Here is a 55,268-nt window from a genome sequence, read left to right as displayed (position 1 = left end):
GGCCGCCTGCCGTTCCCGCCGGGGTCCCGTACCTCGGGGCAGCCGCCGCGCGCGGTGGGTTCGGGACGGCGTGCCAGGGCAGGAAGGCGCGTGCGACGGCCGCCAGGAGGGCGGCCGCGGGCGGACTGACGGCGCCTGCGTCGAGGTGGTGGAGGGCGGTGCGCAGGAGGCGTTGGAGCCGCCGGTCCCGGTCCGTGGCCGCCGCCAGGGCGGTCGCCGACCGCCGGACCGGGAGCGGGGCCACGAGGCGGTCCAGGACGGCCGTCGCGGCGTCTACGTCCGCGATGGCCGGGCGCCACTCCCCGGCGGCCAGCAGCTGCCGCGCTCGCCCGGCCTCGCGGGCCAGGGCGCGCGTCGACAGCGTTCGCGGGCCGGACGCTGTCCCATGAGTCTCGTGCCCGCTCGTCATACCCCGTACCCCCTCTTCCCCGGCCCTCGTTCCTCTGGCCTTCGCGACAGCTTCGCGCGCCCGCCGCCAGCACCGGCGGCTATCCCATCACACGCGCGGACGCGGTCCAGGGGAGGTCCAGGGGTCGCGACCGACCGCGTGGGCCGCTGCGATCACCGGACCGGCCGGCCAAGACGCTGCCTGGCGTGCTGCCCGGCACGCGACCTCTGGCCGCGTCGATCGACACGGCCGTCGCCCTTGGCCCGCCGGGTGACGGCCCCAGCCGGTGAGGACGAGCATCAGGGTCTTGCCGCGTCGCGGACCGTAGGCGAACGCGACCCTGAGCAGGGCCTTGTCCCGGAAGGCCGCCATCCGGTCCCGGGCCGTGTCCGGGTGCGGCGCCGTGTGGGTCGGGCTTGAATCAGGGGGCGCCCCTGCCCGTTTTCGGGGTTGTCCCGGAGGCCCCGGATGGGCCCGCCGTCCTAGCGTGCAGGTATGTCAACCTCACGACGCCTCAAGGCTTTAGCAGCATGCGTGGCGGTGCTCGCCGCCACCGCGACGACCACCGCGACCGCCGCGGCGAAGGCCCCGGACCCCTTGGCCCGCTTCCACAGTCAGCACGTCGACTGGCACGTCTGCGCCCTCGGCGCCGAGGACGAACTCGGCCGGGCGCTGGACGTCGCCGGCGCCGACTGCGCCGACATCACCGTCCCGCTGGACTACTCCGACCCTGGCGGGCGCACCGTCTCCGTCGCCATATCGCGCCTCAAGGCCACCGACACGGCCCACCGCGTCGGCGCGCTGCTGCTCAACGACGGAGGACCGGCCGGCGCCAGCCTCCACATGCCACTGACGAAGTCGGCCGTCATGGGAGAGGTCGCCGACCGCTACGACCTGATCGGGATGGACCCCCGCTTCGTCGGCCGGAGCACCCCGCTGGACTGCGGCTGGGACCTGGGCTCCGCCCTCGTCCGCTCCGCGGGCGTCGACCGCGCGGCCTACCGCGAGGAGGTCGCCGTCGCACGCGAGCTGGCCGTGCGATGCAAGCGCGCCCACGGCGACGTGCTGCCGTACGTCACCACCCGCAACACCGCACGGGACATGGACGTCATCCGCGCAGCCCTCGGCGAGAAGGCCCTCTCCTACCTGGGCTACTCCTACGGCAGCTACCTCGGCGAGGTCTACACACAGCTCTTCTCCGGCCGCACCGACCGCATGGTGCTGGACGGCGTCAACTCCCCGGAGCACTACAGCCAGACCCTGCTGCGCGGTGCCGAGGCGGCCAACGAGGAAGCCCTGCGCGCGTGGGCCGCGTGGGCCGCCGCACGCCACGGCACCTACGGGCTCGGCGCCACGCGTGGCAAGGTCCTGGCGACGGTGCGGCACATACTCGACGCCGCCGCACAGAAGCCGCTGCGGATCGGCGGGACGTACCAGCTGGACGAGCGCCTGCTCCCCGCACTGTTCATCGGCGGCCTCGGCAGCGACCTCGACGAGCGGCGCGCCGCCCTGGCGGAGACCGTACGCCTCCTGGCCAAGGCTGCGGACCGGAAGCCGGTCGAGCCGTCCGAAGCGCTCGCCGGACAGCTGGAGTTCCTGCTGACCGGCGCGGGCTCGGCCCCCTCCAGTCAGATGACCGCGATCATCTGTGGCGACGTGGCCGAGCGGCGCGGCATAGGCAGCTACTGGCGTGCGGTCGAGGAATCCCGCGAGCGCTTCCCCCTCGCCGGACCGCTGGCCAACAACATCACCCCCTGCGAGTTCTGGGACCGGCCCACCGAACCGCCGACCGTGATCGACAACGACGTCCCCGCCCTCCTCGTCAACGCCACCGGCGATCCCCGCACGCTCTACGCCGGCGCCCAAGGCATGCGCGAACTGTGGCCGAGCGCCCGGCTGCTCACCGTGGAGGGCGCCCGCCAGCACGGCCTGTACGGCGAGTACGGCAACTCCTGCGTCGACGAGCGCGTCAACGCCTACCTGAGTACGGGACGACTGCCCGCGGACGACCTGACCTGCGAGGCGTAGCCCTGCCGGCGGTCCCGGTGACGAGGACGTGCGGACGTCACCGGGATCCGCCGCGTGCCGGCCGCGGGTCGGAGAGCCAGTCGGGGTCGCAGAGCAGGAGACCGTCGTCGGAGGCAAGGGGGAGCGTAGAGCCGGTCAGAGCCGCGTCGGCGAGCTGGGACGGGAGGTCCGCGCAGGGCAGTTCGAAGAAGGACGTCGGAGCGCTGGGGAGAGGGGGGCGGGAGGCGGGGGCCGTACGCAGGGCGTCGAGGGTCAGAAGGCGATCCGCCTCCCTGACCGCCTCGTCGGTGAACACGCCGAAGATCCGTACGGGTTCGCCGAGGTTCTCCCAGCCGACGACGTCCAGCAGTCGAGGCGCGGCCTGGAGAGCGGGTGTCTCGTCGGCCCGCGGACGCAGGGCGATCAACCGGTGGGGCCCGTGGGGAAAGGCGACCAGGATTCGGCATCGCCCGCACACCGCGTCGAGAAGCCGGAGGGCCTTCTCGGAGCCGTTCTTGATCATGGAGCGTGCACTCGCCGGCCCTTCGGCCGCGCCGCCGGAGACGAGGGCGTGCACCAGTGGGGGTTCGAGGAGACGGAGGGCCAGGTGGCGGTCGAGAACGACGGTGCCCGGGTCGGCGCTCGTGTCGTCCTCGGCGCGGTCGGGCAGCCGGCCGATCACCAGGCGCGCCCGGGCGCTGTAGTCCGCGGAGCGGCGCAGGAAGTCGTCGCGCAGCGAACCGGTGCTCGCGGGGTCGGTCAGGAAGCCGTCCGCGAGGCAGCGCAACGTCCGGCCGTCCTCGCCCCGGAGGGGTTCGGGACCACGGGCGTTGTCGAAGAGCGAGTCGACATAGGACTGGAGAACGCGGTACGCACCGAGCCATACGTCCAGGGGCCAGGAGTCGTCCTTGCGGTTGAAGCTCTCGATGCCCGAAAGCACGCCACGGTAGAGGGTGTTGAGGTCGCTGGTCCATATCTGAAGGTCGTCCGAGAGGACATGCGGACGCAGCGTGGGAGGCAGTACGGGCAGGCGTCGGACGAGGACCGCGTCGGGGGAGGGGGTGGCCGCGCCGGTGGCGGCCGCCCGGTCCAGGAGGAACCGCACCGCAGTCCCGCCCGTCACCGCGGTGGCCGCCCCTGGGCCGAACAGGGAGCCCCGGCCCTCGGGGCCGAGCAGCTGTCCCCTGCGCAGCGTCGTGGGACCGGGATCGGTGACGAGCAGGAGGTCGCAGTGGGCTGTCTGCCGCAGCTCCTGCTCGGTGACGCGCAGGGCGCGGGCGAGCCGGGCGCCGGCCTCGCCGCTGAGGTACCAGGGGTGGAGCACCGGCGACGGAAGCTCGATGTGGCCGAAGCGGCGCTCCCGCTCCCGGGGCGAGACCAGCGTGCGCCCGCACCGGCCGCACGGCCGGCCCACGTCCCGGGGTCGATGGCGTTCCCCGCAGGCGCACTCGCCCTCACGGTCGGGCCCGAAGATCTCGGGGCACAGCAGCCCGCCGGCCACCGGCCGCCCGGTGCGTACGTCGAGGAGGGAAGCGTTCACCACCTCGCCGTGCGAGAGGGCCAGCACGTCGGCGTCGGTCATCGGGCGCGGTCGTACGCCGCTCTTGTCGAGGTGCGGCTCGATCCGGGCGCCGCACAGCGTCAGGCCGAGTCGGCGGACGGCATACGACGGCGCGTCGGGCAGGGAGCGCGCCCGGACCTCGGGGGGACGAAGCGGCCCACCGCCCGACTCCAGGGTCGCCCGCAGCTCTCCCCGCCAGTCCGTGCAGTCGCCGCGCGGTCCGTAGAGTTCCATCGCCAGGTGGCGCGCGCCCCGCGCGGCGAGCCACCGGAAGTCCTCGGGCTCGACCAGCTGCGCGCCGTTCCCGTCCGTGCCCCGCCACGGCTGGTTGAGACGCATGGAGTAGTTCCCGGCGGAATGAGCTCCGGTGTCGGGCCCCGCCAGGCCGTGGGCCGCGAGGCGAAGGCGGACGGTCCGGGCCCTCTCGCCCTCGGCAGGGGCCCAAGGGTGGCCGGGAGCGACGACCAGGTCCGGTTCGTCCGCGCTGCCCGCGAAGCGCCGGAGCGCGGGCCCGTCGAGGACACCGCACACGACCGCGCGCGTACCGGAGTCGTCGGCCAGGGTGTCCCCGTGCTGCAGCGGCTGGTCCACGGCGACGATGACGCTGACGTGGGTCTGCGCGTAGTCGACGTGGGCGAGGTGCCGTCCGGGCACGGAGGGGATGGCGTCGGTCACCAGGGCGCCGGTGATCCGCTGCTGGAGGATGCGCCCGGGGAGCCGGCCGGGCATCCTCAGCGAGGTGTCGAGCCGTACCTTGTCTCCGAAAAGGGCGGCCAGCAGGCGTTCCTCGGCGGTGCGTGGTGGCCGGTCGCCCATGGGTGAGGAGACCCCGACGAGGAGTTGCCCGGGTCGTACCGGTCTGCCCGGGGTGGCCAGGCCGCACGGTTCCAGACTCGCCGTGTCCCGGTCGGCCGCGAGGGGCGGACTCGCGGTGAGGACGGCGCCCTCGCGCAGGGTCGATGACACCTGGTGAAGCGCCGGGACGGTGAGCGCGTCGGGATCCGCCAGCCGCTCGTGGACCAGGACGGCGTTGCCGTATAACCGGGGCGAGGCGACCACGGTGACCTGGGCGGTGACACCGCCGTGGCCCACGAGATCACTGACGCCGAGGTCACGCACGCCCACCCCGCGCAACCGTAGCCAGAATCCGCGTGTGTGGTTCCTGCGGGGAAACCACTCCCCATCCGGCGACTCGCTTACCGTCCGCAGCAGTTCGCGGCTGAACCTGGCGTACGCGCCGCGGTTTCCGAGCAGGGTGCGGCGCAGCGCGGCTTCGAGGAGGGGGCCCAAACGGGTTCGTCCGTCGTAGCGCAGTGTGTCCTGGAGGCCGAGAAAGCGGTCGCCGTCGCGGGGATCGGACCCTTCGCCGTCCCAGAACACGGCGGGCGGGTCGAAGACGATCTCGCCGTCCCGTTCCCGTACGCCGAGAGGGATCGGGACGTTCATCAGCCACAGGCGCCGGGACCGGTTCGTTCCCTCCGGGTCCTCGACCACGAGGTCCAGTGTGAGCGGCACCGTGAAGGTGTGGGCGCTGGCCCCGTCGCGTCGCAGCCGCCACAGGTTCGCCAGGGTGACCCGGGTCCCGCAGTCGGGGCACCGGACGTAGCCGACGGGCCCTCCGCAGGTGGGCCGGACGCAGCGCGCGGTCTCGCCGGTGATCCTGCCGTGCCCGGAAACGGCTCCGCACGGGCAGACATGGTCGTAGCGCCGGGCGATCCCCGTCGACCGGCCGCACGAGCAGCTCCAGTCGCCGAGCTCGTAACCGGTCAGACGCAGGCGGATCCCGTCGGTGGCGGGGGCGCCGTCGGGGAAGAAACGCCGCAGGACCGCGGGCAGTCCGGTGCCGGTCCGCTCGTGCGGGAGCCGGTCCAGCTGGAGGAAGTCGGCGTACTCGTGGCAGTGCTCCTGGGCGAGGGCGCTCTCGGGCGTGCCGGAGGGATGCTGCTCCAGGAGGAGGACCTGCAGGTATCTCAGGAAGTCGGGCTGCCGGGTCAGGAAGTAGCTGCGTGCCACGTGCAGATCGGCGCGCAGCGCGTTGACCCCGAACATGTGCCGGCGCAACTGCCGGAAGCGCTCGTCGAGGACCGTGTCGTGCAGGTCGTCGGCCCGCTCCTCCTCCGCTGCCAGCCGTACGGTGTTCCCGATCGTGTAGGGCGTGGTGCACTGGCGCCAGTTCCGCGCATGGGCGGCCAGAGCGAGGCGGAGCCTTTGGCCGGACACCAGCGCCTGCACGTCGTCACGCAGGGAACGGTCGGATGCCATGGGCTATCCGATCCCGGCGCGGCCCCGGAAGTACTCCCGGAACCGTGCGTGGCAGAAGCTGTACTCCTCACTGCCCCGGCGCGGTGCGAGGCCGGGAGCCGACCGGCGGTGGACGAGCAGGAAGCGGTGGATCTCCCGCAGGATGCTGTCGAAGTTCAACCAGGTGAGCCCCTCGACGAGGCTGCAGAGGTCCATGCCCGAGAGCGTCCCCGCCTCCAGCAGGAACCCCAGGATCTCGACGTGCTCGGCCCGGTGGGCACTGCGGTTGAGCTGCTCCAACTGCTGGTCCAGATAGCTCTCCAGACCGGTGGGAACACGTTCGGCGTTGTCACGGGTGAGCACACCCGAGGCGGCGTCCTCCACCAGGAAGCGCACATAGAACGGGTCGCCGGCCGAGACGCGGTGCAGCCGCGCGACGAAATCCGTGTCCCGCGCCAGGGCGGCCGCCCGGCCTCCCGCCATCCTCAGCAGCTCGACGAGCGCCTGCTCGTCGAGCCCGGCCAGGCGCAGATGCAGGCCCACGTCCGCCGGGGACAGCGCGATGTCGTCGAGACACGAACGGTCGCCCTGTGCCCGGCCCGAGAGGACGAACACCAGCCCCTCCGGCAGCCGCCGCGGCAACAAGGTCCGCAGTTGGTCCGGCGGTTCCAGCTCGTCCACGGCGTCCAGCACGACCACCGTCGGCTCCGGCGGCGTACGCCTCGTCAGGGCGTGGAACTGCCGTTCCAGGCTCTTGAGCCCGCCACCGCGCACATGGGCCGCATCGAGCTGTTCACACAGGCTCTCCAGGACGTCCTCGGGACTGGTCGGGTCGAATCCACCGCCCCTCCGTCGGTATGCCTGACTGATGAAGTGGTAGCGGAACTCGGGGTGTCGGCGCACCAGATCCGCGAGGAGAGAGGTCTTGCCGAAGCCCGACAGCGCCTCCACGAAGACGTAGCCGGTGGCGCGGTCCCGGACGAACTCCATGACCCGGGCGCCCTCGTCCCGGCGCCCCGCGAACAGTCGGGTGTGCTGTTCGATGAGATCGCCGAAGAAGTCCCGTACCGGCGACTCGTACGGCGCCCGCGCGTCCGCCGACCCACCTTCCGTCGACGCACCCTCCGTCGACTCGCCCTCCACCACCTGCCCGTGCAGGCACAGGAGCGGTTCCGGATCCGTACGCAGGGCCTTCGCCAGGGCGATCACGGTGGCCCTGGTCGGGACGCCGGGCCCGTTGAGCGCCTTGCTGACGGTCGTGTGCCCCAGACCCGCCGACCTCTCGACAGCACGCATCGCCATGCCCAGCTCGGCCCGCCGGTCCCGCAGCAGCAGCTTGAGCTCCTCCAGCGGCCCCGCCACTCCACCCCACCCGTCCGCCGTCGCCATGAGTGACCTCGTACAGATTCGTTCGCGCGAACGCCGGTGTACGCCGTCTCCGGCAGGGTCGTGCTCAGACAACACGCCTACGAAGAGCGGAGATTGAAGATGACCATCGCGCTGGTCGCCCCTGCCGTGTACGCCCTCACTCTACTTGTCGCGGTCCTCGCCGCAGCCCTCCTCTCCCTTCTGGCCGCGGTGGGCGCAGGACTCCTCGCCCGCTGGGACGGAGCCTCCCCACCCGGCGCACTGCTCCGCGCGGGTGCGGTCTTCGGCGCCGCCATGACCCTGCTCTGCGGCCTGATCGCGCTGGGCGTGGCCGCGACGACCTGAATCCCGCCGATCCCCGGGCGACCCGGCCGCCGGATGTTCCCCGGACGCCACGCCAGTGACGCAGCCCGACCGTGCCGGCTTGGCCTGCCCTGCGGGCGCCTCGTGCCCCGGATGCGGCAGCGGAGGGAGCGGCAAGCGGGGGGTGGCGGCATGTGGGTGACGAACGCCAGGTCAGCGAGGTGAGGAAGTTCCTCAAGGGACCACTGAAGGGCATCGTTTCTGCACGCGCGCGCCCCCGCGATCCGCTGCCGGGCATTGGAGTGAGACGCCGTTTCTCGTCGTGCCCCGTGGCGTTTGACCGGCCGACGAGCACTTTCTGGCACGTCATTCAGAATTCAGAGATCTTGAGGAGTAGCCATGCGTTCTCTGGCCGCGTCTGTCCTGGCCGTGGGCATCCTGTTCGGCGGCGCCGGTGCCGCGCTCGCCAACGACGGTGTCGGAATCGGGAGTTTCTCCGAGGGCGGCGCCGGCTCCACGTCGCACTGTGCGCTGACCGGGGTTCCGTCGGTGTACGGAACGATCTTCACCGGCTCCTGCTCCGACAGGGCCTGGGAAGTGGGCGCGGAGGCCGCCTGGCTCGGCGCCCACTGACCTGCTGCCGCATCCGGCGACACGTACCGCTGAGAAGGACCCGCGTATCCCGTGCTCGCGCACGGGATACGCCAACGGCCCGCTCTCGTACCTGAGGGCGGGCCCCGTTGCTCATCCGACGCCGAATCGGGAACAGGGCGTCAGTACGGTGTGCCCCTCACCAGGTCTCTGACACGGCCCATGCCTCCACGGATCGGCGCCGCCCTGGCCGGTTTGGCCATCGGCGAGATGCGGGTGATCACGCCGACAGTCTGTTTTCCACCAAAGCGGCGACATTCGGCCAACATCCGGATGATTTCGGTTCCTTGGAACAACCGGGCATCACAGCTTTCCCTCTCACCGCACGGACGCAGCCGGTGCCCGCCACCGCAGCGGTCGGGCGATCGTCCCGTCGCGCAGGGCGGGGCGACCCGCCGGCGGCTCCCCTTTCACAGCACCCGGAGGACGAGGGAACGATGACCACCACGAGCATCAACCGGTTGCGGCGTCCGCTGCTCGCCGGTACCACGGCCGTCGCCGCCCTGGCGGTGGCCGCCGGCTTCATGGCCGCCACGCCGGAGCGGGCGAACGCCGCGACGGGCCCCAAGCTGAGCCTCATCGCCGCGACCGACTCGGTCACGCTTACCTCCTGGAAGGAGGAGCCGGGCGTCTACCTGGACCTGGGCACGTACCTGACGGCGGAGGGAACGCCGCTCGAGCTCAAGGTGACCCGGAAGTCCTACAAGGCCCCGGTGACCATCACCCAGACCGTGTACGAGGGCGGCAAGGCCAAGGCGAAGGCGCTGCCCGTGGGCACCGTGAAGGACTTCTCCGGGCTGCCCGGGTTCGCGGAGATCACCCTCACCGACAAGGACGGCAAGAAGGTCGTCAGCCGGACGGAGAACTTCTGCCCGAACAACGCCAGCGGGCGCGTGAGGCCCGACGCGCCCGCCACCTCGAAGTATCCGGAGAGCTGCCCCACCAACCCCTTCACCCTCGGGTCCGTGTGGGGGGTCGAGAAGGGGTGGGCCGCCAACACCTACGGCGGTGCCTACACCCAGCCGGTGAAGCTCGCCGCCGGCACGTACACGGCCAGGATCGGCATCGCCAAGAAGTACCGGGACCTCCTCGGGATCGCCGACCGGCCCGCGACGGTGAAGGTCACCGTCCAGGAGCGCAGCTGGGACGAGGGCCGCGGCGCCGCGGCCGCCGGCCTGGCCGGCGCCGGTGAGCACGCCGGGCACGGAGGCGCCCACCAGGCCCCGGCCGGTCACGCCGGGCACGGGACGGGCCACGGTCCGACCCCCGCCCAGGTCGCCGCACCGGAGACCAGCGGCGCCGGCCCCACGTACAACGTGGGCCACGGGCCCCTGAAGGCCGCGCCGCCGGCCGTGCCGTGGGCGGTGAAGAAGCAGCAGGCCGCCGGTCGCGCCGACCTGCAGGCCGGCGACACCGCGGGGCAGACCGACGGCTCGCGCCAGGCCCCGGCGCTCGGGCCGCAGTCCAAGCGGCCCACGGGGACTCCGTCCGTCCCCAACGTCCCCAAGCCCGACCTCCGGTCGCTGCCGGCCTACGGCATCACCATCAGCGACGGCGGCCAGAACGTCCCCGGCAAGGACTACCTCGCCTTCAGCGCCAATGTGTGGAACGCCGGCCCGGCCCAGCTCGTCGTGGACGGCTTCCGCTCGCCCGGCAAGGCCAAGATGGACGCCTACCAGTACTTCTACGACGCCCAGGGCAAGCAGGTCGGCTACACCCCGACCGGCACCATGGAGTGGGACCCGCGTCCCGGCCACGTGCACTGGCACTTCACCGACTTCGCCAGCTACCGCCTGCTGAAGGCCGACCAGAAGGAGGCGGTGCGCAGCGGCAAGGAGGCGTTCTGCCTGGCCAACACCGACGCCGTCGACTACACGGTGAAGAACGCCAACTGGCACCCGTACAACACCGACCTCTCCACCGCCTGCGGCCAGGAGAACTCCATCTCCGTCCGCGAGGTGCTGGACGTCGGCTCCGGTGACACCTACACCCAGGACCTGCCGGGCCAGTCGTTCGACATCACGGACCTGCCCAACGGCACCTACTACATCCAGGTGCTGGCCAACCCGGCCAAGCGGCTCAAGGAGACCAACCTCGACAACAACAGCGCCCTGCGCAAGGTCGTCCTGGGCGGCAGCCCCGGCCGACGGACCGTCACCGTCCCGGCGCACGACCTCGTGAACGCCAACTGATCACACACCGTTCACCGACACGTCCTGCCGAGCCTCAGCGGGATCGGCAGGACGTACGGAGTTCCGTGTGAGGCCGAGCCTGCCCTGAGGGGCGGCTCGGCCTCACGCGTGTCGTAGGGGAGACCTGGGCTCTTGTGGTGACGTCACTCGGTAGTTGTGTCGTGGTCGCGTGCGCGGTCAGGACCTGCCGGAGGGGCTCGGAGCCACCGCGGTCGAGTCCCCGAGTCGTCGTCGCCGCCACCAGCGGGCTCGGGTACGCGGGTGGACGGCACGCCCGAGCCGCCGACCGACGAGCACGTATCCGAGGAGCGCACCCGTCGTGTTGAGGAGGACGTCGTCGATGTCGAAGGCCCGTCCCGTGATGAGCGCGCCCTGCGTCAGCTCCACGAGCAGCATGGTGCCCGCCGTGACGAGCACGACCCGGACCACGCCGCGAGCCCTCCCGGACAGCAGCGGCAGCAGGATCCCGAACGGGACGCCGAGAGCCACATTGCCCCCGAGCTGCTTGACGGTCTCCACGAAGCCCGGTTGGCGCAGGTAGGTCTCGATCGAACTGCCCGGCGTCAGATTGCTGTGCGTGAGCGGCACGGACGCCGGCGACGCCTCCAGCGTGAGCCTCGCCAGCACCACGGCGAACGCCACCATGCCCGCGAGCGCCGTCAGCGCGGCCAGCGCCCGTATCACCCGGCCCGGACGGCGACGGGCCGGGGCGGACTGTGTTCCGTCGCGCTTGGCCCGAGACGAGACAGGGGCTCTCGCCGCCTTCCCCGTCGCCTTGCCCGCGGTCCCTGCCGTCTTCTCGGCCGTCTTACCCGTCGTTCCGGCTCGTCTTCGCGAAATCCTCCCACCGATCACGCGCATTCTTCCTCCTCAGGGAGCGCTTGCCGTAGGCCCCGCGTACCCGCGAAGAAGGACCGCAAGCCACCCGGACGGGTCAGGCTCTCGCGTCCGCACCACAGGTCACCGCACCACAGGTCACGGGATCGCGGCTCCGCAAGAGGTCTCGCCTCCGGCCTTCGGGTCCGGCGCGACTGGCAGGTGGTCTCGGCGGGGAAGGCATGCCGCGCGGTGCACGGCAGAGCGTGGACTCTTCTGATCCTCTTCCCTTGCGTACCAAGGGCGTTGGAGGATCCACACATGAATCCGCATGCGACCGATCCGACCGCCGACGCGGCGGCCATGTATCTCACGGCGCTCCAAGGACGGCTGACGGCCGACGGCTGCACGGTGACCTTGCCGGCCTGGAACGACAGCCGGGTGGTGGTCGGCTGCCGTGCCGACCGGAAGGCCCGTTGGTTCGGGACGAAGGCCGAGCTGTTCGTCTTCGCGACCGCCGTTCCGGAGGTCGACGTGACCACCCTGGGGGAGTTCACCGCATGGGCCATGCGGTACGCCAAGAGCCTGCGCGGCGGCATACCAGGCGCCCGCAACGCGGCACTGGTACTCCCCGCCCTCGTGAGCGCGCGGGTCAAGCCGGAGGCGGCCCAGTGGGCCGCCCAGGACGCCCGGATCCTCGACTCGACGCTGATCAGCCGCCCGCTCACCGTCGAGACCGCCCCGAACGCCGTACGGACCACGATGTACCGGGGCCGGGTGGTCTGGGGCGGCATGTTCACGGGCCACGTGCTGGAGAAGGCGGCCCTGTACTTTCCGTGATCCTGGCCGGTGGTCGCCGCGAGCTTGCCTCTGCTGTGGGCCTCAGGGGAGTGGGGTGCCGCGCCTCGCGCGCCCGGATTCTCGGGATGGAACGTGGCGCGGACGGGGAGCTGTAGGTGGCCGAGAGCTGCAGCGGAGCGCAGCCATCGAGGCGTCCGGCGCAAGCGGCGGGGGAGCGAGGCCCGGCCCGACTCCGGCCATGGCCGGCCGGGCAACCTCATCGAGACACCTTCAGGGCGGTAGGGCGAGCCGTCCGCCGGCCCCGACCGGCTGCTGCCCGCGCGTGCCCTCGCGGCCGCGGCGTCCGCCGTGCTCGCGGCCTGGCCGGATCGCGGGGGTCGCGCCCGACCACACGTTGTCGCCCTCGTACTGGCGTACCAGGCGAGCGCGAGCGGTGATCGATATCATCGGTGACACGTGTGTGCGAATGGATGCAAGGGAGGGTGTCGTGCCCTACGACCTCGAAGAACGGCTGGTCATCGGCATCGCCTCCAGTGCCCTGTTCGACCTTGCGGAGGCGGATGTCGTTTTCCGGGACCAGGGGGAAGAGGCGTACCGGGCGTACCAGGAGGCGCATCTGGACGACACCCTCGGAAAAGGGGTCGCCTTCTCCTTCATTCGGCGGCTGTTGTCCCTGAACGACCTGAGCACAGCGGACGACGACCCCCTGGTCGAGGTCATCGTCCTGTCGCGCAACGACCCTGACACCGGGCTTCGGGTCATGCGCTCGATCCAGGAGTACGGGCTGCCCATCACGCGGGCCATCTTCATGCAGGGGCGCTCGCCCTACCGGTTCATGCCCGCGCTGAACATGTCGCTCTTCCTGTCCGCGAACGAGACCGACGTCCGCGAGGCCGTGGCCCTGGGCCTGCCCGCAGGCCACGTCCTGGGCCAGGCCGCCATCGACGAGGACGATGACGCGGACCTGCGGATCGCGTTCGACTTCGACGGCGTCCTCGCCGACGACTCGTCGGAGCAGGTCTACCAGACCGACGGAATCGAGGGATTCCGCTCCCACGAGACGATGAACGCCGCCACCCCGCACGACCCCGGGCCGCTCCGGGACTTCCTCGCCAACATCAACCGGCTCCAGCAGAGGGAAGAAGAACAGCGCGGGAAGGACCCGGACTACAAGATCCGCGTACATGTCGCACTCGTCACCGCCCGCAACGCACCCGCCCACGAACGCGCCGTCCGCAGCCTCAAGGGCTGGGGCGTCACCGTCAACGACGCGTTCTTCCTCGGGGGCATCGAGAAGAGCGCGATCACCAGCGTCCTCAGACCCCACATCTTCTTCGACGACCAGGTCGGCCACCTGACAGGCACGTCCCACAGCACTCCCAGCGTGCATGTGCCGTTCGGAAAGATGAACGAACCGTCCGACGAACCGTGCGCTCCCGCACGGGCTTCCGGCAGGAACCCTGTCACCAGCCGCAAGCGGCCTTGACCAGTCCTCCGGCCTCTTCCTCCGGTCCGCCGGATGCCCTGCCCCAAGACACGACCTATTCGTCGGCAGGCTCGTCGATCGGCCAGGCGATCTCCAGGCGGTTGTCCGGGTGGTCCGGTGTCCCGGTCCACTGGCGGTAGACCATCCGGGACGGGCCCGCGAAGGCGAAGCCGTGCTCGGTGATCCAGTCGGCGACGGCGTCGTACGCGCCGAGGATCTGCGGGAACGCGGCGGCCGCGCCCTCGACCTCCGTGCAGGCGAGGGTGCTCTCGGGCAGCTCGCGCACGGTCATGCCCTCGGGCAGGTCCGTGGGCTGCGCGCCGTCTTCCCAGAACGGCAGGCACGCCTCGACGAGCGTCTCGTTCTCGTCGTCGCACACCCCGTGGAATCGGACGAAAGCGGGCCCGGTGAAGGTGAGCGGGCCGCGGCCGGCGACCTCGTACATCTCCTGGTAGGCGACGCGGAGGAAGGCGTCGAGCCCGGAGTTGTCCAGGGTCGCCCCGCGGACAAGGATCCGTTCGGCGGCGCCCTGGCGGACGGTGACGCGGTGGGTCATCTCTGCTCCTTCGGTCAATCGGTTCAACAGGCCGTGGACCACGGAGCGCTGCACCTCAAGCCGCCGCTCGGCCGCCCGCAGATGCGCCTGCAGGGCGGCGGCGAGCCCCTCCTCGCCGCCGCCGAGCAGCCGGCGCACCTCCTCGACCGGGATGTCCAGCTGCCGCAGCGCCCTGATCGACTGCGCCGTCCGCACCTGGTCACGCCGGAAGTACCGGTAGCCGCTCACCGGATCGACGAACGCCGGCACCAACACGCCACTGGCGTCGTAGTGCCGAAGCGCGGTGACCGAGAGGCCGCTGGCCTGCGAGAACTGCCCGATCGGCAGCAGGTTTCTCCTGTCCACGGCATTGACTGTGCCGTCTCGTGTTACCCGAGAGTCAAGCCCCGTCCTCGGAACCCTCCACAGCGCCCGTGTCGCGGGCACCTACCGATCCGTCGCAGGGCGCGCGAAAAGTCGTTGGACATCACGTGGTTGAGCGGCAAGCGTTGGCCTCATGGAGCAAGAGGAGATCTGGGGCACCGACGTCGCACAGAGCTATGACACGCCCGGTTCCGGCATGTTCGCGCCTGAGGTCCTGGGCCCGGCGGTGGACCGGCTGGCCGAACTCGCCGGGGACGGGAGAGCACTGGAGTTCGCGGTCGGGACGGGCCGCGTGGCCGTTCCGCTGGCCGAACGGGGAGTGTCCGTCACCGGTATCGAGCTGTCCCTTCCGATGGTCGAGCAGCTGCGCGCCAAGGCGGATGAACAGACGGTTCCCGTGGTCATCGGGGACATGGCGGTCGCCGTCGCTCCGGGGCAGTACACCCTGGTCTACCTCGTCTACAACACGATCTCCAACCTGCTGACCCAGGATGAGCAGGTCCAGTGCTTCCGCAATGCCGCCCGCCATCTCGCGCCCGGGGGACGGTTCGTGATCGAACTCTGGGTACCGGAACTGCGCAACCTCCCGCCGGGCCAGAAGGCCACGGTGTGGCAGTCCGAGAGCGGCTACATCGGCCTGGACACGTACGACGTGCTGCGCCAGCGGGTGGTGTCGCACCACTTCCGGTTCGACGAGACCGAGCAGGCCCGGTTGTTCCGCAGCCCGCATCGCTACATCTGGCCGGCCGAACTCGATCTCATGGCGCAGCTGGCCGGCTTCGAGCTGGAGTCCCGGCACGCGGACTGGACAGGCGGCGCTTTCACCGCCGAGTCGCGTTCGCACGTCTCGGTCTACCGGATCCCGCCGGCGTAGCAACTCCGCGGGGACGGGACGGACAGCGGCCAGAGCTGGAAGCGGGCGCTCCGACGTCCCGAACACGCCCTCGCGGATCTCAGGCGTCGGACAGCAGTTCGCGCAAGCGGTCTGCGTCGGGCACCTGGGGTCGTTCGTCGAGAGCGAGAGCCCACAGCCGACCCGCTTGAGCCCGTGAGGGCCTCCTCCCCTGCAAGGGAGGGGGCCCTCATCGGTCGTTGATCAGCCAACTCGTGCGCGACGGCGCCTTGTCGCGGCGGGCGATGCGGGGCTGCCGGGGCAGCCGGTCTCACCGTTCGTGCTCCGGATCCACAGGGTCGTGGTGCCGGGCGAAGGGGCCGTGCAGGGCGGCCCACTGCAGGAGCAGGATGGTCTTGCCGTCGGCGATGCGTCCGTCGCGGGTCATCGAGAGCGCCTTGGTGAAAGGAAGTTCGAGGACCTCGATGTCCTCGCCGTCCTCCTCGAGTCCGCCGCCGGCAGCGGTCCGGTCGGCCGGGGTGTACGGCGCGAGGAAGAAGTGGAGGCGTTCGGTGACGGAGCCGGGGCTCATGTAGGCGTCGAGGACGTGGGTGAGGGAGCCGAGGGTGACGCCGAGTTCTTCGGCGCTCTCGCGTCGGATCGCGGTGAGCGGGTCGTCCGCGTCGAGCAGTCCTGCCGCGGCCTCGATGAGCATGCCGTCCGGATGGTCGTTGACGTAGGCCGGGTAGCGGAACTGGCGGGTGAGAAGGACGCGGCCGCGCGCGGCGTCGTAGGGCAGGACGACGGCGCCGTCGCCGCGGTCGTAGGTCTCGCGCTGCTGGGATTCCCAGCGCCCGTCGCGGCGGCGGTAGTCGAAGGTGGTGCGGCGCAGGACGTGCCAGCCCTGGGAGGTGAGTTCGACGTCGCGGACGCGGACATCGGGGTTGCGGTCCAGGTCGCGTCCGGCCTGGTCGAGGCCGGTGCGTCCGCGGTGGTCGGGAGTGTCGACACCGGGGCGGCTTGTCATGTGGCCTCCTGTGCGGTGCGGCGGGGGATCTCGGCCGCGTCGTGGTAGACGGGCAGGCCGAGACCGCGGGCGGTGGCGACGTCCTGGTCGGCGCCGGCGGATTCGCCGGGCAGGCGCAGTACGGCGTCGCAGTGGGCGAGCAGGCGGTCGGCGGTGGGGTAGAGCACCTGGTCGGCGAGGGCGTCGGTGGGAGCCGCGCCGGCGGAGCGCAGGACGGGCAGGGCGATCCACTCTCCGATCACGGGGAGGTGTCCGGCCGCGAAGACGGGCCAGGCGGCGGTTTCGAGGTGGGCGAGGTTGGCCGCCATGGCCTGTGGGTCGCCGCCGGTACCGGAACGGTAGGGACCCGCGATCAGGATGAGCATGGGCTTGTCTGTCACGGGCGCTAAGATACATGCAGAATCGTGCAAGAATAGGAAGGAACGTGAATGCTGGCTGCTGAACGGCGCGACCACCTGCTCGGTCTGCTCGCCGACAAGGGGAAGATCGTCGCCAAGGACGTCGCCGCCGAGCTGGGAATCTCCGAGGACAGCGTGCGGCGCGACCTGCGCGACCTCGCCGCCGAGGGCTTGTGCCAGCGGGTCTACGGCGGCGCGCTGCCCGTGTCACCCGCGGTGGTCGACTACGGTGCCCGGCAGGCCGTGGCCCCGGACGGCAAGCGGAAGGTCGCCTCCGTGGCCGCCGGGCTCCTGCGGCCGGGGGGTGCGGTGATTCTCGACGGGGGCACCACCGCCCTCGCCGTCGCCCGCGCCCTCCCGAACGATCTCGCCTGCACCGTGATCACCCACAGCCCGACGATCGCCGCGGCCCTGCTCGACCATCCGCAGGCCGAGCTCTTCCTCCTCGGGGGCCGTGTCTTCAAGCACTCGGCCGTCACCTGCGGCGCCGCCGCGGTCGAGGCCGCGCAGAACGTGTCCGCCGACTTCTGCCTGCTCGGTGTCACCGGCGTCCACCCCGAGGCGGGACTGACCACGGGGGACGCCGAGGAAGCGGCCATGAAGCGCGCCCTTTCCGCGCGCGCCGCCGAGACCTACATCCTCGCCTCGTCCGAGAAGATCGGCACGGCTTCACGCTTCCGTGTCCTGCCCTGGGACAAGGTCAGCGGACTCATCACCGACGCCGACCCTGACGACCCGGTCCTCGCGCAGCTCAGGGCGCTCGGCGTCGCGGTCTTGTCAGCCGGCTGACATCCCTGCGCGCGCCGGGTCGCGCGGAGCGGACCGCCTGATCGCGCATGGCCCCGGGGAGGCGAGCGGCGGGTTTGAGAACTTCCACGCCCAGGGGACAGCTCCATTGCTGGGCGCGGGCCAACCGGTGGTCGGCCAGACGCTCACGAGGCAAGTGGGGCCGCGACCGGCCACGCCCCGCGGTCCAGCAGGTCGAGGACGAGTGCCGCGATATTCCACGCGTCGTCCTCGCCGCGGTGATGTCGTCCCTCGAGCGGCAGACCCGCGATCTGCAAGGCGTGGGCCATGCCCGGCTTCTTGCGCAGCCCATAGGCATCGGCGAACACGGCCTTGGCGTTGGTGTGGGTGCGGCTGTCCGGATATCCGAACGGGTAAGGCACCCCGTCGGCCCGACTCTGTCGGGCGAACTGCCGACGGTCGTACTCGCCCCAGCTGGCCCAGGGCCGCACCCCGGCCTCGTACTCCTCGACGAGGATCCGGCACGCCTCCGCGAAGGTGACGCCCTGTTCCACCTCTGTCCGCGTCAGTCCGGTCAGTTCGGTGCAGAAGTCGCTCACCGTCGACCGCGCAGGGCGGACCAGGACGCGATGCCGGGACACGCGCCGTCGCGCCGACACGTCCACGACGGTGAGACCGATCTCGATGATCTCGTTCACGGACCCGGGCGGCGGTTGTCCGTCCCAGCAGGTCGCTTCCACGTCGATGATGTTCATCAGTACGGATTCATGAGTCATGGGAGCGAGGGTAGGGACGCGTGCCGAGTCGGGCACCCGGGTTTTCGCACGCCCCGCCGCCGAGGGTGGCCTCCTGTACGACCCCCGCACCCGGCCCCGATTCTCTGATCTGCTCGGCGGTCAGACCCTCGTAGCCGCCGTAGTCCCACTCCAACAGGTCGGGCTCGGGGACGGTCGGTACATGCCGCGTCGCCGGACACCTCGTGCCCCGACGTTCGCCGACCGCGGCCCGTCGCGAGGGATGTCGGATGTCGGAGCACGTGAACGGATTCCGGCCGGATTTCCGATGTTGCTGACGTCCTCGCGGACAGTCGGTAGCGTCTGCGCTCAAGATCCGGCTGCGGCGTGAGGTCGGCCGGGCAGTCGCGAACACAGAGAGCGAGTACTGATGTTGACTGTGGAGACGTCTCTGAAGGAGGCGATGACCTCGATCGAGGGGAGTCTGGGGGTCGCGCTGGTCGACTACACGAGCGGCATGGCGCTGGGAACGCTGGGTGGGGGCAAGGACCTCGATCTGTCCGTGGCCGCGGCGGGCAACACCGACGTGATCCGGGCGAAGGTCCGCACGATGGAGATGCTGGACCTCAGGGACGACATCGAGGACGTGCTGATCACCCTCGGGACCCAGTACCACCTCATCCGGCTGCTCGGCGGGCGTGGGGGCAACGGCCTGTTCCTGTACCTCGTCCTGGACAAGGGCAGGGCGAACCTGGCCATGGCCAGGCACCAGCTGAAGCGCATCGAGGCGGAACTGGAGCTGTAACCGCCTCCTCGTTCCCGGCTTCGCATGCCCATGAGTTGAAAGATTCTTCAACTCGACACATCTGAAAGTGATCAGCCGGGGGGCATGCCGGAGCCGGGAGACGGGAGAATGGCCGGAGCTGGGCATGGAGAAACCGGCAGGTCCGGCCGGTAGCCCTTGGAATCGTCGTACCCGGGTGGGAGTGTTGTCGCATGCAGGTGCCGCTGTACCAGGCCAAGGCGGAGTTCTTCCGCATGCTCGGACACCCCGCCCGGATCCGCGTACTCGAACTGCTGCAGAACGGCCCGGTACCCGTACGCGAACTCCTGAACGAGATCGACATCGAACCGTCCAACCTGTCCCAGCAGCTGGCGGTACTCCGCCGGTCCGGCATCGTCGTATCCGTCCGTGACGGCTCCACCGTCAGCTACGCCCTCGCCGGCGGTGACGTGGCGGACCTCCTTCGCGCCGCTCGACGCATCCTCACCGAACTCCTCGTCGGGCAGAGCGAGTTGCTCGAAGAGCTTCGGCACACCGACGCCACGGTGCAAGCGAGTCCGCCCGCACGATGACGGGACCGGCCGACAACGAGCCGTGACCGCCACGCACACCGCCCGGCCGCGAAGGACACCTGCCGGAGCTGCCGGACCGCTGCCAGACTGAACCCCATGGCCGCTGCCCCGAACGCCCCGAGACCGTCGATGCGCGAGCTGATCCAGCGCCGCAGGCGGGCCGGATTCCTGGGGCGCGGCGCCGAACTCGACGCGTACCGCTGGAATTTCGCCCTGGGGACCGAGGACCCGGCGTACCGCTTCCTCTTCCACGTCCGCGGCAACGCCGGCATCGGCAAGTCGTCCCTGGTCCACGAGCTGGAGCGGATCGCCCGCGAGCATGGTGCGGCGACCGCCCGCACGGACGACTCGCTGGTCGGCGCCGTGGAGGTCATGGCAGCGGTCAGCGCCCAATTCGGCCACCTCGGGCACCCGTTGAAGGCGGTCGATCGGCTGCTCCAGACCTACCGGCAGCGCCGGCACGAGGCCGAGTCCGCCCTCGGCGCCCCCGGCGCCGACCCGGCGGACCCGGGCGCGCCGTCCCCGGCCGCCCGCGCCACCGCCCAGGCGGCGCTCACCGGTCTGGGCATGCTGCCGGTCGTCGGGGCGTTCGCCGGCGCGCTCGACCCCGGCCAGGTCGCGGAGGGCGCCGACCGGGTGCGGACCGTGCTCAGCGCCCGGCTGCGCAGCCATGACGACGTCCAGCTGGTACTCGATCCGCTGTCGGTCCTCACCCCGGTGTTCGTGACCGAGGTGGGCCGGATCGCGGCAGAGGTGCCCTGGGTGGCGCTGTTCCTCGACACGTACGAACGGACAGCGCCGTTCCTGGACCGCTGGCTGCGCGACCTGCTGGCCGGCGAGAGGTACGGGGCGCTGCCCGGAAACGTCGTCGTGACCCTCGCGGGCCAGCGTTCCCTCGATCCCGCGTACTGGGCCGACTGGGCCGACCTCGTCGTCGACCTGCCGCTGGCCCCGTTCTCCGAGGCCGAGACCCGCAGTTTCCTCAGCGGGCGCGGAGTGCTCGCGGAGTCGGTGGTGCAGGACGTACTGCGACTCTCCCGCGGCCTGCCCGTCCTGGTGTCCACCCTGGCGGAGAGCGCCGTGCAGGCCGGTGCCGTCGACGACCCGAGCACGACGGCGGTCGAGCGCTTCCTGAGATGGGAGGGCGATCCGGTGCGCCGGGCGGCCGCCCTCGCCGGGGCGCTGCCGCGCCACCTGGACGAGGACGTCTTCCGGGCGGTCGCCGACGAGCCGGGCACGGACCTCTTCGGCTGGCTGCGTGCCCTGCCGTTCGTGGACGTCCGCGGCGACCGGGCGCAGTACCACGAGGTCGTACGGGCCCCGATGCTGCGGCTGCAGCGGACCACCTCCGGGGAACGCTGGCGGGCCGCGCACGAACGGCTCGCCCAGTGCTACACGGGCCGTCGCGAGACCGAGAGCAGGGGCCTCGGCCGACACCTGCGCTGGGGCGAGGAGCGCTGGCGGGCGGCGCGCCTGGAGGAGGCGTACCACCTGCTGTGCGCGAACCCCCGCGAGGCGCTGCCCGGGGTGCTGCGCGACGGCATCGACGCCTGCGACGAGGGACCCGAGGTGGCCCGCCGCTGGGCGGGCACCGTCCGGGCGGCCGGCGAGGACGGCGACGCGGCCGTGCTCCGTGAGTGGGGGACCGGGCTGCTCGACGCGCTGCGCGACGAGGAGCGCGGCACGATCGTGGTGCTCGGCATGCTGCTCGGCCAGGCCGGACTCACCGGCTTCGAGCGGACCAGGGCGCTGTCGGTCCGAGGACAGGCGCTCCGCAGACGCCGGGAGTACACGGAGGCGTTCGCCGATTTCGACCGGGCGATCGAACTGACGCCGCGCGCGCCCCGGCCGTACACGGGACGGGCGGTGACCCATCGCGATCTGGGTGACTTCGACAGGGCCCTGGAGGACCACGACCGGGCCTGCGCCCTGGCACCCGACGGGGAGCGCGCCCTCGGACACCGCGGTGAGACGTACCGCCTGGCGGGCCGGCTCGACGAGGCCCTCGCGGACTTCGACGCGGCCCTCGGCATCGCCCCCACGACGACCTGGACGCTCGCGAGCCGCGCGGACGTCCTCCGCCGGCTCGGCCGCCCGCGGGAGGCGCTGGCCGATCTCGACCGGGCGCTGGCCCTGGAGCCGGAGTACGTCTGGGCTCTGGTGCGGCGCTCGCGTCTCCGGCGCGCACTGGGCGACGCCGACGGCGGACTTGCCGACCTGGACCGGGCCCAGGACCTCTCCCCGGACGATCCATGGCTGGTGGGCGAACGGGGCGAGACACTGCGAGAGCGGGGGCGGCACGCGGAGGCCGTCACCCAGTACGACCGCGCCCTGGAACTCGACCCCGACTACACCTGGGCGCTCGGCAGCCGCGCCCTCGCCCACCACGCCCTGGGCCGCAGCGACCTGGCGCTCGCGGACCTGGACCGAGCCCTCGCCATGGATCCGGAATACGCCTGGGCCAGGGCACGGCGGGCCGAGATCGTGGCGGCGGCCACCGGGCCGGTCGGGGGACCCGCCCTGCCCGGGAATCCTGCCGACGCCGACGGGGAGGCCCCCGGTGAACCACGGTCGAGGGCATGATGCGGGATCGGATCTCGGCCCGGATCGCCCGTGGCCTCGACCGGCGCTCGGCCTCCTTCATGACCCTCACCTGAGGCGGTGGGGGTCAGTCGCCGTGTCCGGTGCCTCCGCTTCCGAAGCCTCCGCTGGAAATGCCTCCCCACTTGCGGCGTTCCTCGCTCGGCGGGTCGGGGGACGTCTCCGTGCCTGCCGTACCGGCTCCCTTCAGCTGGTGGGGCGTGAGCCGGTGGGCCCCGTCCGTGCGGGGGACCTCGGCGGGACGCCGGTACTCCGACATCTCACCCGGTAGGCGGTCGGTCTCGGGCCGGTGCGGCTGGGACTCCGGGGTGGGCGGTGGCGACTCCCTGTCCCTGATCCTCATCCCGAGGACGAACGCGCCGATGATGACGCCGACGAGGACGAGTCCTCCGAGGACCTGTGCGAGACCTGTCTGCCAGACCCCGGCCGTCTCGGTCAGAGCGCCTGCTGCGATTGCGTAGGTGTTCAAGGGTCACCCCTGCTTCGGCACGGGAGGATCGGGGCCCTGAGGTGTGTGACCTGCACGTTCCCGACGCCTCGACACTGGTCAGGCTCCTGTGAGGTGCCTTTCGTGCCGTACTTCTCCTCGATGTCATCCTGCGGATGCACCACGGCGCCGCCGTCCGGCCCGGCGCCTCCGTCCGGCCGCCGGGCCCGGAGCCTCCGTCCGGCCCGGCGGGCAGCCCGCGCGCGCCGCATGGGGCCGATGCCACGCATCCCTGACGGCTCTCCCGGAGGAAGGGCCTGTATCAGGAGGCGATCCGCATCAGCCTGACGAGGAGGTTCCGCAGATGACCGGAGCGAGGGTGCTCGTCGTGGGAGCGACGGGGATGATCGGGGGCCTGGCCGCGCGGATGCTGGCCGGGCGGGGGGTCTCCGTGGCCCTCGCGGGGCGCGACGAGGAACGGCTGGCGGCGCGGTCACGGCTGCTGGGCGACCGACCGTACCGTCCATTCGACGCCTACGACCTCGACGGATGTGCCGCACTGGCGCCCTGGGCCGCGCTGGCCCTCGGAGGGCTGGACACGGCCGTCGTCGCCATCGGCGTCGCGGGGTTCGGCCGGGCCGAGCACGTCACCGAGGCGGCCGCGGAGCACCTCATGACCGTCAACGCCCTGGCGCCCATGGCCGTCGTACGCGGAGCGCTCCCGGTCCTGGAGCCCGCGGGAGGGGTCGTGGTCGTCACCGGAGTCATCGTCGACAACCCCCTGCTGGAGACAGCCGATTACGCGGCGTCCAAGACGGCGCTCGCCGCCTGGCTCGGTGTGGTGCAGCGAGAACAGCGCAGACGAGGGATCCGCGTCGTGGACGTGCGGATGCCGCACCTCGTCGGTGGATTCGCCGACCGGTCGGTGACCGGCAGCCCGCCGAGGATGCCGCCCGGTGCCGATCCGGCCCGGGCCGTGGAGGAGTACGTGGTCGGGCCGATCACCTCTGCCGCAGCTCAGGGTTCCTGAGGGACCGGTGCCCTGGATCGGAGGTGAGGTCCCGGCGGCGGCCTTATACGGACCGCCGCTGGGGAGGAAGCCTCCGCGGAGCCTCAGTCCCCCGACGGGGACGAAGGGGAGCGCCCGCAGGCCACTGCTCGCTACTGTTCACCCCGCCAGCATCGTGTCCAGCGTCATGAACGGGTCCGTGAGCCGGGCCAGACCGTATGCCCTGTCGTACGCGCCGTCGCCGATCTGCAGGCGCGCCGACCGCTCGGCGTGCTGCCGCAGGGGCCGCAGTTCGGGAGTGCCCCGCTGGGGGTGTCCGACCATCTCCCAGAAGACCTGGCCCGCCCCGTACGCGACCGCCGCCTCCTCGCCCCGTTCCAGCGATGCCAGGGCGACCGCCAGCAGATCGAGTCCCAGGCCGAGCCCGAAGGCGTCGCCGATCCGGCGTTTGTCGCGCAGCATCGCCCTGGAGTGCGAGGCGGCGTCGTCCGCCCGTGCCTCGTGCAGCGCTATCACGGCCAGCTGGTACTCGGTGTACGAGCGCGTCCAGTGTTCTCCCGCCGAGACCGAGTCGCTCCGCAGCGCCTCGGCTTCCTCACGTCCCCTTCGCAGGGCGCCGGAGGCCGTCAGCGCGAAGACGCGCACGAGCCTGCACCGCGCCGCCGCGGGCGCCGCGCAGCCCCGCCTCGCCAGTGCGCGGTCGGCGACCGCCAGCGCGCCCAGGGGCTCGCCGCGCAGCAGCATCACCAGCCCGCGCAAGTAGGCGGCGTCCGCGAGCAGGGTCGTGTCCGCCGCCCTGATCGCCTCGTCGTCCGCTCTCCCGGCCAGTCGCGCCGCCGTGTCGTAATCGCCCTGAAGGCACCGCACCACTCCGAGCGCCCAGCACAGCTTCGCCAGGACGGCCGGGGGCCCCGCGACCAGCCGCAGGCACTCCTCCAGATAGTGCGACGCCTCGTGCAGATGGCCGGAACACGCCCAGAAGAAGCCCACAGCGCCGGCCAGTTCCGCGGCCTTCCGCGGATCGGTCGCCAGCAGGTGTTCCAGCGCCGCGCACAGGTCGCCGTAGCAGGCGGTCAGTTTCGCGAACGTCGTCGACTGCTCCGGTCCCCACCAGGACCTCTCGGCGGCCAGGGCCAGTTCATGGAAGTACAGGGCGTGACGGTCGGCCGTCGTACGTGTCTCACCGAGCTCCGCCAGCCACAGAGCCCCGTACTCGCGCACGGTGTCGTAGGCGTGCAGCCGGCCGTCGGACAGAGTGACGACGCTCTTGCGGGCCAGCCCTTCGAGCGCTTCGGCCAGCGCCGTGTCGGTCAGGGGGCCGCCGCGGCAGACCCGTGACACGTCGTCCACCGTGGCACCCGAACGGAACACCGACAGCCGCGCCCACAGGAGGCGTTCGCGGGGCTCGCACAGCTCGTGGCTCCATCCGATGGTGGTCCGCAGCGCACGGTGACGCGACGGCTGGACCCGGCTCTCCGGGCTTCCGTCGAGTGCGAGCCTGTCGCGCAGAAGCGTGGCCATGGAGCCCACCGACTGCCCGGGCAGTCGCGCGGCGGCCAACTCCAGCGCCAGTGGCACACCCTCCAGCCGGTGGCACACCTCGGCGGCGGCGACGAAGTCCTCGGGCCGCGTCCACCGCACCCCCGCGGATGCCGCGCGCGCGACGAAGAGCTCCATCGCATCGGAGTCGGGCGGAAGCGGCCCGACGCGCAGCAGGGCCTCACCGTCCAGACCGAGCGGCTCGCGGCTGGTCGCGAGCACCACGAGTCCGGGGCAGCGCACCAGGAGCGGCCGCACCAACGCGGCGCAAGCCTCGACGAGGTGCTCGCACGAGTCCAGGACCAGCAAGGTGCGGCGGGTACCGATCCAGCCGGCCAGCGTCTCCACCGGACCGTGCGGCGAGTGGTCCGACAGACCACAGGCGTCGGCGATCAGCGCGGTCAGCAGCGACGGGTTGCTCAACGACCACAGGGGAGCCCAGTGCACGCTGTCGAACGTGTCCGGCCCGCGTTCCTCGGCGACCCGTGCGGCGAGCCGGGACTTGCCGATCCCGCCCATCCCCGTCAGCGTCACCAGCCGCTCCGTGCCCAACAGGGAAACAAGTTCCCCGACGGCCCGCTCCCGCCCCACGAACGGCCCGCTCCCCGGTGGCGCCCAACTCTCCATCTGCGCATTCTGCGGTAGATCCACGAGGCGCCCGGCCGCAGGCAATCAGGATGCGTTCTTTTCGGCCTGTTCTGTTCCCGCAGGCCGGTCCCAGGGGCATCGCTGTCCCTCTCGGGATCACCCGCCCGCGTTACTCTGCCCGTGTGATCGGTACGGATGGGACGCGGGGTCTTCCCGACTGGCGGGTGCTCGTCGTCGGGGGTGCGTCGGGCATGGGGAAGACGGGCGTCGCCCGGGCACTGGCACGGCGGTACGACGTCCCCGTCGTGGAGGTCGACGACATCGTGGAGGCCCTCCTCGCGGTGACACGACCCGAGCACCTGCCGGAGGTCCACATCTGGCGCACTCACCCGGAGGCCGCCCGCCAGGCGCCCGAGTCGGTCGTCGAGCGGCAGATCGCGATCGCCCGGTCGCTGGCGCCGGCGATCGAGGCGGTGGTGGCCAACCACGTGGACACCGACACTCCGGTGATCCTGGAAGGGGACTACGTCCTGCCCGTACCGACGACGCCCGGGGGCTTGGTCCGTTCCGTCTTCCTCCACGAGGACGACGAGGCACAGGTGGCGGCCAACTACCTGCGCCGGGAGCCGGAGGCCGGACCGCAGCCCCACCGCGCACGTGTCAGCGTGCTGTACGGCCGCCGGCTCGCCGAGCGGGCGCGGTCGGCCGGCGTGCCGGTCGTCGCCCCGCGTCCGTGGGACGACCTGGTCGCCCGTGTCGCCGAAGCGGTGGGGGACGCGGGTCGCTGCCGTCTGTCGCTGCGCGATTGAGGACGGGTCATGACGAGGGCCCGCAGGGGCCGCCCCCGGCGAACTCTCGGGCGCGCCTGAAGCCTCCCGTGGGGAGCCGGGAGGCGGGCGCGGCCCCGCCCTCGCGGGCGCGGGAGGGCAGGGCCGGCGGGCTGTCCCGCGGGGGTGGGGCGGGGAGCCGCATGCCGCTCACCCTGCCATCGCTCCGCACGGCTACGCCAGAGGTGTGCACGAACCGGCCGCTGGCATATGCGGGCCGGTTCGGCGGCGCCAGGCGAGCTGCCGGTCGCCGCCGGAGCCGATGGCAGGACACGGCGGCCGAGTCGGCGTGAGTGCACACCGTCCTTCACCCGTGGCACCGGACGGATCGGGTCTGGCTCCCGCCCGCGGCGACCCGCCCCGCCGAGAGCGAACATCCTTGGATTCGCGCCATGTTGCGTGAAAGCTGGCAGGACACATCCCGGATTCCGGAGGCCATCCATGAGCGCCGAGCACACCGACACCCTGTACGAGGCGGTGGGCGGCGCCGACGCGCTGCGCCGGCTCTCCGAGACGTTCTACGAGGCGGTCCTGGCCGACCCCCTCCTCGCACCCGTCTTCGCCGACTTCACGGCCACGCACGTGGAACACGTGGCCGTGTGGCTGGCGGAGGTCTTCTCCGGACCGGCCGGGTTCACCGCGGAACACGGCGGGCACCAGGCCCTCCTCCGCGCCCATCTCGGGCTGGGCATCACAGAGGAACAGCGGCTGCGCTGGATGGAGCTGATGACGGCCGCCGTGGACAAGGAGCTGCCGGACGACGCCCTCCTGCGTCGCCGGGTGGTGGAGTACTTCGACTGGGGCACGCGGATCGCCAAGGACGTCTCGGCCTCGGCCCCGGGCACCGACCTCGGCGAGCCCGGCCCCACCCCACGCTGGGGCTGGGACGGTCTCGCCTGACCCGCCACCGACCCGGCCGGGCCCTGGCCCCGGCCTGGCCCTGGCCCCGGCCGGGTCGGAGGGGCCCGCACCGCCGGGAGCCGGGACGTGCCCTCGACGAGCAGCGTCCCGGCCCACACGGCTTACTGCCTACCGTCTCCTGCCGGCCTGACGGACCGGCCTTACCGCAGGTGCCGGGCGAAGAACCGGGCCCCGGCGTCGAGCTCGTACTGCGGGACGCCGGCGTGCCCGCCGAGATTGGCGTGCAGGGTCTTCTCCTTGGAGCCGAAGGCGTCGAACAGGTCGAGGGCCGCCTGCCGGTCGTTCCCTTCGTCGTCCCACTGCAACAGGACGTGCAGAGGAATGGTGACCTGCCGGGCCTCCTCGAACATGGCGGCGGGCACGAGACTCCCGGCGAAGAGACCGGCGGCCACGACGCGCGGCTCGACCCTCGCGAGGCGGACGCCGATGGAGATGATCCCTCCCTCGTACCCGACCGGGCCGTCGACCTCGGGCAGCGACAGGAGGGCGTCCAGGGCCGTCTGCCATTCCGGCACCGACTTCTCGACCAGCGGGAGGACGAGGGCGTCGACGATGTCGTCGCCGACCCGTCCACCGGCCTCCATCGCGCGGCGCAGGTCGGCGCGGGCCTGCTCGGCGGCGGCCCCGCGGGGCCGTTCTCCGCTTCCGGGGAGCTCGATGGTGGCCGCGGCGAAGCCGTACTCCGCCGCGTAGTACTTGGCCCGCCCCACCAGCCGGGGGTACATCCTGCGCAGGCCGAGCGGGGGCGGGCTGATCAGGATCAGCGGCGTCGGTGCGGATGCGGAGACGGGCGTCCACAGGATGCCGGGGATCTCGTCGAGGGTGAATTCGCGCTCGAGGGCCCTGTCGTCGAGACGCTGTTCAGAAGTGAAGTGCACGGTCGTGCCTTTCGGGAGTGCTCTGGAACGGCGCTCCCGGACGACCTATCGCCCGACCGTGACCCCGGAGGGGAGCACCCATGTCGTCACTGCGTTCACGGGTACCACCTCCTCGTTCTCTCGCACGGCCTCCGGAAACGTAGCAGCGGGCGCCATGGTCCGCCAAACGATTTCCTTCGCGGGCTTCGTGGGCTTCGCGGGCCCGCGCCCGGATGCCAAGGAGTCGGAAAGTTCACCCTCGTACGCGGTCGTCAACTCCGCAGATGAGAAGCTCCGTTGAGGTCGAGGATCGTGCCGGAGGACCATTCGGCGGCGGGGGAGGCGAGCCAGAGGACGGCCGCCGCGATCTCCTCGGCCGAGCCCACCCGGCCGAACGGGCTCTGCTCCCGGATGGACGTGCCCTCGGGTCCCTCCAGGCGCGGGGCGACGCGCTCGGTCGCGAAGAAGCCCGGGGCGACCGAGGCGACGGCGATCCCGTAGGGGGCGAGGGAGACCGCGAGCGACTGGCCCAGCGAGTGCACGGCGGCCTTCGTCGCCCCGTACGCCGGGTGGTCGGGCTCGCCCCGGAAGGCGCCCCGGGAGCCGATGTTCACGATCCGGCCCCCGGTGCGCTGCTCGATCATGATCCGGCCGGCGAGGTGGCTCAGGTTCGCCGTGGCGAGCAGATTCACCGCCACGTGCTGCTGCCACACCGCCACCCACTCCTCGTACGGGGTCTCCGCCAGAGGATGGCGGACGTTCACCGCCGCGTTGTTCACCAGTACGTCGATCCCGCCGAGCCCCTCCGCCGCCATGTCCACCACGGCAGACGCCGCCGCCGGGTTCGCGAGGTCGCCTCCGACCAGGACATGACCCGTGCCGGTCAGGGAGCCCAAGGTCACGCGCGCGTCCTCGGTGCGTGAGCCGAAGTGGACCGCGACCCGGTCGCCGTTGGCGGCGAACGCCTGGGCCACCGCGCGCCCGAGGCCGCGCGACGCGCCACTGACGAGGACGCGCCTGCCTGTCGCGGGCAGATTCATGAGGATCCCTTTCGAACGGCTGCGAAGGGGGACGCCGTGACGCCGCTCCCCTCGCCGGGCACTCGGTCGGACGTCCCGTACGGCGGCCGCGATGCAGCTCGGCCGGCCCCGCAGGCCGTCGATCCCGCAAGCGTAGAAGATCCACACCACGTGCTGTGACCTCGGTGGCTACATCCTGACGTTCGCCTGCCGCTCGGGATCTGCCCGGTGGGGGACTTCCCGGCGGGCTACGCCGGAGATGGGCCCCGGAGGATGGCGTACACCGAGGGGAGGAAGCGTGCGGGGCGGGCCCGCTCTCCCTGGGGCTCACTTTCCGAGGGTGCGGTACACCGCGACCGTCCGCTCCAGCGCCTCCTCGACGGGGGTGGCGACGGCGCCCAGCCGGTCCCGGATGAGAGTCGAGTCCACGATGAACGGCTCGGCGAACTCGTACTGCATCTCGATGAGTTCGCGCACCGTGCGGTTGAACGCGCCCATCGCATACAGGGCGAACGTCGGCATTCGGCGCAGCCGGGCGGCTCCGGGACGGCCGGTGGCGCGGTGGGCCAGGTCGACGAGTTCGCGGGTGGTGCGGGTGTGCGGGTCGTTGGGGAGGTGCCAGACGCGGCCCGGGGCGTCGGGATGGCGGCCGAGGAGGGCGAGCGCCTCCCCGATGTCGGGGATGAAGGTGTACGTGTGCGGCTGGTCCGGATCGCCCAGGACGGTGGCGGTACGGCCGGCCAGAAGGGCCGGAAAGACCAGGTCGCCGAGGTTGGACTGGGCGCCGCCGCGTGGCCCGAAGTAGTCGGAGGCGCGGCCGATCGCCACCTCCACGCGTCCGGCCTTGTGCGCGGCGAGCAGGTCCTGGGCCATCCGGCCGCGGAGCCGCCCCTTCCGGGTGGTCGCGGCGTCGGGGGTCTCCTCGGTGAACGGGCGGCCCGCGGGCGCTCCGTAGCTGTAGACGTTGTCCATCGAGACCATGCGGGCACCTGCGGCCTCGGCCGCGGCGAGCACGCCGGTCTGGAGCGCGGGGAACTCCTGCTGCCAGCGGTGGTACGGCGGGTTGAGCGCCTGGTAGACGACTGCGGCGCCGGCCGCGACGGCGGTGGTGAACGCGGGATCGGCCGCGTCGCCGGCCGCCACCTCGACACCGTCGGGGACGTCCGCGCGACCGGACCGGTTGACGACCCGGACGGATTCTCCTCGGCGTACCAACGCCTCGGCGACGGCGGTGCCCACGGCGCCGGAGCCGAAGATCACGTGACGGGGGGTGGTGGTGTGCTTCATGCGTCGACCTCGCGGAGAGAGTCCGAGCCGGTGGTCCGGTCGGTGGTGCTGACGGGCAGGATCCAGTGGAACAAGACGCCGGAGAGGGCGGAGAAGGTGAGAGCGCCGGTGGCGCCGAAGACGGTGTACCGCGCGTCCACCCCGACTCCGGTGAGGGTGGTCACCGTCCAGCCCGCCGCCCACAGGGCCGGCATCGCCAGGGCCCAGAGCCAGGGCAGTCGGGCGGCGCGCGGCAGGGCGCATGCCTGGGCCACGCCGAGCAGGACGCCCTCGACAGCACCCATCAGCGCCAGCGACCCGAGATCCGTCCGGTAGTCGACCAGGGCCGCACCGAGCAGGAGCCCGAGTCCGCCGCCGACCGCGGTGGCCGCCGACCAGCGCGCCGGGTTCAGCCGGCCGGAGGAGACGAGTGCCTGCCCGGCGCCGATCACGGCCCCCGTCACGACCCCGCCCACTAGGGCGCTCATCGCGTCATCGACAGGACCTGCCGCCGCGCGGCCGGCGAGCCCGGCGAGCGGGAACGCCAGGAAACCGGCCGTCCACCGGATCCAGACACGCAGGGCGGGGCGTTCAGGGCCGCTGTTGGGGGCACGCATGGGGACCACCTCCAATTTCTGTACGCTGTGCAATTAATGTACGCCGTGCAAAAATGAGTAGTCAAGGTACGAGCCAGTACAGATGAGGAGTCCCACGGATGGCACAGGACACGCCGCCGGCGAAGCGCGGCCGGAAGCGGGCGGTCGGCGAGGACGAGGTCGTCGCGGCGGCCATGCGGCTGCTCGGCGCCCGCGGCGCCGACGCGGTGAGCATCCGGGGGATCGCCGCCGAGCTGGGACTCGCGCCGAACGCCGTCTACACCTACTTCCCCGACCGTGCCGCGGTGGTCGGCGCGGTCGTCGAGCACCTGCTCGGCGAGACCGACCTCGCCGCCCTCACCGCCCCCGACACACCCTGGCGGGACCGCGTCCACACGCTCGCCACCGACCTGCGCCGCCGCCTGCTCGCCCACCCGGGAGCGGTCCACCTGCTCCTCTCCGGCCCGATGGACGGCCCCCACGCCCTCGCGCTCGGCGAAGCCCTCCTCGCGGTCCTCGCGGACGCCGGCCTCGATCCGACGGAGGCCGCCCGCGCCTCCTACCTGCTCATCGTCCAGGTCCTCGGAGCGATCGCCCTCGAAGCCGCCGAACTCCCCTCACCCGCACCGGCCCCACCGATCACCGAGCGCATCGCGACCCGCCGCGACCACCTCCGCGCCATCCCCGCCGACCGCTACCCGCGTACAGCCGAGGCGGCTGACGTGATCGCGCAGTTCGTCTCCGACGAGCAGTACGCGTGGGGGCTCGACCGAGTCCTGGACGGCATCGCGGCGCGAGCGAAGAGCTGAAACCGGGACCTTCTCGATGTGCTCAGCCCTCAGCCGCGTGCTCCACCGCCACGGTTTCCACGGACGGAGGACATGCGGAACAGCGGGTGCCCGCTTCCGCCTCCGCGATGAACAGCAGCCGCTTGCCGCACCCGCCGGCGCACTCCGAGACGTCGATGCCGCAGCCGCACCCGAAGCACAGGGCCGACCTGCCGTCGGGTTCGGCCGCGGTCGCGATGTCGAGCACCACGGCGTCGAAGCCGCAGCGCGGGCACAGGGTCGGACCGACGAGACCGCTCCCCGCCGACTGCCTGGCGACGTAGCGCAACGCGGCATGCTCCGGCTCGCCCCAGGGCGCGAAACAGAAACGGCAGGTGATCTGAGACCTGCCGGTGACGAGAGCCGGTTGCTGACAGTTGGGGCAGGAGACGATCGAGGAGGCGAGCGGTCCGAGTTCACCGGCGAGTGCGGCCATTCTCTTCGCCACGAAAACGGTGAGGGCGCTGAGGCGGCTGCGGACCGACGCGACGGTGCGGCGATCCTCCGCGTCGAGGTCGTCGTGAAGGTGCTCGTTGATGAACCACAGCAGGAATCCGAGGACCTGAGCAGCCTGGCCCTGGATGGCCTCCGCCGTCTGATCCAGCCCGTAGTGCTGCAGCGCGTTGCGCGTCTCGCTGAGCTCCACCAGGGCTTGCCGGTGTCCCTCGAGGTCGATGTCCGCCACCTGCTTCAGGCGGTCGAGTGTCTCCGGCAGACCGATTGTCTTGAACCTGCCACCCTCGAACTGCGTGCGGGTTACACCCAGCGAACCCTGCTTCTTGGGCAACGCGTCCAGCACCACCAGAGTCCAGTGCTCCCGCTCGAGCCGGGCCTTCAGAAGGACCTCGACCCCCGCCTGCAGGTGGAGAATGGCGTACTTCAAATTCCGGTCCGCAATCGGTCCCCCGTCGGCCGGCGGCGTCAGCCGGTCGACGACGTCGTCCAGGTAGTCGAGGCCGTTACGGAGAGGCCGGAAGGTCACCCGCTGCTGCGGGCGGGTCGGGTGCCCCATGGGCGGCGGGTAGCCGTAGTCCTCGTTCATGTCTTCCTTGCGTCGTACCTGGCCCCGCCCCGCTGGTGCGTGCCTGACGCAGCCTCTCTTGCCGGGACTCGGCTGATCAAGAGGGTGCGATCACGGACGGGCGGGTCTTGGCCAACGATTCGCGGTAGGCGGGGGAGGCAGAGGCACGCCCCGGTGGGCCTCGTCTGGGCAGCCGGTGGACCTCGGCATCAGAACGGCCGAGGACGCGGCCCGCACCAAGGAGGCGACCCGCACCAAGTAGGTGCCCCTCGCGATACGTGCCCCTTTCGGCGGCCTTCACCGCAGGCACCGGCGATGCCTTGCATGGCGGCAGCGCGGCGGCCTTCAACGTTGCTGGACTGGCCCGACGACCGTCGCCCGCCACGCGGCCGCCATCGCCGCGGGGGAGCGTCCCGCCGCCGTCGTACTCGGCTGGATCGACGACCGGTACGTGCAAGCCCAGCACGAGGAACGATGGCTGGTCGGCGCGGTACCGGACGGCCATCACCGCCTCGCCGCCTACACGGCCGCCGATGTGCCGGCCCGAGCAGATCACCGCTTCACCCCTTCTGCGGCGGCAGGACTCCTGCCCTGGCGTGCTGGTGTGCCACGATGGCCGCCGGGAGGCGGGATGCAGTATGTGGGGCCGGGGGCGTTCATCGCGTTTGCTCTGGCTGTAGCGATAAGTGGGGCGGTCGAGCTTCTCACTGGGTGGATCCATCCCTGGGAGCGAGCCCGGGTCCTGCGTCCTGTGCCTCATGGGCTCGGTCAGGTGCTGACGGGGAGCGGTCTCTGCTGTTTCTTCAGTGTCTTCGCCTTCACCCCGTCAGGGGACGTGCTCCTTTCACTCATGGCAGTGGGCGCTGGGCTCTTCCTCGCTGGAACCGTCCTGGTCGGTGTGTCCCGATTTCCAGGCCGCTAACGCTGGTCATGATCGGAACCAGGTGACGACGGCTGCGGCAGTGACTGTGCCGAGGAAGACATACCCGCGCTGGTCCTAGGCGAGGGCAGTGGCGAGGACGGCGCCCTGGAGGGACTGGCGGAGGTGGCCGCGGCGTACAGCCGCCGGGACTGACGGCGGTGCTCCGGTCACCCTTACCGGGTGCAGCGGAAGCGCCGGCCGGTACGCAAGAACAGCTGGAATGGCCGCCACCGGTGACATCGACATCCACAACCATCAGGCCGCCGTCGCACCGCCGTTTCATCGACCCGGTTTGAGCCGGAGTCAGGTGCGCCGCCCAGGCGGCGCAGCGCACCTGGGGCATCACGGAAATCCTCAGCGCACCGGCCGCCCGAGCGGCGAAGATGCCTGCCATGAGCGACACCGTGGTCGATGACTGGTCACCTGCGGACCATCCCCATGCCATTGCCGTATCCGAGGCACAGTGGTGGAAGAACACCGCCGTTCTGGCGGTCAGCCGCATGCGGAGCGGCGGTGAGACAGCTGGTTGGTTCGACACCCGGCAGATCGACGCGCGGCAGCTGTGCATTGCCCTGCGACAACTCCTGATGGCGGAGAAGCTGCAACAGATCGCCTTGGCCCAGCTGACCATGAACCCGGTGGTCAGCCAGGATCTTGCCCGCGCCCGGGAGCGATTCGAGGCGGCCCTGCCCGGCATCAAGGACATGCGAGACGGCCTGACCCACTTCGAGGACTGGTCCCGGGGCGTGGGTCTCGGTCCCCAGAGGAAGCGCATCAAGGCCGGTGACACGGAGCGCGACGTGGCACGAGCCTTCTGGAGCTTCGCCTACGACCCCGCCGCCGACACCGTCTCCATGGGCCCCTACCGGATCGATGTGGGAGCGGTGGACCCGGCCGTTGCCGGGCTGTCGCACGCGATCTACCTGGCAGCCCACCAGATCGACCTGACGAAAGCCGCCCATCTGCGGGACACCACTTTGCTCGTGCTCACGCACGCAGGGATCGAGGGAGTCCAAGTCTCCGGCGGCGACGACTGCCGGGTGCTGCTGTCCCTCACCCGCGACGCTGACCTCGGTGACGACGAGCGCCACGAACTCTCCGCCCGAGCCGTCTCCGCGATCGCGAGCGCGTCCCTCCGCCTCACCTCCCCTACCCACCCTCAAGACCAGGCCCTCGCCCGCCGCCTGGCCGACGGCGAACTGCTCCTGCTCCACCAGCCCTGATGCAAGGGCGGACGAACTCCGGGCGCTTGGTCGGCACGGCTACGCTCACGGTGATCAACACGGGGTAGAGGTAGAGGGAGGTGTGCGAATGGATCTCACTGGACGCACGGTGGTGGTTACCGGGGCCGGGCGTGGATTCGGGCGAGCGTTGGCCTTGAAGGCAGGTCGGTTGGGGGCGCGTGTGTTCGTGTCCGCGCGTTCTCTGGCTGCAGCCCAGAGAGTGGCTGATGAGGTGGCGACCGACAGTGGGGCGAAAACTGACGCGTTCGCCTGCGATCTGGCTGACCCGGCCTCCATACGCGCCTTCGCGGAGGGAGTCACCGCCCACACCGACCGGGTGGATGTACTGATCAACAACGGCGCCCGCTACCTGGACGGCCCCGATCTGTGGGACGCCGACGACGACGCGATCACCGACACCATCGCCTCCGGAGCCACCGGCACCCTGCTGACGGTCAAACACTTCCTCCCGCTGCTACGCGCCTCCGCTCATGCGGACGTGGTCAACCTGGTCTCCTCGGCCGCGGAAGCCCGGAACCACCGCTCCCAGGCGCACCCCGCGTTCTACGCGGCCAAAGCCGCGCAGGCCGGCTTCGCCGACGTCCTCTCCCATCGGCTCCGCCCTGAGAGCATCCGTGTCATCTCGCTCTACCCGCCGGACTTCACGGACGGCGACCCACTCGACTCCACCTGGGATCACGCTTCCCGGACTTCAGACGATCCGCTGACCGCCGAATCCGTGCTCGACTGCGTCCTGTTCGCGATCGGCCAGCCGCGAGACTGCTTCATCCGCTCCTTCCACTTCGAGCAGATGTAGGCGTCCGCCCACCCCCGACGCCATCAGTGCGGACGATCGCCTCGTACAAGGGTGAGCAGCGGCAGCCGGCGATCATCACTGTACGTATCCATGGCCGGATAACCTCCGGCTCGGCTCAGGTCACGGGCAGCAGAGGCGCGCTCCGAGCTTCCTCTCCTTTCGCTCTCAGGCATCGCTTAGTCCAGCCCCAGGTCTTGACGCATTTGCGGTATCCGTGACCGGGAAGCGTGAATGGCTGCACGACTCTGGGTCGTCGGTACGGCCAATCAACGCGTAAATGGCTGCGGCAGCAGCGAGACGCTCGCCGTACGCGGCAAGACACCGCCTGCCGGCCTCAGCGGCGGAGACTCGCCGGTGTTCCCAGGGTCAACCGCGCTTTTCCGGACGAGAGTCACCACCCCTCACTGATCACGGCACTTGGAGCTGCCATGGATCCAGAGGAGCTCAAGCGGCGGTACGCCCGGCAGCCGAAGGGAGCATCGAGGATCACGGACCTGTGCACGTCCCGCTGGTTCGCAGTAGGTCTGTGTGCCCGGGCATTGTCAGTGGTGGCTGGGAGGCTGGAGCAGTGAACGGAGACGAGCAATTGATGCGTGGGCGTGTCTATGGCAGCGACCACGACGATCCCGCCCCAGGCCCGAAGCCTGGCCGCACCTACGCCGAGCTGGTCGGAGGGCCGCTGGACGGCCTCCTTCTCGACATCACCGGCTGGACGGCGGCCGAGATCCGGACGGGCGCCGGGCTGCCGACCGATATCGGCCGGTACGGTCCCGGCGGCCGCGCCCTCTACAAGCCGCGTGCCGGCGCATGCGACCGCTGGGATTGGGAGGGAGACGCGCGCTGAGTGCGAGACCAAGCGGGCGCGGGCCACTGTCGGAACACCTCGGCGACCAGGCACGCAGTACGACGACGCCGCATCTGCCGCGCACAGCGACAAGCCGAGCGCCGGCGGTGGCCGGCGCCGGCCAGCGCCGGCATCTTCATGCCGTGAAGAGGACCGACCGCATCTCAGGACCGTGACGTGCTGTGGCGGCAACGCGTCCGGTGCGGGCCCCGGGGCACACCCAGGGCCCGCACCCGAGAACCCAGAGGCCGTCGGCGATGGGCTACGGGGTTGCGGCGAATGCCTCCCGGTGGTCGAGAGCCCACTGCTCGAACGTGCCCGCAGGCCGCCCGAGCACGCGCGGCAGGTGGTCGGTGATGTAGGCCGCGCCGCCGGCGCGCGCCCAGTTGATGCCCGTGGTCATGTCGGGCGGCAAGGAGGCGAGCGTGCTCGTGTCGGTGATCTTGACCGGCCGTTGCAGCACGCGCTCCAGAATCGTCGCCTGGTCCGCGAACGTCAGCAGGTCTGGCCCGGTCAGGTCGTACCGCCGCCCGTTGTGCGCCTCGTCGGTCAGGGCGGCGACGGCGGCCGCGGCCACGTCCCGCGGGTCGACGATGGCCTGCCGGGAGTCGCCGGTCAGGTTCGGGATGGGGTCTCCGGCCTGGATCAGCGGCCGATGCCACAGGAAGTTCGATGCGAAGCTCGGGGGGCGGAGCATCGTCCACGCGAGCCCGCTGGCCTCGATGGCTTCCTCCGCGGCGAGGTGCCATGCTCCGACGGTCGCGCCGTCGAACCGCTCCCCGCTGCCGATCGCGGACAGTTTGACGATCTTACGGACGCCGGCGGCCTGGGCGGCCGTCACGAGGGCGATGTCGTGGTCCGCGCTCGGCACAGGCGGCACGGTCACGAGGAAGACCGCGTCGACGTCGGCCACCGCGCGCGCCAACGACTCAGGGTCGTCGAAGTCGGCCCGCACCCCGTCGGGCCGCTCGTGGCGGGACATCGCGCGAAACGCCACGCCTCGTTCGGCGAGCAGGCGGACGACGTGACTACCGATGGTGCCACTGGCACCGGTAACAAGGATCATGTCCCGACGATCACATCACCCCCACGCCCCGGGATAGGAAGAATCGGCACTATCGTGGATGGCGTGAGCGCACTCGTCGTACCGCCTGCCCTTCGGCCTTGGGTGTCCGGGATAGATGTCGCCGCGACGGCCGATTCCGCGGCGGTCGACGTACCGGATCACGCCACCACCCTTCTTCTGCGCAGCGACAAGCGTGAGTTGATCGTCATGGGCCCCCGCACCCGGGCCTCCTATCACGTCGGCACGCCCGGCCGTTCGTGTGTGCGGGTGCGCATGCGTCCGGGTCGGGCACAGGCTCTGCTGGGTCGTCCGCTGCGGGATCTCGCCGACCGGGCGCTGCCGATCGGTGAACTGCCGGGCCTGGACATCGACCAGTTCGCCGACGACCCCGTCGACGCTCTCCTGGAGGCGCTCGCCGACCGTCCGGAGCCCCCGCGGCGGCTCGAGGAAGCGGCGCGACTACTGGGCGACGCCGATGCCGGTATCGCCACCACCGCGGCCCGTTTGCACATCAGCGAGCGTCGCCTGCGTACCCTCTTCGCCGACGGCACCGGGTTGTCCCCGAAACAGTTCGCCCGCATCGACCGCGTACGTACCGTGCTCGCGTCGGATGCCGCCACATGGTCGGACATCGCCGCGAAGGCGGGCTACTACGACCAGTCCCACATGACGGCCGAGTTCCGCCACTTCATGGGTGTCCCGCCCGCCGCGTACACAGCGGGCAGGCGCCCCGCCGCGACGCCGTGCACGGACTGAGTCCAAGACGGCAAGGCGAGCTGAGGACAATTGTCGGCGCTGACGCAGTCGTTGGCCTGCGAGTGGCGACAACTTCGAGGGTTGGGCTGATCCGTGGACGGGTCGCGGCCCCGACGGCCCGCGCAGGGGCTCCCCATGGGATGCGATCCGATGAGGCCACGGCAGACGCCGGGCTCCCGGTGATCACAGAGCACTGCAGCGCTCATTGACCACCGGGGCCTTCGTCTGTCCTCCCTCCGAGGTTCCCCATCGCGCGCGACCGCGTTCGTACGCCTCTTGCTAGCCGGCGGTGTCGGGTGTGACCGAGTGCAGGTATCGCGGTGCGCGCCAGGCGTCGAGCCGCTGCTCCACCGCCGCCCCCAGCGACAGCAGCTCGGCGTCCTGATGGTCACCTGCCATCAGGAGCAGGCCGACCGGGAGTTCGCCGACGAATCCGGCGGGTACGGACAGCGAGGGGTATCCGGCGACGGCGGCCGGGGTGGAGGACGGGATGACGTCGTTGTCGCCCCGCGCGCAGTCGGTGGTCCAGGCGGGTGGGTTCGCGGGGGAGGCGATGGCGTCCAGGTGGTGGGCGGCCATGGTCTCGTCGATGGACCGCCGCGACAGGTCGTTCAGTTCGGCGCGCATGGCCTGGTAGCGCGGGTCGGTGGTCGCCGGCGCGGCCAGGGCCTGCTCGAACAGTTCCTGGCCGGCGAAACAGGTTTGCTCGGCCGTATGCGTACGGTTGAACTCGATCAGCCCGGCGAGGTCGCGAGGCCCGCTCCGGGAGGCGAGGTAGGCGTCGATGTCCCGGCGGAACTCGCTCAGCAGGGCCGGGAATTCGAGCGCGGCGAGCCTGTCCTGGTACGGCGGCGTCACCTCGACGACCTGGGCCCCGGCAGCACGGAGCCGCGCCGCGGTCCGGGTCATCAGGGCGTCGACTTCGGCGCCGAGCGAGGGGAGTCGCCACAGGCCGATCCGCTTGCCGCGCAGGCCGTCGGGGCGCGGGAGCGTCTGCGCGACGTCGAAGGCGGTGTCGGCACCCGCGGCGTCGTGGCCGCTGAGGACCGACAGGGTGATCGCCGTGTCGATGACGTTGCGGGCCATGGGGCCGGCCGTGTCCTGCTCGGCGGAGATCGGGACGACGCCCGACTGGCTGACCAGTCCGAGGCTGGGCTTGTGGCCGACGATCCCGTTCATCCCCGCCGGACAGACGATGGAACCGTCCGTCTCGGTGCCGATCGCCACCTGCGCCAACGACGCGGCGATCGCGGCGGCCGAACCGGAGGACGATCCGCACGGGTTGCGGTCCAGTACGTAGGGATTGCGTGTCTGCCCGCCGACCGCCGACCATCCCGATGTCGGCTTCGCGGAACGGAAGTTGGCCCATTCGGACATGTTGGTCTTGCCCAGGATCACGGCCCCGGCCGCACGCAGCCTCCCGACGAGCTCCGCGTCCGTGTCCGGCGGAGTACCGGCCAGTGCCAGCGACCCTGCGGTCGTCGGCATGTCACGGGTGTTCACATTGTCCTTCAGCAGGACGGGGATCCCGTCGAGTGGGCCGCGGACCCTTCCGAGCCTATGCCTGCGGTCACTTGCGACCGCCTGACTCAGAGCCGTCGGGCTGGTGCGCAGCACCGCGTTGATTCTCGGGTCGACCGCCTCGATCCGACGGAGGTACGCCCGAGTCAGCTCCGACGAGGTCAGGCTCCCGCGCTTCATGTGGGCCTGTAACTCGGGAATCGTCACCGTGTCCAGGTTCACTCCGCGCAGGAGCCCCGGCTCCACGCGGGAGGGGGCGCCATCGGCGCCGGACTCGGCGGCCGCCGCACGGTGCCCCGGCATCCCCGCCGACAGAAGGGCCGCCACGGCCAGGGCCGCGGTCAGTGACGCGGTCAGTGACGCAACACTTCTCTTCTTCATGGGGGACAGCCCACTGCAGAGGGACCGCCGTACGCAAGAACCTTGCGCGCCTGTCCACGCCGGCCGGGAATCCCAGCGCCGACGGGAGCCGCGAGCCACAACCGGGCAAAGTGGCTGTCCTCCACGTGCGCCAGATGTTTGAGCAGGCCGCCCAGCGTGATGGTGGATGCGCCGACACGCCTTCCCGGTCTTCCTCGCCTACGCGGCCACGACGGCGAGGGCGACGACGGCGATGTCGTCGGTGAGGTGGTGGGTCCAGTCGCGGACGTCGGCGTCGAGGTGGCGGACGAGGGCGTCCGGGCCGTGGTGGGAGGGACTGCTGAGGCGCTGGGCGAGGGGGTAGAACTCGCCGGTGGAGTTCCGGGCCTCGGTGAGGCCGTCCGTGTGGGTGAGGAGGGTGGAGCCGGGGGTGAGGTCCAGCCGGTGGGGGCGGATGGCCCCGGCCGTTGTCAGGGCGCCGAAGCCGAGGGGGAGTTCGGAGGGGACGGTGAGTTCACGAGCGAGGTGGGGTGTGACTTCGAGGGGCGCGAGGTGCCCGCAGTTGATGGCGTCCAGGGCGTGGTTGTCGGGGTCCTGCTGGAGGAGGAAGGCGGTGGCGAAGAGTTCGTCGTCGCCGCGGGCGTGGGCGGCGCGCTGGACCTGGCGGTCGAGGCATGCGGCGACCTCGCCGAGGTCCGCGGTCTCGTGCGCCCGGCTGCGGAAGCAGCCGAGGAGGTCCGTCACGGTCTGGACGGCCTGGAGGCCCTTGCCGCGCACGTCGCCGATGAGGACGCGGGTGCCGAAGGGGGTGTTGAGGGCTTCGAGGAAGTCGCCTCCGACGGCGGTGCCGCGGGTCGCCGGGCGATAGAGGCCGGCCAGGTGGAGGGCGCCGAGCCGGGAGGGGATCGAGTGCAGGACGGCGTGCTGGAGAGCGCTCGCGGTCTCGCGGGTGCGGGTGAGGCACTCGGTCTGTTCCCGTCGGTACCACGCGGCGGTGCCGGCGGCCGCGCCGACGGCGAGGGCGACGATGACGCTGACCGACGGGCTGATGTCGGCGTCGACCATCACGTACTGCAGAGCGGCCGAGGCGGCCACGGCCAGGGCCACGACGGGCCGGCCGAGAGCGAGCGCGGCGACACCGACCACGATCGTGCCGATCCACAGGAGTTCGCGCGCCTGCGAGGGCAGGGGAGCGCTGCCGGCCGCGGAGGTATAGGGCATGGCCTGCGCGGCGGCGGTGCCCAGGAGGATGGCGGCGGGCAGCAGGGCGGTGTTCACGCCGAGGTGGGGTCGGGGGATGGCCGCGAGGAAGCGCGCCATCTGCGGGGTCATGGCGAGCATGGTGCCGAAACCGACGAGGGTCACTGCTGCCGGTCCGCTGACCATGGGGTGGCTGCTGCGGTTGAGCAGGACGTGCAGCAGGGGGAGGCCGAGGGCCGCGAGCGGCAGTCCGAGTGAGGCGCCGGCCAGCGGGGAGACGTTGCGGTGGCGGGCCACGAGGCAGCCGGCCGCGCCACCGGCACCGAACGCGGAGAGGGCGAGCGCACCGCCCGCGGGCGAGATGCCGGCCGCCGCAGTGAGCGAGGGGACGGCCAGGGTGAGCACGGTCTGGGTGAAGCCGAGCGCGACACCGGCTACGAGGGCGGCGGCCCAGAGCAGGCCGGGTACGGGCGCCGCATGGCCGGGGCCCGGGCGGAGGCGCAGGAAGCGTATGCGGGCGGCGGTGAGGGCGAGGACCGCCACGATGAGGAGGCCGCCGACCCAGGCGTCCTGCCAGCCCCACAGCGGGGCGAGCTGGAGCGCGGTCGCCAGCGCCATGGCGCAGACGACCTGGCATGCGGTACGCACCGGGTCGGGCCGCGCGCCGGAATCCGGCGCGATGGCCTCGGGCAGGTAGCGGCGTACGAGAAGCAGTGCGGCGAGCGACGCCACGGCGAGCAGGGCCATGAGCAGGCGCCAGCCGGCCAGCTGCGTGGCGCGGGGCACGAGGTTGACGGCCAGGACGAATCCGACGGACATGGCGGCGAGCCACCCGCCCATGACCTGGCGGATCCGACCCGGCATGGACGTCGAGGCCATGAACGCGAGACAGGAGACGAAGACCGCCGCCAGGGCCGCCGCCATGATGACGCGGCCGAGGATGTAGGACCAGGGGCCGAAGGCGGCGGTGAGGACCAGAGACCCTGCGCACAGCACCGCCAGGGCCGCGGTCAGGACCGAGCGCCTGCCCCACAGGTCCCCGGCGCGGCCTGCGGCCGCGAGCACGGCGATGGCCAGAGCGAGCCCGACCACCTGCGCGACCGCCTGGTGGCGCGAGTTCACGCCGAGGTCGGGCTCGACGAGCGGGGCGATGGTGGCGTGCACGACGGGAGCGATCACGTACAGCACGGCGACCAGCGCGAGGAGCAGTCCCGCAGCCCGCGCGGGCGATGTGCGTCCGGCGTGCGGCTCGGCGGACGTGATGGTGGTCGGTCCGTGGGTGATGGTCCCCGTCATGTTCTGGCCTCCTGGGTGGCCCCCTGTGGCTTCCCCCTTCCAGGCTCTCCGGTGTGGGGGAGGCGAAGAAGTGCCGAACGTCCCAAAAGTAATACTTATTGCTTTTGTGTTCAATCAGCCCACTTGACGGGCGGCGAACGGCGGAGGGGCAATTCCTGGACACCTGTCCATGTATTCTGGACAGGTGTCCAACAAAATCCGAGAGGTGCATTGCTGATGGAGACCACCGCGAACGTGCTGGTCGGGCTGGTGGCGGCATTGCACGCCTACATCCTGGTCCTGGAGATGTTCCTGTGGCAGAAGCGCCCGGGCCGCGAGCTCTCCGGCTTCGACGCCGAGCTCGCCCGCGCCACCGCCCCACTCGCCGCGAACCAGGGCCTCTACAACGGCTTCCTGGCCGCCGGCCTCGTCTGGTCCTTGATCGCCGAGGACCCCACCGGATTCCAGGCCAAGGTCTTCTTCCTCTCCTGCGTCCTCATCGCCGGGCTGTACGGCGGCCTCACCGCCAACCGCCGCATCCTGGTCGCCCAGGCACTGCCCGGCGCGGTAGCGCTCGGCGCCGTCCTGCTCGCCCGGTGAGCGCCACACCGGATGACCCCCGGGCCGCGCGCACCCGAGCCCGGCTGCGCGAAGCCCTCCTGGAGGAGTGCGCCGATCGGCCGCTCGCACAGGTCAGCGTCGCCGCACTGGTACGCAGGGCGGGGGTCGGGCGCGCGACGTTCTACCTCCACTACGCCGACCTGGAAGCCCTTGCCGTCGATGCCTGCGCCGACGTCGTACGCGAGGCCGTGGACGCGCTGCACGCCTGGCGCGGCAAACCCGACCCCGCCACTCCACCCCCGGCACTGCCCGCCTTTTTCGATCGCATGGCCCCGCACACCGCCCTCTACCGCGAGTTGCTCCGCCCCGGCGGCAGCGGCCCACTCGGCCTCGTACTCCACCAGGAGCTCCGCGCCCGCAGCCGCACCGAACGCACCCTGGCCGGCGCCCCCGAGCCCGACCTGGTCGCCTCGGCCGTAGCCGCAACCTTCGCGGGCGTACTCGCCGACTGGCTCCACGGACTCATCGAGGCAACCCCCACACAGATCGCCGAACGCGTCTGGCGCCTCCTGGTCAACCTCCACCGCACGCCGCTGGGATGACAGAGCGGGCAGGTCGAAACTGCCCGTGGTGGGCCGCACGAGCGGTGACTACACAGTCCCTGACTTGTACCGCCACACGGCATGCTCCAGACCACCTCTGTCGTGCCGGAGAAGTGCCGCGGCCTCCTCGTACACTGCGCGCAGCTGCTCGTATCGGAGATCCGGGACGCCGGCATCCGCGGCGAAGGCGCGCAGATGTACGTCGACGGCGACCTGTGAACGGCCGACAAGGTTGCCGATGTAGTCGATGCTCTTCGGCCCCACCCCCTTCACCGTTCGCAGAGCGGCGCGATTGGCCTGGTGGTCGAGCCATGCGTGGAGATCGTCGCGGGTGTCGACCCCGTTGGCGGCCAGGAGTTCGGTGATGGCATGGGCCGTCGCGACCTTCCGAGCGTGGTTGAACCGCATGGCGACGGCAAGATCTTCCGTGGCGAGCCGGCTCTGGAACCCGCGGACTGTGCTCGCGTCCGGCCAGCTCACTTGGAGCCGGAGAAGCCGCGGCCGGAGGGTCGTCTCATAGGTGCAGCGGGGCTGGAAGCTGACGTCGCAGATGACAGCACCCATGTGGGTCCATCCGCCTGGCTGCGGGAACGGACCGCCGCCGAGGTGATGCTGAACGTGGTCGGCAAGCCGCTGGGCAAGGCTGGGTACGGTCATGGATCAATGATGATGCTCTGGTCCGACGATCCGGGCGGAAAGCGTGAATCCCTCGAACGGTTGGGCAGGGCTCTACGACGACCGGGTGGCAGCCGGTTCACTCAAGGACAGTCGGCTGCCTCCCACGAACGGCAGCAGGCGGTTGGCCTCCTGTTCCAAGGCCGCTTGATCGGTGGGGCGGAGCGTCCGGAAAGGGGTGAGTCGTAGTGTCCCGGCGTGGAGGGACCAAGTGCCGTGCACCCGGCCGTCCACCAGGAAGGTGGGTCGTACCTGCGCCTGCCCGGGCATCACGAGTCTGCGGTCCGCGTCGCTGATGACGCGGGTCCGGTCGGCGTGGCCGAGCAGGGCGTTGTCGAAGGCGGGCAGGAGCCGTACGGGGGCAGGGCTCTCGGGATCGGGGAGTTCCGCGTCGGCGAGGTCGATCAGTTCTCGGCCCTCTGGGCCGGAGTAGCGGCGCAGTTCGGCGTGCATCTCGGCGACGACCTCGCCCAGGCGGGTCAGCCCGCACCAAGCCTGGACGTCCATCACCCCGGCCGGGCCGAAGGCGGCCAGGTAGCGACGGATCAGTTCCTTGACCGACTCCTTGGCGGTGGCCGTCGCCATCGGCTGCCCCAGCCACGCCTCCGCGGGCGTGACGGAGACCGCCGATCGGTTGCCCCAGGAGCCCCAGGCGCCGGTGGCCACACCGTGGACTAGGGGAGTGCGCAGTTCGACCTCTCCGGCCAGGATGCGTCCGTCGCGTCCGGGGTGGAGTTCTGCCAGCCGCTGGGCCAGTTCCTTGCGCGGGAGGGGCCCGCCCGCGAGCAGGCCGAGTCCCTCGGCCACCAAGGATGCCGTGTCCAGGCCGGTGCTGTTGCGGGTGAAGTGGGGTGAGCCGGCGGTGCGGTCGAGTACGGGTTGCAGCAGCGGCCGCAGTCGCCGGTAGTCGTCCGCCGTGGCGAGGTGCTGGGTGCTGCGGAGCAGGCCGGAGCGGACCACCTGACGGTCCTCCAGCAGCGTGGTGAGGTCGGACTGGATGAAGCCGTGGATCCTGCTCCACAGGCCGACGTAGGCCCAGTTGGGCTCCTGTGCCTGCAGTGCCACCAGTCGCCCGATCACTTCCAGCGGGGTGCGATCGGTGCGCGCCAGCAGGAACTGCCGGTCCATCAGGGCCCGGTTCAGGGCCCGGAGAGTGAGTGTGGTCACGACAGACGCACCGAGACATTGCCCTGGTAGGAACCCTGGAGCAGCGAGAGGAACGCTTGCGGTACGTCCTCGATACCGCCCTCGACGACCGTCTGGGGGTAGGTGAAGCGGCCCTCGCCGAGCCATGTGCTGAAGTGGTCTCGCCACGCCGTGATTTGAGCGGGGGTGTGGTAGCAGGAGAACGGCAGCAGGTCGATGCCCTTGGCCTCGGCCGCTGCACGGTCGGGCTTGGGGAAGCGCTCCGCCGCGTCGCCGAGCTGGCTGGACAGCGAGCCGCACAGGGCGAAGCGCGCACCAGGCGTGGCCGCCTGTAGCGCGGCCTCGTACTGTTCGCCGCCCACGTTGTCGAAGAACACCGAGATGCCCTCGGGCGCGAGCTCCCTCAACCGGTCGGCGGAAGAGCCGTCGTGGTAGTCGAAAGCGGCGTCGTAACCGAGTTCGTTCACCAGGTAGTCGACCTTCGCGGGGCTTCCCGCACTGCCGATCACCCGCGCCGCGCCGAGACACCTGGCGATCTGACCGGCCAGCGATCCGACCCCACCGGCAGCGCCGGAGACGAAGACCACGTCACCCTCGCCCACGGCCGCCACGTCGGACATCCCGTAGTAGGCGGTCGGCCCCTGGCCGAGGTAGTAGCCGGGGTCGGCGAAGAGCCCGCGGTCGAGCCTGACGTATCCGGCGGCCGGGCCGGCCGAGTACTCGCTCCAGCCGGTCATCGAGTAGACCAGGTCACCGACGGCGAGCTCGGGGCTGTCGGACCGGACGACGGTGCCGATGGCGGCCACACCGACCCGCTCGCCCGGCCGCCGGGCCGGCACCGGGATGGTGCAGTCGGCCCGCATCAGCTCCAGGTACGTCGCGGCGAGCCCGATCTGGTCGGTGCGCACCAGGACCTCGCCGTCCACCTCGGCCTTGGCGACGGTGAAGTGGTCGAGCGTCGGGACGGCGGTGATCTGCGCGGCCAGCTGGATCTCACGAGTGATCATTCTTTGCTCCTCACATCGGTCCGGTAGGGCCTTCGAGATCGACTCTAGGGAGGCTTCCGGTCACTTTCCGGCCGGAAGTCGAGGGAGGATGCCGGTATGGCGAACACCAGCTCACGCACTCTCCGACTGCTCTCGCTGCTGCAGACCCACCGCCACTGGCCCGGCCAGGAACTGGCCGACCAGCTCGGGGTGTCCGAGCGGACCCTGCGCCGCGACGTCGACCGGCTGCGCGAGCTCGGCTACCCGGTCAACGCGGCCCGGGGAACGGACGGCGGCTACCAGCTCGCGCCCGGCGCCGTCCTCCCGCCGCTGCTGCTGGACGACGAGGAGGCGGTGGCGCTCGCCGTCGGCATCGGCGACGCCGTACAGAGCGGGATCGCGGGCATGGAGGAGGCATCCCTGCGCGCACTCACCAAGGTGGTACGGGTCCTGCCACCCCGGCTCCGGGCCAGAGTGGACGCCCTCCGCGCGATGACCGTCTCCGCGGCCATGTCCGGGCCGGTCGTCGCTGCGGGCGTGCTCACCGCGGTCGCCCAAGCGTGCCGGGACGAGGAGCGACTGCGCTTCGGCTACACATCCAGGGGCGCCGCACCCACCGACCGCGAGGTGGAACCGCACCGCGTGGTCGCCCTCGGCGGGCGCTGGTACCTCGTCGCCTACGACCTCGGCCGCCACGACTGGCGCAGCTTCCGCCTCGACCGGCTGACCGAACCGACGGCGACCGGGGCGCGATTCCGCCCCCGCCCCCTCCCGGCCCAGGACGCCGTGGCCTTCGTCCAAGCAGCGAGCGGAGCCCCGGCCCCGTACACCGTCGAGGCCCTCGTCCACGCCCCCTTCGCGCGCGTACGGCAGGTCGTCGGCCAGTGGGGCACGATCGAACCCCTCGACCAGGACAGCTGCCGCCTCACCATGACCTCCACCTCCCTCGACTGGCCGGCACAGGCCCTGGGCAACGTCGGCGCCGAGTTCCAGGTACTGGGCCCACCGGAATTCGCCGCGCACGTCCAGGAATGGGGCGCCCGCTTCATCCGGGCCACACGCGCACCCGAGTGACCTTCCTCGTCCTGACCCGCGCGACGGCGACGCAGCGCCCGCGGCATCGGCCGAGCCGGTGAACGGCGCTGCGCCCGTCTCGACACCCACCGCACCACCCCACCCCATCCCGGGCCGGCACGCCCGCGCACCGGCTGCCCCGCAGGACCCGCCCCTGTGAGCCGCAGCACGGCGGGGCGGAGCCCGTGCTGCCCGACACGGCACCTGCCCGGATCCCGCGCCGGCGGAGGTGGGCCCCGAACGCGGGCGCGCAGTGAGGGCAGCCTGGTCGCTCACCCGAAGGTGAAGGCGTAGGCATGCAGGCCGGGGGTCAGGCGGAGTTCCAGGCGGGCCTGGCGGGGGGCCTCGTCGTCGGTGAGCCGGTAGAGGGTGGGGGCGCCGTGGACCTGGAGGGTCCTGGTCTGCTTGCCGTCGACCAGGACGGTGACGGTGCCCTCGCCGGCGAGGACGAGGTTGGCGTTCCTCGCGCGGTAGGCGAAGGCGAGGCGCGCGTCGGATCCCGCGGTGAACCGCTCGTAGGCGGCGGTCCAGGTGCCGGAGAGGGAGAGGGTGCCCAGCGGCAGGTCGCCCGGCGGGAACGTGTACGTGGTGGCTTTGTCCTCTACGAGTGCGGGGGTGCCGGTGTAGCCGCGGATGCGCAGGGTGCTGAGGTACGTCTCGGGGGTGCGGCCGGCGGCGAGTTCGTCGTTGTCCTGTCCGGTCGCGGGCGGCAGCTGCACGGCGGGGTCGGCCTGCCGCAGCAGGTCGGCGACGTTCCCGGCGTCCTTCTCGAAGGCGAACTCCGGCGAGTGGACGCCGATGACCGTCAGCCCCTTGTCGCGGTAGGCCCGGTCCCATGCCTCGATGTGGGGCAGGCTGCGCCGGCAGTTGATGCAGGAGTACGTCCAGAACTCGATGAGGACCACCCGGCCGCGCAGGGAGGCGAGGTCGACCGGCCGCCCGCCGGGGGTGTTGAGCCACGTCGAGATACCGGCGAGCGGCGGGGCCGTGCCGCACGAGCGGAGCTCGTCGACGCCGTCCTCGCAGCGGACGAGATCCTTGTTCGAGTCGTCGTAGAGACCGGAGAGTTTCTGCCGGGCGGTGTCGTTGTCCTCGACCTGCTTCTGCACGGCGGCGGTGTAGTCGGGCAGTGCCCTCTGGAGCGCGGTGGTGACATCGAACGCCAGGGCGAAGGCCAGGGTGATCATCAGGGCGCCCGCGACGATCCGCAGCCTGCGGGCGCGGGTCCGGAAGGCCGCGACGCGCTCGGCGACCCGTCGCCCGGCGAGGGCGAAGACGAGCAGGGGGATCGCCGTGCCGACGGCGAAGGCGAGCGTCAGAGCCACGATGTCGGCGTCGATCTCGCCACGGGCGCCCGCCACGGTGATCGCGGCGAGGACCGGCCCCGCACAGGGGACGTAGAGGAGCCCGAGGCCCAGACCGAGGACGAAGGCGCTGCCCTCCTTGTTGACCTGCCGCTGCGGGATCCGGGCGAAGGGCTTCTCCAACAGCCGTTCCACGGGCGGAAAGATCAGACCCAGACCGATGAGTACCAGGAGCGACAGACCGACGTAGCGCAGGATGTCCTGCGGCAGCCCGAGCGCGGAGATGATCGTGACGCCGAGCAGCGTGAAGAAACCGAAACTGACCACGAGACCGGTGACCACGGCGTAGGGACGGCGGTTGCGCAGCCGCCGCGAGGCCGTCCGCGGCGGTGCGTCGACGAGCACCCCACCGTCCGCTTCGCTTTCGTGCACGGCGACCGCGGCCTGCGTGGTGGTCGTTGTGCCGGTGCCGGTGCCGGTGCCGGTGCCGGTGCCGGTGCCCTTGCCCGGGGCTGTTTCCGTGTCCGTCTGCGGCCGCTCGTTGCCCGGTCCGCCGGCGAGGAAGACGACCGGAAGGACGGGCAGGATGCACGGTGAGACCGCGGTGATGAGACCGCCCAGCAGGCCGATCAGAACCAGGGTGAGCATGGCAACCGCCTCTGCCGCCGGAACGCCGGTGCGTCCTCTTGACCTGCATTCGGATCAGTCACCGGTCCGGATGGCAGGAGCAGTGCTCGGATCCGATCCTTCCCTGGCCTGCCTGGCCTTGGCCGGGGCGGAGGCGGAGAAGTCGCCATTCAACGTCGTCGTTCAGGGCCGGCGCCGGGACGACAGATAGGGGCACGTCACATCGTCCGGCGTTTCCTCAGCTCGGCGAGCCAGGCACGCAGCTGCTCGTCGTCGTGCAGGTAGGCGCCGCTCTCGCCTGCGGGAAGATCGATTCCGTGGAGGAGGCTCAGCGCCCACCAGGAGATGTCGCCCCAGACAAGCCGGTCGTCGGCCACCCACCGCCCGGCCCAGCGGTCGGCCTCGTCCCGGGTCAGACGACCATCGACAAGCGCAACGAAGCGCTCTTCGATCTCATCAAGCGTCGGCTGGTGGCTGGCGTCCATGTCCTGACGGTACATGCAGGGCAAATGTTGGCTCTGGCCGATCGAGTACGGAGCCAGACGACGGCGCCAAGGGTCCCGCGCTTGCGGCAGCCGCAGCACCGGGCTCATCCCGACCATGTGGGCTGCTGATCGTCCTGGCCGTCGGCGGGCTGCCTGTGGCGACCCGCCCCACACATGATCGGGCGGACAAGCGGAGGGGGCCAGTGCGGGGCTGGAGGGGAGCCGGCGGATGCGATTTCCGGCCCACGCGGGACGCCGACCCCGGAGTCGGCGGAGGCGATTCCCGGCGCGTGCGGGACGTCGACCCGCAGTCGGCCGACAAACCGCACGCCAAACCGGATGGCTTGCCGCTCCGAATACGAGGTGTCCGGGCGCGGTCCGGAAGAATCGCACCTGTGACAGAGCGCGCCCGCAGGAACGCGACCCCGGGCTACGAAGTCGACCTCCCCGGCCTGATGGAGAAGGTGGCACACGGCGACCGTGAGGCGTACACCAGGGTTTTCAGAGCGTTGTCGGCACCGGTCTTCGGCATGATCCGGCGGGTCCTGAGGGACAGTGCCATGTCGGAGGAGGTGGCGCAGGAGGTCCTCGTGGAGGTGTGGCGTACGGCATCCCGGTACGACCCCGGGCGCGGGTCGGTCCGCTCCTGGGTGCTGACCATGGCGCACCGCCGGGCGGTGGACCGGGTGCGGGCGGAGCAGGCTGCGTCGGCACGCGAGGAGCGGGCGGCGCGCATGGAGCGGGGGGCCGAGTTCGACGAGGTCGCCGAAGAGGTCGAGGCGCGGGCAGACAGGGACGCGGTACGCCGCTGTCTGGAGGGCCTGACCGAGTTGCAACGGCAATCGGTGACCCTGGCCTACTACGAGGGGCTGACCTACCGCGAGGTCGCGCAACGCCTCGCCCAACCGCTGGGCACGATCAAGTCCCGCATGCGGGACGGCCTGACTCGGCTACGGGACTGCCTGGGGGTGACGGCATGAGACCGGAAGAGCTCCACGACCAGGCCGGGGCGTACGCCCTTGACGCGCTGAGCGATGCGGAACGTACGGAGTTCGAGGCCCACCTCGCCGGGTGCGCGTCCTGTGCGGAGGAGGTGCGGGGGTTCAGGGAGACCACGGCCCGGCTTGCGGCGGCCGAATCGACCCGGGTTCCGGCCTCGCTGGAGGCGGAGGTGATGCGAGAGATCGAGCACGTACGCCAGCTGCCACCCCTGACCCCCGACGGGTCAGCGATGGATGTGGCGCCCATGCACGACTCGTACGTACCCGCCCGGCCCGGTCGGCGGAACCGTGCTCTGGTGTGGGCGCTGGCCGCCTCCCTCGCCTCGGCGGTCCTGCTCGGCGGTACGGCGATCGTGCAGCATCAGGCGGCGGTGACCGCACAGCGAGAAGCCTCACGCATCGAGCAGACCGCGGACATGGTGGCCGCGGTGTGGGCCGCCCCCGACGCCCGGCTGACGGCGACCGGCCTGCCGCAGGGCGCGACGGGCACGGTGGTGGTGTCGAGAAGCCTCGACCGCGCGGTGTTCACCGCATCCGGTCTCGCGGAGCCGCCCAGCGGCAAGGTCTACCAACTCTGGTACGACGACCAGGGCACCATGCGCCCGGCCGGACTGATCGCGCCCGACCGCACCAGCACGGTGACCCTTCTCGACGGACCGGTCGACGAGGCGGCCGGGATGGGCATCACTCTGGAACCGTCCGGAGGATCACCCCAACCCACCAGCCAGCCTCTCGCCCTGGTCCCCTTCTCCACTGCCTGAACGCATGGACAGACTAGGGACGGACGACGGACGGACGACGGACGATGAACCGACGCGACAAGGAAAATGAACGAACGGCCGAGCAGCCCGACATGCCCGGCACGCGCGACTCGCCCGACTCGCCGTGGATCGTGGCCCGCGACGGCGGGCGCCCGGAGCGGGGCGGCGAGTGCGCGCACGCCGCCACGACGCCTGCCGAACCGGAGGCGCCGGCCGACGGCTGCATCGAGTGCCTGATCTCCGGCGGGAGCTGGCGACGTCTGCGCTGGTGCGCGACCTGCGGGCACGTCGGGTGCTGCGACAGCTCGCGTGGCCGACATGCCTACGCGCACCACGAGAAGACCGGACACCCCGTCGTCCTCTCCCTGGCGGAGGACGAGGACTGGGCGTGGTGCTTCGAGGACGAGGTCTTCCTCGTCCGTGCGACGCCCGGGGGTGACACCCCGCGGGTGATCGGACACTGAGGTACGGAGGGGATGGAGCGGACGTTACGTCCTCCGGTGCGTACGTTCGGCTCTGAGGGACAGTGATACGAACCTCGGCGCCCCCCGGAATCAGCCGCCGCCCCCTTGCCGCCCGTCAGTGCGCCGGTGCACCGAACTCTGCGTGTCTGGCGGCCTGCTCATAGCGCGAGTCGCCTTCGTCGGACACAGGGCGAAGGAAGGTTCGGCGTTGCTTGTCCTTGGCCTCCCGCAGGAGTCGAAGGAACTCTTCGTCAGTCATGTCGCTCACCTCGATTGCGCACAGGCCACGGCCGCCGGCAGGCAGAGGAAGCCGCCGAGGCGATGACCCGTGTGCTTCTCCCCATTGATTCGTCGCCGCGACCGGAGCGGACTGGTCCTATCGGCCCCGACCGCGCATGCGAACAGGAGCCCGGCACCCGTGCGCGGCCGTCAACCCTGTCTCCCAGCCTCGAACCTGTCGGCGATATTCAGGAGTTGAGCGCAGAAAGGCTTGACTGGGGTCTCCTGTCTTCATAACTTCACACCTTGATGCAAGCCTTGCCGTCTCGCGGCAACGTAGAGCGGCCCGGGTTCGCCGGTCCGCGGTGCCAACGTGGCGTTCCACAGTGAAGGGGCTGTCAGGTGCATTACATGTCTGGGTCTGCGTCGTTCGCGCGGCACGGTGGGCACCACACCGAGCCGCGCTCGTGAGCGGCGCACCCCTCGTGAGCGGCGTGGTCATGTCCGGTCCGGGTGTCGCGCCGCAACGGGACCACCGCCCAGCACCGGTCCTGCTCCCCGGGGGGGGGCCTGACGTCGCCACCACGGCCGTGAACACGTGCCTGGACGTCACGGGCAACTCCTCGGCCGACGGCGCACGCGCCCGGACCTGGACGTGTACAGGCGCAGCCGACCAGAAGTGGACCCACCAGCCGTTCTGAACCAGTCACCTCCCGTACGTCATCTTCGAGGAGCCCGCATGCCGCACCCGTACCACCGAAGGAGGGCGAGCGCCGCCGCGCTCGCCGCCACCGCAGTCCTCGCCGGACTGCTCGCCGGAGCTGTGCCGAGCGTCGCCGCGCCCGGTGCGGAGGGGGACCCGGCGCCCCTGGCCGTCGACCGCTTCGAAGGGGAGGTCCCTTTCACCGGACCGCCCGCCGAAGGCATCTTCACCTGGGGCAGCGACGCCGACGACCACCCCGCACTCACCCTCGCCGAGCGCGCCGACGCCCCTGAGGGAGCGAAGGTCCTCGAAGGCCGGTACGACATCAGCGGCTGGGGCGGATTCACCCACGACTTCGCCTTCGACCGGCCCGCCCAGGACTGGACCGCCCACAAGGGCATCCGCTTCTGGTGGTACGGCCAGAACACCGCCCCGCTGCCGCCCGGCTCCGGAAAGCGGATCAACTTCGAGCTCAAGGACGGCGGAGCGAACGGCGAGGCGTCCGAACTGTGGACGACCTCCTTCACGGACGACTGGGAGGGCTGGCACCTCGTCGAGATCCCCTTCTCCGAGTTCCGGTACCGCGCCGACTACCAGCCGGTCGGCGGTATCGACCAGGTCCTCGGCCTCGACCGGACGTGGGGGTACGCGCTCACGCTGCCGACCGGCGCGCCCGGCCGCTTCGCCCTCGACGGCGTCGAGCTGTACGGGAAGGCCGAGCCCGCCCTGAACACGCGGGTCGTCACCGGGGCGGTGGTCCACCCCGTCGCCGAGGGCGGCACCGCCCGGATCGACATCGCGGTGACGACCACCGGGTCCACGCCGACCGGTGAGCCCGTCACCGTCTCGTACACGACGGACGACAGCGGCCCCGCCCAGCCGGGGAAGGACTACTCCCCGGTGTCCGGGAGCGTGGAGTTCCCGGCCGGGACGCCGTCCGGGACGATCCGCTCGATCACCGTGCCGACCCTGAAGGACGGGGCCGGCGAGGAGGCCGAGACGATTCCGGTCAAGCTGACCGTCGACGGTGCGAAGGCGCCCGCCGAGACACCGGCCGTCGTCATCAACGCGCACGGACTGCCCTACCTCGACAAGCGCCTGCCGGTGAAGAAGCGCGTCGCGGACCTCCTCTCCCGGATGACACTCCAGGAGAAGGCCGGTCAGATGACCCAGGCCGAACGCAACGCGCTGCGCTCGCCCGGCGACATCGCGGGGTACGGCCTGGGGTCGCTGCTCTCCGGCGGCGGCTCGGTCCCCACGCCCAACACGCCGGAGGCGTGGGCCCGCATGGTCGACGCGTACCAGCTGCGCGCCCAGGCCACCCGGCTGCAGATCCCGCTGATCTACGGCG

General features: G+C 71.4%; 51 protein-coding genes (2 of these 51 running past the window's edge). 27 read left to right on the top strand and 24 right to left on the bottom strand.

The window, feature by feature from the left end:
* Window positions 1-409, bottom strand: partial view of a hypothetical protein gene (locus tag ACFVZH_RS21360; RefSeq protein ID WP_384899134.1) — the 5' portion only. 341 nt of this gene lie to the left of the window's left edge; the window shows 409 of its 750 coding nt (coding positions 1-409); it begins with the start codon at window positions 407-409; its stop codon lies off the left edge, out of view.
* A gap of 519 nt (window positions 410-928) precedes the next feature.
* Here ACFVZH_RS21360 and ACFVZH_RS21355 point away from each other — a divergent pair.
* Window positions 929-2,416 (top strand): alpha/beta hydrolase, encoded by a 1,488-nt coding sequence (locus ACFVZH_RS21355; protein ID WP_384899132.1) that lies wholly within the window; start codon window positions 929-931, stop codon window positions 2,414-2,416.
* A gap of 37 nt (window positions 2,417-2,453) precedes the next feature.
* Here ACFVZH_RS21355 and ACFVZH_RS21350 read toward each other — a convergent pair whose 3' ends face one another.
* Window positions 2,454-6,218 (bottom strand): hypothetical protein, encoded by a 3,765-nt coding sequence (locus ACFVZH_RS21350; RefSeq protein WP_384899130.1) that lies wholly within the window; start codon window positions 6,216-6,218, stop codon window positions 2,454-2,456.
* Window positions 6,219-6,221: 3 nt separating this feature from the next.
* Complete coding sequence (locus ACFVZH_RS21345) at window positions 6,222-7,586, bottom strand: helix-turn-helix domain-containing protein (RefSeq protein WP_384899128.1); 1,365 nt, start codon at window positions 7,584-7,586, stop codon at window positions 6,222-6,224.
* A 99-nt stretch (window positions 7,587-7,685) separates the two neighbouring features.
* Between ACFVZH_RS21345 and ACFVZH_RS21340 the strand changes: the two genes are divergently transcribed.
* The 3 genes from ACFVZH_RS21340 (at window position 7,686) to ACFVZH_RS21330 (ending at window position 10,711) form a co-directional block, all read left to right on the top strand.
* Window positions 7,686-7,910, top strand: a complete 225-nt coding sequence (locus ACFVZH_RS21340; RefSeq protein WP_384899126.1) for a hypothetical protein — start codon at window positions 7,686-7,688, stop codon at window positions 7,908-7,910.
* 357 nt (window positions 7,911-8,267) lie between these two features.
* On the top strand, window positions 8,268-8,501 hold the full coding sequence (locus ACFVZH_RS21335) for a hypothetical protein (protein ID WP_384899124.1): 234 nt from the start codon (window positions 8,268-8,270) through the stop codon (window positions 8,499-8,501).
* Window positions 8,502-8,956: 455 nt separating this feature from the next.
* On the top strand, window positions 8,957-10,711 hold the full coding sequence (locus ACFVZH_RS21330; RefSeq protein WP_384899122.1) for a lysyl oxidase family protein: 1,755 nt from the start codon (window positions 8,957-8,959) through the stop codon (window positions 10,709-10,711).
* Between the two features lie 177 nt (window positions 10,712-10,888).
* On the opposite strand, the gene ACFVZH_RS21325 is transcribed toward ACFVZH_RS21330, so the two are convergent.
* A complete protein-coding gene (locus ACFVZH_RS21325) occupies window positions 10,889-11,395 on the bottom strand; it encodes a VanZ family protein (RefSeq protein ID WP_384899120.1) in 507 nt (168 codons plus the stop codon).
* A gap of 453 nt (window positions 11,396-11,848) precedes the next feature.
* Between ACFVZH_RS21325 and ACFVZH_RS21320 the strand changes: the two genes are divergently transcribed.
* Together ACFVZH_RS21320 and ACFVZH_RS21315 are read left to right on the top strand one after the other, a co-directional pair.
* On the top strand, window positions 11,849-12,367 hold the full coding sequence (locus tag ACFVZH_RS21320; protein ID WP_384899119.1) for a hypothetical protein: 519 nt from the start codon (window positions 11,849-11,851) through the stop codon (window positions 12,365-12,367).
* 448 nt (window positions 12,368-12,815) lie between these two features.
* The gene (locus ACFVZH_RS21315) at window positions 12,816-13,814 is read left to right on the top strand and encodes a 5'-nucleotidase (RefSeq protein WP_384899117.1); all 999 of its coding nucleotides are present in this window, start codon (window positions 12,816-12,818) and stop codon (window positions 13,812-13,814) included.
* A gap of 55 nt (window positions 13,815-13,869) precedes the next feature.
* Here ACFVZH_RS21315 and ACFVZH_RS21310 read toward each other — a convergent pair whose 3' ends face one another.
* Window positions 13,870-14,715 (bottom strand): MerR family transcriptional regulator, encoded by an 846-nt coding sequence (locus ACFVZH_RS21310; RefSeq protein ID WP_384899115.1) that lies wholly within the window; start codon window positions 14,713-14,715, stop codon window positions 13,870-13,872.
* 151 nt (window positions 14,716-14,866) lie between these two features.
* Between ACFVZH_RS21310 and ACFVZH_RS21305 the strand changes: the two genes are divergently transcribed.
* Entirely contained in the window at window positions 14,867-15,607 is a 741-nt protein-coding gene (locus ACFVZH_RS21305) for a class I SAM-dependent methyltransferase (protein ID WP_384899113.1), read from the top strand.
* A gap of 289 nt (window positions 15,608-15,896) precedes the next feature.
* Here ACFVZH_RS21305 and ACFVZH_RS21300 read toward each other — a convergent pair whose 3' ends face one another.
* Both ACFVZH_RS21300 and ACFVZH_RS21295 read right to left on the bottom strand, forming a co-directional pair.
* On the bottom strand, window positions 15,897-16,592 hold the full coding sequence (locus ACFVZH_RS21300) for an NUDIX domain-containing protein (RefSeq protein WP_384899111.1): 696 nt from the start codon (window positions 16,590-16,592) through the stop codon (window positions 15,897-15,899).
* A complete protein-coding gene (locus ACFVZH_RS21295; protein WP_384899109.1) occupies window positions 16,589-16,972 on the bottom strand; it encodes a DUF4406 domain-containing protein in 384 nt (127 codons plus the stop codon). Before ACFVZH_RS21295 ends, ACFVZH_RS21300 begins: the two co-directional genes overlap by 4 nt.
* A 48-nt stretch (window positions 16,973-17,020) precedes the next feature.
* Between ACFVZH_RS21295 and ACFVZH_RS21290 the strand changes: the two genes are divergently transcribed.
* The gene (locus tag ACFVZH_RS21290; RefSeq protein WP_384899108.1) at window positions 17,021-17,779 is read left to right on the top strand and encodes a DeoR/GlpR family DNA-binding transcription regulator; all 759 of its coding nucleotides are present in this window, start codon (window positions 17,021-17,023) and stop codon (window positions 17,777-17,779) included.
* 143 nt (window positions 17,780-17,922) lie between these two features.
* Here the strand turns inward: ACFVZH_RS21290 and ACFVZH_RS21285 are convergent, their stop codons facing one another.
* Window positions 17,923-18,513, bottom strand: a complete 591-nt coding sequence (locus ACFVZH_RS21285) for an exonuclease domain-containing protein (protein WP_384899106.1) — start codon at window positions 18,511-18,513, stop codon at window positions 17,923-17,925.
* Window positions 18,514-18,901: 388 nt separating this feature from the next.
* Here ACFVZH_RS21285 and ACFVZH_RS21280 point away from each other — a divergent pair, with 388 nt between their 5' ends.
* From ACFVZH_RS21280 to ACFVZH_RS21270, 3 genes are all read left to right on the top strand, one after another.
* Entirely contained in the window at window positions 18,902-19,276 is a 375-nt protein-coding gene (locus ACFVZH_RS21280; protein WP_384899104.1) for a hypothetical protein, read from the top strand.
* Between the two features lie 191 nt (window positions 19,277-19,467).
* Window positions 19,468-19,827, top strand: coding sequence for an ArsR/SmtB family transcription factor (locus ACFVZH_RS21275; protein ID WP_384899102.1), 360 nt, complete (start codon window positions 19,468-19,470; stop codon window positions 19,825-19,827).
* Between the two features lie 96 nt (window positions 19,828-19,923).
* Window positions 19,924-22,410, top strand: a complete 2,487-nt coding sequence (locus tag ACFVZH_RS21270) for a tetratricopeptide repeat protein (protein WP_384899100.1) — start codon at window positions 19,924-19,926, stop codon at window positions 22,408-22,410.
* Between the two features lie 85 nt (window positions 22,411-22,495).
* Here ACFVZH_RS21270 and ACFVZH_RS21265 read toward each other — a convergent pair whose 3' ends face one another.
* A complete protein-coding gene (locus tag ACFVZH_RS21265; RefSeq protein WP_384899099.1) occupies window positions 22,496-22,897 on the bottom strand; it encodes a DUF6479 family protein in 402 nt (133 codons plus the stop codon).
* Between the two features lie 322 nt (window positions 22,898-23,219).
* Here ACFVZH_RS21265 and ACFVZH_RS21260 point away from each other — a divergent pair, with 322 nt between their 5' ends.
* Window positions 23,220-23,885, top strand: coding sequence for an SDR family NAD(P)-dependent oxidoreductase (locus ACFVZH_RS21260; RefSeq protein ID WP_384899097.1), 666 nt, complete (start codon window positions 23,220-23,222; stop codon window positions 23,883-23,885).
* Window positions 23,886-24,023: 138 nt separating this feature from the next.
* Here ACFVZH_RS21260 and ACFVZH_RS21255 read toward each other — a convergent pair whose 3' ends face one another.
* Entirely contained in the window at window positions 24,024-26,030 is a 2,007-nt protein-coding gene (locus ACFVZH_RS21255; RefSeq protein ID WP_384899095.1) for an ATP-binding protein, read from the bottom strand.
* Between the two features lie 143 nt (window positions 26,031-26,173).
* Between ACFVZH_RS21255 and ACFVZH_RS21250 the strand changes: the two genes are divergently transcribed.
* Window positions 26,174-26,800, top strand: a complete 627-nt coding sequence (locus tag ACFVZH_RS21250) for a hypothetical protein (protein WP_384899093.1) — start codon at window positions 26,174-26,176, stop codon at window positions 26,798-26,800.
* 459 nt (window positions 26,801-27,259) lie between these two features.
* Window positions 27,260-27,718: a group II truncated hemoglobin gene (locus tag ACFVZH_RS21245; protein ID WP_384899091.1), complete on the top strand. Its 459-nt coding sequence runs from the start codon at window positions 27,260-27,262 to the stop codon at window positions 27,716-27,718.
* Window positions 27,719-27,879: 161 nt separating this feature from the next.
* Here ACFVZH_RS21245 and ACFVZH_RS21240 read toward each other — a convergent pair whose 3' ends face one another.
* From ACFVZH_RS21240 to ACFVZH_RS21225, 4 genes are all read right to left on the bottom strand, one after another.
* Window positions 27,880-28,617 (bottom strand): alpha/beta hydrolase, encoded by a 738-nt coding sequence (locus tag ACFVZH_RS21240; RefSeq protein WP_384899089.1) that lies wholly within the window; start codon window positions 28,615-28,617, stop codon window positions 27,880-27,882.
* A gap of 251 nt (window positions 28,618-28,868) precedes the next feature.
* The gene (locus ACFVZH_RS21235) at window positions 28,869-29,636 is read right to left on the bottom strand and encodes an SDR family NAD(P)-dependent oxidoreductase (RefSeq protein WP_384899087.1); all 768 of its coding nucleotides are present in this window, start codon (window positions 29,634-29,636) and stop codon (window positions 28,869-28,871) included.
* Window positions 29,637-29,942: 306 nt separating this feature from the next.
* Window positions 29,943-30,902: an NAD-dependent epimerase/dehydratase family protein gene (locus ACFVZH_RS21230; RefSeq protein ID WP_384899086.1), complete on the bottom strand. Its 960-nt coding sequence runs from the start codon at window positions 30,900-30,902 to the stop codon at window positions 29,943-29,945.
* Window positions 30,899-31,498, bottom strand: coding sequence for a hypothetical protein (locus tag ACFVZH_RS21225; protein WP_384899084.1), 600 nt, complete (start codon window positions 31,496-31,498; stop codon window positions 30,899-30,901). Before ACFVZH_RS21225 ends, ACFVZH_RS21230 begins: the two co-directional genes overlap by 4 nt.
* 98 nt (window positions 31,499-31,596) lie before the next feature.
* Between ACFVZH_RS21225 and ACFVZH_RS21220 the strand changes: the two genes are divergently transcribed.
* A complete protein-coding gene (locus tag ACFVZH_RS21220; RefSeq protein ID WP_384899082.1) occupies window positions 31,597-32,286 on the top strand; it encodes a TetR/AcrR family transcriptional regulator in 690 nt (229 codons plus the stop codon).
* Window positions 32,287-32,308: 22 nt separating this feature from the next.
* On the opposite strand, the gene ACFVZH_RS21215 is transcribed toward ACFVZH_RS21220, so the two are convergent.
* Window positions 32,309-33,346 carry a hypothetical protein gene (locus ACFVZH_RS21215; protein WP_384899080.1) on the bottom strand — a complete coding sequence of 346 codons (1,038 nt, stop codon included), beginning with the start codon at window positions 33,344-33,346 and terminating at the stop codon, window positions 32,309-32,311.
* Window positions 33,347-34,639: 1,293 nt separating this feature from the next.
* Here ACFVZH_RS21215 and ACFVZH_RS21210 point away from each other — a divergent pair.
* The 3 genes from ACFVZH_RS21210 (at window position 34,640) to ACFVZH_RS21200 (ending at window position 37,131) form a co-directional block, all read left to right on the top strand.
* On the top strand, window positions 34,640-35,470 hold the full coding sequence (locus ACFVZH_RS21210) for a hypothetical protein (protein WP_384899078.1): 831 nt from the start codon (window positions 34,640-34,642) through the stop codon (window positions 35,468-35,470).
* An 88-nt stretch (window positions 35,471-35,558) separates the two neighbouring features.
* The gene (locus tag ACFVZH_RS21205; protein ID WP_384899077.1) at window positions 35,559-36,287 is read left to right on the top strand and encodes an SDR family oxidoreductase; all 729 of its coding nucleotides are present in this window, start codon (window positions 35,559-35,561) and stop codon (window positions 36,285-36,287) included.
* Between the two features lie 589 nt (window positions 36,288-36,876).
* Complete coding sequence (locus ACFVZH_RS21200) at window positions 36,877-37,131, top strand: hypothetical protein (protein ID WP_384899168.1); 255 nt, start codon at window positions 36,877-36,879, stop codon at window positions 37,129-37,131.
* Between the two features lie 262 nt (window positions 37,132-37,393).
* Here the strand turns inward: ACFVZH_RS21200 and ACFVZH_RS21195 are convergent, their stop codons facing one another.
* Window positions 37,394-38,197 (bottom strand): NAD(P)H-binding protein, encoded by an 804-nt coding sequence (locus tag ACFVZH_RS21195; RefSeq protein WP_384899075.1) that lies wholly within the window; start codon window positions 38,195-38,197, stop codon window positions 37,394-37,396.
* Between the two features lie 63 nt (window positions 38,198-38,260).
* Here ACFVZH_RS21195 and ACFVZH_RS21190 point away from each other — a divergent pair, with 63 nt between their 5' ends.
* Window positions 38,261-38,953: a helix-turn-helix domain-containing protein gene (locus ACFVZH_RS21190; RefSeq protein WP_384899073.1), complete on the top strand. Its 693-nt coding sequence runs from the start codon at window positions 38,261-38,263 to the stop codon at window positions 38,951-38,953.
* Between the two features lie 279 nt (window positions 38,954-39,232).
* Here the strand turns inward: ACFVZH_RS21190 and ACFVZH_RS21185 are convergent, their stop codons facing one another.
* Both ACFVZH_RS21185 and ACFVZH_RS21180 read right to left on the bottom strand, forming a co-directional pair.
* A complete protein-coding gene (locus ACFVZH_RS21185) occupies window positions 39,233-40,855 on the bottom strand; it encodes an amidase (RefSeq protein WP_384899071.1) in 1,623 nt (540 codons plus the stop codon).
* Window positions 40,856-41,053: 198 nt separating this feature from the next.
* A complete protein-coding gene (locus ACFVZH_RS21180) occupies window positions 41,054-43,330 on the bottom strand; it encodes an MFS transporter (protein WP_384899069.1) in 2,277 nt (758 codons plus the stop codon).
* Window positions 43,331-43,546: 216 nt separating this feature from the next.
* Between ACFVZH_RS21180 and ACFVZH_RS21175 the strand changes: the two genes are divergently transcribed.
* Window positions 43,547-43,909 (top strand): DUF1304 domain-containing protein, encoded by a 363-nt coding sequence (locus tag ACFVZH_RS21175; RefSeq protein ID WP_384899067.1) that lies wholly within the window; start codon window positions 43,547-43,549, stop codon window positions 43,907-43,909.
* On the top strand, window positions 43,906-44,472 hold the full coding sequence (locus ACFVZH_RS21170; RefSeq protein ID WP_384899065.1) for a TetR/AcrR family transcriptional regulator: 567 nt from the start codon (window positions 43,906-43,908) through the stop codon (window positions 44,470-44,472). Before ACFVZH_RS21175 ends, ACFVZH_RS21170 begins: the two co-directional genes overlap by 4 nt.
* Before the next feature lie 48 nt (window positions 44,473-44,520).
* On the opposite strand, the gene ACFVZH_RS21165 is transcribed toward ACFVZH_RS21170, so the two are convergent.
* The 3 genes from ACFVZH_RS21165 to ACFVZH_RS21155 all read right to left on the bottom strand — a co-directional run bounded on the left by ACFVZH_RS21165 (window position 44,521) and on the right by ACFVZH_RS21155 (window position 47,300).
* Window positions 44,521-45,129: a hypothetical protein gene (locus ACFVZH_RS21165; protein WP_384899063.1), complete on the bottom strand. Its 609-nt coding sequence runs from the start codon at window positions 45,127-45,129 to the stop codon at window positions 44,521-44,523.
* A 72-nt stretch (window positions 45,130-45,201) separates the two neighbouring features.
* Entirely contained in the window at window positions 45,202-46,314 is a 1,113-nt protein-coding gene (locus ACFVZH_RS21160; RefSeq protein ID WP_384899061.1) for a winged helix DNA-binding domain-containing protein, read from the bottom strand.
* Complete coding sequence (locus ACFVZH_RS21155) at window positions 46,311-47,300, bottom strand: zinc-binding dehydrogenase (RefSeq protein WP_384899059.1); 990 nt, start codon at window positions 47,298-47,300, stop codon at window positions 46,311-46,313. The genes ACFVZH_RS21160 and ACFVZH_RS21155 overlap by 4 nt, the downstream gene beginning before the upstream one ends.
* Window positions 47,301-47,396: 96 nt before the next feature.
* On the opposite strand from ACFVZH_RS21155, the gene ACFVZH_RS21150 reads away from it, so the two are divergent.
* On the top strand, window positions 47,397-48,353 hold the full coding sequence (locus ACFVZH_RS21150; RefSeq protein ID WP_384899057.1) for a helix-turn-helix transcriptional regulator: 957 nt from the start codon (window positions 47,397-47,399) through the stop codon (window positions 48,351-48,353).
* 272 nt (window positions 48,354-48,625) lie between these two features.
* Here ACFVZH_RS21150 and ACFVZH_RS21145 read toward each other — a convergent pair whose 3' ends face one another.
* Window positions 48,626-50,305 carry a cytochrome c biogenesis protein CcdA gene (locus ACFVZH_RS21145; RefSeq protein ID WP_384899055.1) on the bottom strand — a complete coding sequence of 560 codons (1,680 nt, stop codon included), beginning with the start codon at window positions 50,303-50,305 and terminating at the stop codon, window positions 48,626-48,628.
* A 197-nt stretch (window positions 50,306-50,502) separates the two neighbouring features.
* Entirely contained in the window at window positions 50,503-50,769 is a 267-nt protein-coding gene (locus ACFVZH_RS21140; protein WP_384899053.1) for a hypothetical protein, read from the bottom strand.
* A gap of 395 nt (window positions 50,770-51,164) precedes the next feature.
* Between ACFVZH_RS21140 and sigK the strand changes: the two genes are divergently transcribed.
* The 3 genes from sigK (at window position 51,165) to ACFVZH_RS21125 (ending at window position 52,995) form a co-directional block, all read left to right on the top strand.
* Window positions 51,165-51,749 carry an ECF RNA polymerase sigma factor SigK gene (sigK, locus tag ACFVZH_RS21135; protein WP_384899051.1) on the top strand — a complete coding sequence of 195 codons (585 nt, stop codon included), beginning with the start codon at window positions 51,165-51,167 and terminating at the stop codon, window positions 51,747-51,749.
* Window positions 51,746-52,531 carry an anti-sigma factor domain-containing protein gene (locus ACFVZH_RS21130; protein WP_384899049.1) on the top strand — a complete coding sequence of 262 codons (786 nt, stop codon included), beginning with the start codon at window positions 51,746-51,748 and terminating at the stop codon, window positions 52,529-52,531. Before sigK ends, ACFVZH_RS21130 begins: the two co-directional genes overlap by 4 nt.
* 131 nt (window positions 52,532-52,662) lie before the next feature.
* The gene (locus tag ACFVZH_RS21125) at window positions 52,663-52,995 is read left to right on the top strand and encodes a UBP-type zinc finger domain-containing protein (RefSeq protein ID WP_384899166.1); all 333 of its coding nucleotides are present in this window, start codon (window positions 52,663-52,665) and stop codon (window positions 52,993-52,995) included.
* A 115-nt stretch (window positions 52,996-53,110) separates the two neighbouring features.
* Here ACFVZH_RS21125 and ACFVZH_RS21120 read toward each other — a convergent pair whose 3' ends face one another.
* The gene (locus tag ACFVZH_RS21120; protein ID WP_384899047.1) at window positions 53,111-53,254 is read right to left on the bottom strand and encodes a hypothetical protein; all 144 of its coding nucleotides are present in this window, start codon (window positions 53,252-53,254) and stop codon (window positions 53,111-53,113) included.
* 460 nt (window positions 53,255-53,714) lie between these two features.
* Here ACFVZH_RS21120 and ACFVZH_RS21115 point away from each other — a divergent pair, with 460 nt between their 5' ends.
* Together ACFVZH_RS21115 and ACFVZH_RS21110 are read left to right on the top strand one after the other, a co-directional pair.
* Window positions 53,715-53,915: an RICIN domain-containing protein gene (locus ACFVZH_RS21115; protein WP_384899164.1), complete on the top strand. Its 201-nt coding sequence runs from the start codon at window positions 53,715-53,717 to the stop codon at window positions 53,913-53,915.
* Between the two features lie 38 nt (window positions 53,916-53,953).
* Window positions 53,954-55,268, top strand: partial view of a glycoside hydrolase family 3 N-terminal domain-containing protein gene (locus ACFVZH_RS21110; RefSeq protein WP_384899045.1) — the start only. It continues 1,778 nt past the right edge of the window; 1,315 of the gene's 3,093 nt are visible here — the first part of the coding sequence; its start codon is at window positions 53,954-53,956; its stop codon lies off the right edge, out of view.

Source organism: Streptomyces sp. NPDC059534 (assembly GCF_042743475.1).
Taxonomy (GTDB): domain Bacteria; phylum Actinomycetota; class Actinomycetes; order Streptomycetales; family Streptomycetaceae; genus Streptomyces.
The sequence above is the reverse complement of the archived record's forward strand: the minus strand, read 5'-3'. Positions and strand labels throughout refer to the sequence as shown.

Excerpts from the sequence above, each read along its gene's own strand:
- ACFVZH_RS21285 (WP_384899106.1), bottom strand. The coding sequence starts at position 18,513 with ATGACTCATGAATCCGTACTGATGAACATCATCGACGTGGAAGCGACC.
- ACFVZH_RS21225 (WP_384899084.1), bottom strand. The coding sequence starts at position 31,498 with ATGCGTGCCCCCAACAGCGGCCCTGAACGCCCCGCCCTGCGTGTCTGG.
- ACFVZH_RS21345 (WP_384899128.1), bottom strand. The coding sequence starts at position 7,586 with ATGGCGACGGCGGACGGGTGGGGTGGAGTGGCGGGGCCGCTGGAGGAG.
- ACFVZH_RS21195 (WP_384899075.1), bottom strand. The coding sequence starts at position 38,197 with ATGATCCTTGTTACCGGTGCCAGTGGCACCATCGGTAGTCACGTCGTC.
- ACFVZH_RS21330 (WP_384899122.1), top strand. The coding sequence starts at position 8,957 with ATGACCACCACGAGCATCAACCGGTTGCGGCGTCCGCTGCTCGCCGGT.
- ACFVZH_RS21255 (WP_384899095.1), bottom strand. The coding sequence starts at position 26,030 with ATGGAGAGTTGGGCGCCACCGGGGAGCGGGCCGTTCGTGGGGCGGGAG.
- ACFVZH_RS21155 (WP_384899059.1), bottom strand. The coding sequence starts at position 47,300 with ATGATCACTCGTGAGATCCAGCTGGCCGCGCAGATCACCGCCGTCCCG.
- ACFVZH_RS21235 (WP_384899087.1), bottom strand. The coding sequence starts at position 29,636 with ATGAATCTGCCCGCGACAGGCAGGCGCGTCCTCGTCAGTGGCGCGTCG.
- ACFVZH_RS21320 (WP_384899119.1), top strand. The coding sequence starts at position 11,849 with ATGAATCCGCATGCGACCGATCCGACCGCCGACGCGGCGGCCATGTAT.
- ACFVZH_RS21305 (WP_384899113.1), top strand. The coding sequence starts at position 14,867 with ATGGAGCAAGAGGAGATCTGGGGCACCGACGTCGCACAGAGCTATGAC.
- ACFVZH_RS21335 (WP_384899124.1), top strand. The coding sequence starts at position 8,268 with ATGCGTTCTCTGGCCGCGTCTGTCCTGGCCGTGGGCATCCTGTTCGGC.
- ACFVZH_RS21350 (WP_384899130.1), bottom strand. The coding sequence starts at position 6,218 with ATGGCATCCGACCGTTCCCTGCGTGACGACGTGCAGGCGCTGGTGTCC.
- ACFVZH_RS21290 (WP_384899108.1), top strand. The coding sequence starts at position 17,021 with ATGCTGGCTGCTGAACGGCGCGACCACCTGCTCGGTCTGCTCGCCGAC.
- ACFVZH_RS21300 (WP_384899111.1), bottom strand. The coding sequence starts at position 16,592 with ATGACAAGCCGCCCCGGTGTCGACACTCCCGACCACCGCGGACGCACC.
- ACFVZH_RS21275 (WP_384899102.1), top strand. The coding sequence starts at position 19,468 with ATGCAGGTGCCGCTGTACCAGGCCAAGGCGGAGTTCTTCCGCATGCTC.
- ACFVZH_RS21120 (WP_384899047.1), bottom strand. The coding sequence starts at position 53,254 with ATGACTGACGAAGAGTTCCTTCGACTCCTGCGGGAGGCCAAGGACAAG.
- ACFVZH_RS21270 (WP_384899100.1), top strand. The coding sequence starts at position 19,924 with ATGGCCGCTGCCCCGAACGCCCCGAGACCGTCGATGCGCGAGCTGATC.
- ACFVZH_RS21115 (WP_384899164.1), top strand. The coding sequence starts at position 53,715 with ATGTCCGGTCCGGGTGTCGCGCCGCAACGGGACCACCGCCCAGCACCG.
- ACFVZH_RS21130 (WP_384899049.1), top strand. The coding sequence starts at position 51,746 with ATGAGACCGGAAGAGCTCCACGACCAGGCCGGGGCGTACGCCCTTGAC.
- ACFVZH_RS21230 (WP_384899086.1), bottom strand. The coding sequence starts at position 30,902 with ATGAAGCACACCACCACCCCCCGTCACGTGATCTTCGGCTCCGGCGCC.
- ACFVZH_RS21245 (WP_384899091.1), top strand. The coding sequence starts at position 27,260 with ATGAGCGCCGAGCACACCGACACCCTGTACGAGGCGGTGGGCGGCGCC.
- ACFVZH_RS21165 (WP_384899063.1), bottom strand. The coding sequence starts at position 45,129 with ATGACCGTACCCAGCCTTGCCCAGCGGCTTGCCGACCACGTTCAGCAT.
- ACFVZH_RS21260 (WP_384899097.1), top strand. The coding sequence starts at position 23,220 with ATGACCGGAGCGAGGGTGCTCGTCGTGGGAGCGACGGGGATGATCGGG.
- ACFVZH_RS21200 (WP_384899168.1), top strand. The coding sequence starts at position 36,877 with ATGCGTGGGCGTGTCTATGGCAGCGACCACGACGATCCCGCCCCAGGC.
- ACFVZH_RS21280 (WP_384899104.1), top strand. The coding sequence starts at position 18,902 with ATGTTGACTGTGGAGACGTCTCTGAAGGAGGCGATGACCTCGATCGAG.
- ACFVZH_RS21205 (WP_384899077.1), top strand. The coding sequence starts at position 35,559 with ATGGATCTCACTGGACGCACGGTGGTGGTTACCGGGGCCGGGCGTGGA.
- ACFVZH_RS21185 (WP_384899071.1), bottom strand. The coding sequence starts at position 40,855 with ATGAAGAAGAGAAGTGTTGCGTCACTGACCGCGTCACTGACCGCGGCC.
- ACFVZH_RS21150 (WP_384899057.1), top strand. The coding sequence starts at position 47,397 with ATGGCGAACACCAGCTCACGCACTCTCCGACTGCTCTCGCTGCTGCAG.
- ACFVZH_RS21180 (WP_384899069.1), bottom strand. The coding sequence starts at position 43,330 with ATGACGGGGACCATCACCCACGGACCGACCACCATCACGTCCGCCGAG.
- ACFVZH_RS21175 (WP_384899067.1), top strand. The coding sequence starts at position 43,547 with ATGGAGACCACCGCGAACGTGCTGGTCGGGCTGGTGGCGGCATTGCAC.
- ACFVZH_RS21215 (WP_384899080.1), bottom strand. The coding sequence starts at position 33,346 with ATGAACGAGGACTACGGCTACCCGCCGCCCATGGGGCACCCGACCCGC.
- ACFVZH_RS21145 (WP_384899055.1), bottom strand. The coding sequence starts at position 50,305 with ATGCTCACCCTGGTTCTGATCGGCCTGCTGGGCGGTCTCATCACCGCG.
- ACFVZH_RS21340 (WP_384899126.1), top strand. The coding sequence starts at position 7,686 with ATGACCATCGCGCTGGTCGCCCCTGCCGTGTACGCCCTCACTCTACTT.
- ACFVZH_RS21220 (WP_384899082.1), top strand. The coding sequence starts at position 31,597 with ATGGCACAGGACACGCCGCCGGCGAAGCGCGGCCGGAAGCGGGCGGTC.
- ACFVZH_RS21210 (WP_384899078.1), top strand. The coding sequence starts at position 34,640 with ATGAGCGACACCGTGGTCGATGACTGGTCACCTGCGGACCATCCCCAT.
- ACFVZH_RS21140 (WP_384899053.1), bottom strand. The coding sequence starts at position 50,769 with ATGGACGCCAGCCACCAGCCGACGCTTGATGAGATCGAAGAGCGCTTC.